46 protein-coding genes (2 of these 46 cut by a window edge) are annotated in these 57671 nt (G+C 71.1%); 28 read left to right on the top strand and 18 right to left on the bottom strand.

The genetic code is table 11. The annotated features are described in order from the left end of the window. Window positions 1-454 carry the 5' portion of an acyltransferase gene (locus tag O7631_RS24925; RefSeq protein ID WP_278146477.1) on the bottom strand. It extends 689 nt beyond the left edge of the window, so the window shows 454 of its 1143 coding nt (coding positions 1-454); its start codon is at window positions 452-454; the stop codon falls past the left edge of the window. A gap of 151 nt (window positions 455-605) precedes the next feature. On the opposite strand from O7631_RS24925, the gene O7631_RS24920 reads away from it, so the two are divergent. Beyond that, complete coding sequence (locus O7631_RS24920; RefSeq protein WP_278146476.1) at window positions 606-1478, top strand: LLM class F420-dependent oxidoreductase; 873 nt, start codon at window positions 606-608, stop codon at window positions 1476-1478. A 62-nt stretch (window positions 1479-1540) separates the two neighbouring features. Here the strand turns inward: O7631_RS24920 and O7631_RS24915 are convergent, their stop codons facing one another. Next, complete coding sequence (locus O7631_RS24915; protein ID WP_278146475.1) at window positions 1541-3802, bottom strand: catalase; 2262 nt, start codon at window positions 3800-3802, stop codon at window positions 1541-1543. Window positions 3803-3986: 184 nt separating this feature from the next. Here O7631_RS24915 and O7631_RS24910 point away from each other — a divergent pair, with 184 nt between their 5' ends. From O7631_RS24910 to O7631_RS24850, 13 genes are all read left to right on the top strand, one after another. Next, complete coding sequence (locus O7631_RS24910; RefSeq protein ID WP_278146474.1) at window positions 3987-4886, top strand: alpha/beta hydrolase; 900 nt, start codon at window positions 3987-3989, stop codon at window positions 4884-4886. Between the two features lie 133 nt (window positions 4887-5019). Continuing rightward, window positions 5020-5805: an ATP-binding cassette domain-containing protein gene (locus O7631_RS24905; RefSeq protein WP_278146473.1), complete on the top strand. Its 786-nt coding sequence runs from the start codon at window positions 5020-5022 to the stop codon at window positions 5803-5805. After that, the gene (locus tag O7631_RS24900; RefSeq protein ID WP_278146472.1) at window positions 5802-6518 is read left to right on the top strand and encodes an ABC transporter ATP-binding protein; all 717 of its coding nucleotides are present in this window, start codon (window positions 5802-5804) and stop codon (window positions 6516-6518) included. The genes O7631_RS24905 and O7631_RS24900 overlap by 4 nt, the downstream gene beginning before the upstream one ends. A gap of 30 nt (window positions 6519-6548) precedes the next feature. After that, on the top strand, window positions 6549-7427 hold the full coding sequence (locus O7631_RS24895; protein ID WP_278146471.1) for a branched-chain amino acid ABC transporter permease: 879 nt from the start codon (window positions 6549-6551) through the stop codon (window positions 7425-7427). Beyond that, window positions 7424-8524, top strand: a complete 1101-nt coding sequence (locus tag O7631_RS24890) for a branched-chain amino acid ABC transporter permease (RefSeq protein WP_278146469.1) — start codon at window positions 7424-7426, stop codon at window positions 8522-8524. The genes O7631_RS24895 and O7631_RS24890 overlap by 4 nt, the downstream gene beginning before the upstream one ends. An 84-nt stretch (window positions 8525-8608) precedes the next feature. Further along, complete coding sequence (locus O7631_RS24885) at window positions 8609-9895, top strand: ABC transporter substrate-binding protein (protein ID WP_278146468.1); 1287 nt, start codon at window positions 8609-8611, stop codon at window positions 9893-9895. 342 nt (window positions 9896-10237) lie between these two features. Further along, window positions 10238-10849 (top strand): TetR/AcrR family transcriptional regulator, encoded by a 612-nt coding sequence (locus tag O7631_RS24880; protein ID WP_278146467.1) that lies wholly within the window; start codon window positions 10238-10240, stop codon window positions 10847-10849. Between the two features lie 64 nt (window positions 10850-10913). Then, window positions 10914-13724: a LuxR family transcriptional regulator gene (locus O7631_RS24875; RefSeq protein ID WP_278146466.1), complete on the top strand. Its 2811-nt coding sequence runs from the start codon at window positions 10914-10916 to the stop codon at window positions 13722-13724. Between the two features lie 46 nt (window positions 13725-13770). Next, window positions 13771-14919, top strand: a complete 1149-nt coding sequence (locus O7631_RS24870; RefSeq protein ID WP_278146465.1) for an acyl-CoA dehydrogenase family protein — start codon at window positions 13771-13773, stop codon at window positions 14917-14919. A gap of 17 nt (window positions 14920-14936) precedes the next feature. Continuing rightward, window positions 14937-15401: a MaoC family dehydratase gene (locus O7631_RS24865; RefSeq protein WP_278146464.1), complete on the top strand. Its 465-nt coding sequence runs from the start codon at window positions 14937-14939 to the stop codon at window positions 15399-15401. Window positions 15402-15647: 246 nt separating this feature from the next. Then, a complete protein-coding gene (locus tag O7631_RS24860) occupies window positions 15648-16787 on the top strand; it encodes a sensor histidine kinase (protein WP_278146463.1) in 1140 nt (379 codons plus the stop codon). Further along, entirely contained in the window at window positions 16784-17446 is a 663-nt protein-coding gene (locus O7631_RS24855) for a response regulator transcription factor (protein WP_278146462.1), read from the top strand. The genes O7631_RS24860 and O7631_RS24855 overlap by 4 nt, the downstream gene beginning before the upstream one ends. A gap of 110 nt (window positions 17447-17556) precedes the next feature. Further along, on the top strand, window positions 17557-18216 hold the full coding sequence (locus tag O7631_RS24850) for a DUF2306 domain-containing protein (RefSeq protein WP_278146461.1): 660 nt from the start codon (window positions 17557-17559) through the stop codon (window positions 18214-18216). Between the two features lie 47 nt (window positions 18217-18263). On the opposite strand, the gene O7631_RS24845 is transcribed toward O7631_RS24850, so the two are convergent. The 4 genes from O7631_RS24845 to O7631_RS24830 form a co-directional block, all read right to left on the bottom strand. Further along, window positions 18264-19304 carry a cellulose binding domain-containing protein gene (locus O7631_RS24845; protein ID WP_278148020.1) on the bottom strand — a complete coding sequence of 347 codons (1041 nt, stop codon included), beginning with the start codon at window positions 19302-19304 and terminating at the stop codon, window positions 18264-18266. Between the two features lie 395 nt (window positions 19305-19699). Continuing rightward, window positions 19700-20992: a vanadium-dependent haloperoxidase gene (locus tag O7631_RS24840; RefSeq protein ID WP_278146460.1), complete on the bottom strand. Its 1293-nt coding sequence runs from the start codon at window positions 20990-20992 to the stop codon at window positions 19700-19702. 88 nt (window positions 20993-21080) lie between these two features. After that, on the bottom strand, window positions 21081-22106 hold the full coding sequence (locus O7631_RS24835; protein ID WP_278146459.1) for an acetylxylan esterase: 1026 nt from the start codon (window positions 22104-22106) through the stop codon (window positions 21081-21083). Between the two features lie 21 nt (window positions 22107-22127). Beyond that, a complete protein-coding gene (locus O7631_RS24830; protein ID WP_278146458.1) occupies window positions 22128-23165 on the bottom strand; it encodes a LacI family DNA-binding transcriptional regulator in 1038 nt (345 codons plus the stop codon). Window positions 23166-23458: 293 nt separating this feature from the next. On the opposite strand from O7631_RS24830, the gene O7631_RS24825 reads away from it, so the two are divergent. The 9 genes from O7631_RS24825 (at window position 23459) to O7631_RS24785 (ending at window position 37447) form a co-directional block, all read left to right on the top strand. Next, window positions 23459-25825 (top strand): glycoside hydrolase family 3 N-terminal domain-containing protein, encoded by a 2367-nt coding sequence (locus O7631_RS24825; protein ID WP_278146457.1) that lies wholly within the window; start codon window positions 23459-23461, stop codon window positions 25823-25825. A gap of 9 nt (window positions 25826-25834) precedes the next feature. After that, window positions 25835-26821 carry an ABC transporter permease subunit gene (locus O7631_RS24820; RefSeq protein WP_278146456.1) on the top strand — a complete coding sequence of 329 codons (987 nt, stop codon included), beginning with the start codon at window positions 25835-25837 and terminating at the stop codon, window positions 26819-26821. Then, complete coding sequence (locus O7631_RS24815; RefSeq protein ID WP_278146455.1) at window positions 26818-27726, top strand: carbohydrate ABC transporter permease; 909 nt, start codon at window positions 26818-26820, stop codon at window positions 27724-27726. Before O7631_RS24820 ends, O7631_RS24815 begins: the two co-directional genes overlap by 4 nt. Window positions 27727-27778: 52 nt before the next feature. Then, the gene (locus O7631_RS24810) at window positions 27779-29416 is read left to right on the top strand and encodes an extracellular solute-binding protein (RefSeq protein WP_278146454.1); all 1638 of its coding nucleotides are present in this window, start codon (window positions 27779-27781) and stop codon (window positions 29414-29416) included. Between the two features lie 119 nt (window positions 29417-29535). Beyond that, a complete protein-coding gene (locus O7631_RS24805) occupies window positions 29536-30225 on the top strand; it encodes a DUF624 domain-containing protein (protein WP_278146453.1) in 690 nt (229 codons plus the stop codon). After that, a complete protein-coding gene (locus O7631_RS24800; RefSeq protein WP_278146452.1) occupies window positions 30222-32255 on the top strand; it encodes a beta-galactosidase in 2034 nt (677 codons plus the stop codon). Before O7631_RS24805 ends, O7631_RS24800 begins: the two co-directional genes overlap by 4 nt. Continuing rightward, window positions 32252-34390, top strand: a complete 2139-nt coding sequence (locus tag O7631_RS24795) for an alpha-glucuronidase (protein WP_278146451.1) — start codon at window positions 32252-32254, stop codon at window positions 34388-34390. Before O7631_RS24800 ends, O7631_RS24795 begins: the two co-directional genes overlap by 4 nt. Before the next feature lie 264 nt (window positions 34391-34654). Further along, a complete protein-coding gene (locus O7631_RS24790) occupies window positions 34655-36025 on the top strand; it encodes a PHB depolymerase family esterase (protein ID WP_278146450.1) in 1371 nt (456 codons plus the stop codon). A 114-nt stretch (window positions 36026-36139) separates the two neighbouring features. Beyond that, window positions 36140-37447 carry an endo-1,4-beta-xylanase gene (locus tag O7631_RS24785; protein ID WP_278148019.1) on the top strand — a complete coding sequence of 436 codons (1308 nt, stop codon included), beginning with the start codon at window positions 36140-36142 and terminating at the stop codon, window positions 37445-37447. A gap of 169 nt (window positions 37448-37616) precedes the next feature. Here O7631_RS24785 and O7631_RS24780 read toward each other — a convergent pair whose 3' ends face one another. Then, window positions 37617-38312: a methyltransferase domain-containing protein gene (locus tag O7631_RS24780; protein ID WP_278146449.1), complete on the bottom strand. Its 696-nt coding sequence runs from the start codon at window positions 38310-38312 to the stop codon at window positions 37617-37619. A 43-nt stretch (window positions 38313-38355) separates the two neighbouring features. On the opposite strand from O7631_RS24780, the gene O7631_RS24775 reads away from it, so the two are divergent. Continuing rightward, window positions 38356-38748: a MerR family transcriptional regulator gene (locus O7631_RS24775; RefSeq protein WP_278146448.1), complete on the top strand. Its 393-nt coding sequence runs from the start codon at window positions 38356-38358 to the stop codon at window positions 38746-38748. On the opposite strand, the gene sthA is transcribed toward O7631_RS24775, so the two are convergent. The 4 genes from sthA to O7631_RS24755 form a co-directional block, all read right to left on the bottom strand. Further along, window positions 38745-40148, bottom strand: coding sequence for a Si-specific NAD(P)(+) transhydrogenase (gene sthA / locus O7631_RS24770; protein WP_278146447.1), 1404 nt, complete (start codon window positions 40146-40148; stop codon window positions 38745-38747). The two genes, O7631_RS24775 and sthA, sit on opposite strands and share 4 nt — an antisense overlap. A gap of 53 nt (window positions 40149-40201) precedes the next feature. Further along, window positions 40202-41224 (bottom strand): cellulose binding domain-containing protein, encoded by a 1023-nt coding sequence (locus tag O7631_RS24765; RefSeq protein WP_278146446.1) that lies wholly within the window; start codon window positions 41222-41224, stop codon window positions 40202-40204. Between the two features lie 89 nt (window positions 41225-41313). Next, window positions 41314-41952 carry a response regulator transcription factor gene (locus O7631_RS24760; protein WP_278146445.1) on the bottom strand — a complete coding sequence of 213 codons (639 nt, stop codon included), beginning with the start codon at window positions 41950-41952 and terminating at the stop codon, window positions 41314-41316. Next, a complete protein-coding gene (locus O7631_RS24755; protein ID WP_278146444.1) occupies window positions 41949-43136 on the bottom strand; it encodes a histidine kinase in 1188 nt (395 codons plus the stop codon). Before O7631_RS24755 ends, O7631_RS24760 begins: the two co-directional genes overlap by 4 nt. Before the next feature lie 148 nt (window positions 43137-43284). Between O7631_RS24755 and O7631_RS24750 the strand changes: the two genes are divergently transcribed. Then, entirely contained in the window at window positions 43285-44043 is a 759-nt protein-coding gene (locus O7631_RS24750) for an ABC transporter ATP-binding protein (protein WP_278146443.1), read from the top strand. Continuing rightward, window positions 44040-46571 (top strand): ABC transporter permease, encoded by a 2532-nt coding sequence (locus O7631_RS24745; RefSeq protein WP_278146442.1) that lies wholly within the window; start codon window positions 44040-44042, stop codon window positions 46569-46571. Before O7631_RS24750 ends, O7631_RS24745 begins: the two co-directional genes overlap by 4 nt. Before the next feature lie 53 nt (window positions 46572-46624). On the opposite strand, the gene O7631_RS24740 is transcribed toward O7631_RS24745, so the two are convergent. The 3 genes from O7631_RS24740 to O7631_RS24730 all read right to left on the bottom strand — a co-directional run bounded on the left by O7631_RS24740 (window position 46625) and on the right by O7631_RS24730 (window position 51183). Next, entirely contained in the window at window positions 46625-48253 is a 1629-nt protein-coding gene (locus O7631_RS24740; protein ID WP_278146441.1) for a ricin-type beta-trefoil lectin domain protein, read from the bottom strand. Between the two features lie 125 nt (window positions 48254-48378). Further along, on the bottom strand, window positions 48379-50637 hold the full coding sequence (locus O7631_RS24735) for an esterase-like activity of phytase family protein (RefSeq protein ID WP_278146440.1): 2259 nt from the start codon (window positions 50635-50637) through the stop codon (window positions 48379-48381). A 123-nt stretch (window positions 50638-50760) separates the two neighbouring features. Next, a complete protein-coding gene (locus O7631_RS24730) occupies window positions 50761-51183 on the bottom strand; it encodes a DUF2000 domain-containing protein (RefSeq protein ID WP_278146439.1) in 423 nt (140 codons plus the stop codon). A gap of 49 nt (window positions 51184-51232) precedes the next feature. Between O7631_RS24730 and O7631_RS24725 the strand changes: the two genes are divergently transcribed. After that, on the top strand, window positions 51233-52081 hold the full coding sequence (locus tag O7631_RS24725) for an AraC family transcriptional regulator (RefSeq protein ID WP_278146438.1): 849 nt from the start codon (window positions 51233-51235) through the stop codon (window positions 52079-52081). Here O7631_RS24725 and O7631_RS24720 read toward each other — a convergent pair. Beyond that, window positions 52059-52892 carry a helix-turn-helix transcriptional regulator gene (locus tag O7631_RS24720; RefSeq protein WP_278146437.1) on the bottom strand — a complete coding sequence of 278 codons (834 nt, stop codon included), beginning with the start codon at window positions 52890-52892 and terminating at the stop codon, window positions 52059-52061. The genes O7631_RS24725 and O7631_RS24720 overlap by 23 nt on opposite strands. Window positions 52893-53150: 258 nt before the next feature. After that, window positions 53151-54575, bottom strand: a complete 1425-nt coding sequence (locus tag O7631_RS24715; protein ID WP_278146436.1) for an aldehyde dehydrogenase family protein — start codon at window positions 54573-54575, stop codon at window positions 53151-53153. A 272-nt stretch (window positions 54576-54847) separates the two neighbouring features. Here O7631_RS24715 and O7631_RS24710 point away from each other — a divergent pair, with 272 nt between their 5' ends. Then, a complete protein-coding gene (locus O7631_RS24710) occupies window positions 54848-56428 on the top strand; it encodes a DHA2 family efflux MFS transporter permease subunit (RefSeq protein ID WP_278146435.1) in 1581 nt (526 codons plus the stop codon). A 60-nt stretch (window positions 56429-56488) separates the two neighbouring features. Here the strand turns inward: O7631_RS24710 and O7631_RS24705 are convergent, their stop codons facing one another. Together O7631_RS24705 and O7631_RS24700 are read right to left on the bottom strand one after the other, a co-directional pair. Continuing rightward, the gene (locus O7631_RS24705; protein WP_278146434.1) at window positions 56489-56950 is read right to left on the bottom strand and encodes a DUF5709 domain-containing protein; all 462 of its coding nucleotides are present in this window, start codon (window positions 56948-56950) and stop codon (window positions 56489-56491) included. Window positions 56951-57080: 130 nt separating this feature from the next. Next, window positions 57081-57671: the 3' portion of an alpha/beta hydrolase gene (locus O7631_RS24700; protein WP_278146433.1), read on the bottom strand. It continues 294 nt past the right edge of the window; only the last 591 of its 885 coding nucleotides appear in the window; the start codon falls outside the window, past its right edge; it ends in the stop codon at window positions 57081-57083.

Raw genomic sequence — 57671 nt, 5'->3', positions numbered from 1 at the left:
CGAGGGCGGAGGTGGCGCGGTCGGTCGGCAGGTCGGGGGCGGCGGCGAGGACCGCGGTGTGGATCAGGAGCCAGAGGGCGTACAGGTAGAGGAACCCGGCGACCCGGCTGCGGGCCACGACCCGCCACGGCCGCTGGGCGGCGTTTGCCGCGAAGACGCCCGAGATGGTGAAGAACAACGGCATCCGCAGCGGAAGGAACTGCTCACCCAGCGTCCCCCACAGGCCCGGCACCGGTACGCCGACGTGCCAGTCGATCTGTAGGTAGTCCTTCACGACGACGTGCCACAGGACGACGAGGACGATGCAGGCGCCCTTCGCGGCGTCGGCCCACTCCGCCCGCTGCGATCGTCCCTCCGTGCGGGTCGTCCCGGTCCGGTGCCGGTGGCGGAACCGGGCGCGCGTCTCGTCGGGCGGCAGCTCGGCGACCCGGGATCCGGTCAGCTGTTGGATCATTCATCGGAAGGTGCCAGCCGGATATCCGCACGTGATCCACGGATTGTCATGAACCGGTAATAGAGGCTGCCGGGCCCGACTCGCAGGGCGGTTCCGAGGCGCCCCCTACGGGCGCCGGACGGGACTAGGCTCGTCTTCGGAGGTGCCGACCATGAAGCTCGGACTGCACTACTGGAACTACTCGACCCCGGCCGACCCGACCGCCATCGCACCGACGTTGGCGGAGACGGCCACCACCGCCGAGCATGCCGGCGTCGCGTCGTTCACGGTGATGGACCACTTCTTCCAGATGGACGCGGTCTTCGCGGCCGAGGAGCCGATGCTGGAGGCGTACACCACGCTGGGTTTCGTCGCCGGGCAGACGCAGCGGATGACGCTGGGCGTGCTGGTCACCGGTGTGATGTACCGCTACCCGGGGTTGCTCGCCAAGACCGTGACGACCCTCGACGTGCTCTCCGGCGGGCGCGCCCGCCTCGGCATCGGCGCCTCCTGGTACGAGCGGGAGCAACTCGGGCTGGGTGTGCCGGTCGTCCCGGTGGCCGAGCGGTTCGAGCGTTTGGAGGAGACGCTGCGCATCTGCCGGCAGATGTGGAGTGCCGACGACGGCCCGTTCAACGGCAAGCACTACCAGCTCGCCGAGACCATCAACTCACCGCAGCCGTTGAGCCGGCCGCACCCGCCCATCATGATCGGTGGTGGGGGTGAGAAGAAGACGCTGTTGCTGGTGGCCCGCTATGCCGACGCCTGCAACCTGTTCGGTCGCGGTGGGATCGACGACGTCGCCCGCAAGCTGGACGTGCTGCGCGGGCACTGCGCCGCCGAGGGCCGTGACTACGACACCATCGAGAAGACGGTGGTCGCCTCCCGGGCGCCGCTGGACGACGTCGACGCGTTCCTCGCCGAGGTGTCCGAGTACGCCGCGCTCGGCGTGAGTGAGGTGCAGGTGACACCGGATCGGCACCCGGTCGAGTTCGCCCAGCGGCTCGGCGACGAGGTGTTGCCGCGGTTGGCCGACGTCGGCTGATCTCGCCGCGACGAGGGCCGCCCCCCGGTGCAGCCGGAGGACGGCCCTCGTTCGGTGGCGGGTCAGGCGATTGCGGCGGGGAACCGTTCCCATACCCGGTGTGCGGCCATCAACTGCTGCACCGCCGTCAGGGCCTCGGCTCCGGAGCCCGCCGCGACGACGCCGGGAGTGCCGGCCACCCCGACCTGTTCCAACACGCTGACGCCGGCGCCCCAGGCGCCGATCGCCTTGGCGTGCCGCCAGCACTCCTCGACCAGCAGCAGCACGCGGGGATCCACGGCGGCCGGGCCGGGCCGGCCCGCCTTGTCGTCGCGGGCGGGGAGGGCGTCCGGTGCGGGCACCGGCGCTCCGGCCAGCAGGACCGCGTCGAACTCGACCGACCGGCCGGTGGCGAAGGTCCGCTGCACCGGCAGGTCGGCCACCATGCCACCGCGCGGGGCGATGAGCAACGGCACCATGCCGGCCTCGAACACGGCCCGCCGGACCTCGGCGACACCGTCCAGGTCACCGTCCGGGTCGACCACGATCCCGACGGTACGACCGTCGCTCGGCCACTCCCGGCCGACCTGCGACAGCGCCGGGCTGGGCGTGACGTCGGCGAGCGGCGCGCTGGGCTGCGGCGCGGGCAGTCCCAGACCGGCGGCGACCTGCTCGCACAGCACCGGGTCGATGTTGGCGAGGCTCCGCAGTTGGCGTTCCTTGATCTCCTGGTGGTAGCACTTGCCGAGCTCGAAGGTGTACGCCCGGATGATGTGCTCCTTCTCGACCGGCGACATGCTCGCCCAGAACAGGCGTGCCTGGCTGTAGTGGTCGTCGAACGAGACCGGGTTCGCCCGCACCTTGGGCGCCTCCGCGACGGTGACCGGCACGTCGACGAACGCCTGCTCGGCGTCGCCGGCGGGGAAGGGGTTGCCACCGTCGAGCGAGTTCGGTCGGTACGGCGCGACACCCGCGTGCACGGCGTGCTGGTGGAACCCGTCGCGCAGCATGTCGTTCACCGCCGCGTGCGGCCGGTTGATCGGGATCTGCGAGAAGTTCGGCCCACCCAGGCGGGTGAGCTGCGTGTCGACGTACGAGAAGAGCCGGCCCTGCAACAGCGGGTCGTTCGTGACGTCGATGCCCGGCGGGAGGTGACCCAGGTGGAAGGCCACCTGCTCGGTCTCGGCGAAGAAGTTCGTCGGCGTCCGGTTGAGGACCAGCCTGCCGATGGGCTGCACCTCGGCCAGCTCCTCCGGCACGATCTTCGTCGGGTCGAGCAGGTCGATGCCGGCGAAGGTCTCCTCGGGAGTGTCGGGGAAGACCTGGATGCCCAGTTCCCACTCCGGGTACGCGCCGGCCTCGATGGCGTCGTAGAGGTCCCGACGGTGGAAGTCCGGGTCCATCCCGCTCAACATCTGGGCCTCCTCCCAGGTGAGGGAGTGCACGCCCAACTTCGGCTTCCAGTGGAACTTGGCCAGCACCGTCTCCCCGGCCTCGTTGACGAGGCGGAAGGTGTGCACGCCGAAGCCCTCCATCGTCCGGTAGGAGCGCGGGATGCCCCGATCGGACATGTTCCACAGCGCGTGGTGCTGCGCCTCGGTGTGCAGCGAGACGAAGTCCCAGAAGGTGTCGTGGGCGCTCTGCGCCTGCGGGATCTCCCGGTCCGGGTGCGGCTTGCCGGCGTGGATGATGTCGGGGAACTTGATGGCGTCCTGGATGAAGAACACCGGCATGTTGTTGCCGACCAGGTCGAAGGTGCCCTCGTCGGTGTAGAACTTCGTCGCGAAGCCGCGGGTGTCGCGGACGGTGTCGGCCGAGCCACGCGAACCGAGCACTGTGGAGAAGCGCACGAAGACGTCGGTCTCCCGGCCCTTCTTCAGGAACCCGGCCCGGGTGACCGCCTCGCCGGTGCCGTACGCGGTGAACACGCCGTGCGCACCGGCGCCCCGCGCGTGCACGACCCGCTCGGGGATGCGTTCGTGGTCGAAGTGCGTGATCTTCTCGCGTAGGTGGTGGTCCTGGAGCAGCACCGGGCCGCGCGGCCCGGCCTTGAGCGAGTGGTCCGTGTCGCGCAGTCGTGCGCCGTTGGCGGTCGTCAGGTACGCGCCCTGCTGACCCTTCGCGGTGGGCGGCACGCCGGTCTCGGCGCCGGTCGGCGTCCGCGTCTGCGGTGCTCCCTGTTCCGGCTTCGGCGGCAGCGGGTCGTGCGGCGTCGTCGGTTCCTCGACGGTTGGTGGCGCGCTTCCCGGCGCACCCGGCACATCGGGGGTCAGGGCGTCGGCGATCTTTCCGGAGGCGGTCTTCACGGCGTTCTTGACCGCCTCGGCGGGCTTGCTGGAATCCACGTGGTGAACCTCTCGATGGCGCGTGTACGGGCAGGCGCCTGCCCTGCTACCCCTGGTCGGAGGGCCGAAACACGGCTGATCACGGCAAATGCCGCCAGGACTGGTGATTCTGCCGATGCGGCGACCGGCCGACCGGCCAAAACTGACACACGTCGATATCCCTCGACCCTAGGGAGTGCCCGACGTGTCCTCACCAACCACCACCCGTCCCCGTTCCGTCGCAGCCCGGGCCACCCGGCTCGCCCTCGCAGCCGTCCTGGCCGCCGGCGGAGCCCTGGCCGGATCGACCGGCGCCGCCCAGGCGGCCGGCCCGTACGAGCGGGGCCCCGCTCCGACCACCGCCATCCTGGAAGCCAGCCGCGGGCCCTTCGCCACGGCGTCACAGAGCGTGTCCTCGCTCAGCGTCACCGGCTTCGGTGGCGGCGTCATCTACTACCCGACCAGCACCAGCGAGGGCACCTTCGGCGCCATCGCCATCTCGCCCGGCTACACCGCCTCGTGGTCCAGCATCAGCTGGCTCGGCCCGCGGATCGCCTCGCACGGGTTCGTGGTGATCGGCATCGAGACCAACACCCGCCTCGACCAGCCGGACAGCCGGGGCCGGCAGCTGCTCGCCGCGCTGGACTACCTCACCCAGCGCAGCTCGGTGCGCAGCCGCATCGACAGCAGCCGGCTCGCGGTGGCGGGTCACTCCATGGGCGGCGGGGGCAGTCTGGAAGCGGCCTCGTCCCGGCCGTCGTTGCAGGCCGCCGTGCCGCTGGCGCCGTGGAACCTGGACAAGAGCTGGTCCGAGCTGCGGGTGCCCACGCTGATCATCGGTGGCGAGAGCGACAGCGTCGCCCCCGTCGCGACGCACTCGGTGCCGTTCTACAACAGCATCCCGGCCTCCGCCGAGAAGGCGTACCTGGAGCTGAACGGGGCGAGCCACTTCTTCCCGCAGACGACGAACACCCCCACCGCCCGGCAGATGGTGGCCTGGTTGAAGCGGTTCGTCGACGACGACACCCGCTACGAGCAGTTCCTCTGCCCCGGCCCGAGCGGCTCGGCCATCCAGGAGTACCGCAACACCTGCCCCAGCGCCTGATCGTGGTCCCGGGGCGGTCGCCGACGGCGGCCGCCCCGTCCGCGTGGTCGGCGCATTGAAGGTCTTGACGCGATACCCGAGAAACGTACACTGCGAGTGTAAATAAACACCCGCCACGACAGAGGGATGGGTGATGGAGCGCGGCCTCGAACTGCACCACATCGGCGTCCGTTTCGGCGGCCTCACCGCCCTCGACGACGTCTCGCTGCGGGTGCCACCCAACCGGGTGGTGGGCGTGATCGGGCCCAACGGCGCGGGCAAGACCACGCTGTTCAACGTGATCTGCGGCTTCGTCGCGCCGGAGACGGGTTCGCTCACCCTCGACGGTCGGCCGCTCCGGCCGCGGCCACACCGGCTGACCCGGCTCGGCATCGCCCGCACCCTTCAGGGCACCGGGCTCTTCGCCGGTCTGACCGTGCTGGAGAACGTGATGACCGGCGCCTCGCACACCGCCCGTGCGGGGTTCGTCCCGGCGCTGCTCGGGCTGCCGGCCAGCGACCGTGACGAGCGCCGGCTGCGCCAGCACGCCCTGGACATCCTCGACGACCTGGGCATCGCCGCGCACGCCGAGGCCGCACCGACCACGCTGCCCTTCGCGGTACGCCAGCGGGTCGCCCTGGCCCGCGCGCTCGCCGCCCGGCCCCGGCTGCTCCTGCTCGACGAGCCCGCCGGTGGCCTCGGCGCCGACGACATCGCCGAGTTGGCGGAGCTGATCCGCCAGCTTCCCCGGCGCGACGACGATCCCTGCGCGGTGCTGCTCGTCGAGCACCACATGGACCTGGTGATGGCGGTCTGCGACGAGCTGGTGGTGCTCGACTTCGGCCGCGTCATCGCCGCCGGCACCCCGGACGAGGTCCGCGACGACCCGGCGGTCACCGACGCCTACCTCGGTGCCACCGTCGAGGAGGTGACCCCGTGACCGATCTGCTCGTCGTGCGCGGGCTGGTGGCCGGCTACGGCGCCGCGCCCGTGTTGCAGGCCGTCGACCTCACCGTCCCGGCGGGCACGATCGCCGCTGTCGTGGGCGCCAACGGCGCCGGGAAGACGACCCTGCTCCGTGCGCTCTCCGGCATGATCCGGCCGGCCGCCGGTCAGGTCGTCCTGGCCGGGGAGGACCTTCGGGGTACGCCGGTGGAGCAGCTAGTCCGACGCGGCATGGCGCACGTGCCGGAAGGTCGGGGCGTGATCAGCGAGTTGACCGTCGACGAGAACCTGCGGCTCGGTGGGCTGTGGCGGCGCGACCGGGCCGACGCCGGTCGGGCCCTCGACGAGGTCTACGAGCTCTTCGAGCCCCTGGCCCGTCGCCGTCGGCACCTCGGCCACCAGCTGTCCGGCGGTGAGCGTCAGATGCTCGCGCTCGGCCGGGCCCTGGTCGGTCGCCCCCGCCTGCTGTTGCTCGACGAGCCGTCGCTCGGCCTGGCACCACGGGTGGTCGCCCGGACCATGGCCCTGCTCCGCCAGCTCCGCGACCGCACCGGCCTGACCGTGTTGCTGGTCGAGCAGAACGTCCGCAGCGCGCTCGCCGTCGCCGACCAGGGGATCGTGATGTCCCTCGGCCGGGTGGTGATCGCCGCCCCGGCGGCGAAGCTGCGCGACGACGTCGACCTGCGCCACGCGTACCTCGGTTTCTGACCACCACCTCGTCCCCCGGAGGGAGGACTGTTGGACCGCTTCGTCTTCCTCACCGTCGACGGCCTGTCCCGGGGCGCGGTGTATGCCGCGTTCGCGCTGGCCCTGGTGCTCATCTGGCGGGCGGCGCGGGTCGTCAACTTCGCCCAGGGCGCGATGGCCGTCGCCGCCGCGTACGTCGCGTACTCCGTCGCCGCCGCGACCGGCTCCTACTGGCTGGGCTTCGTGGTCGCGATCGTCGCCGGCCTGGTGCTCGGCGCGGTGGTGGACCGCGTCGTGATGCGGCACGTCGACCATGCCTCACCGCTCAACCCGGTTATCGTCGCGCTCGGGCTGGTGCTGTTGATCCAGGCCGTGCTGGGCATGGTGTACGGCAACGAGTTCCGTCCCGCCGAGGCGCCGTTCAGCAGGGCCGCCCTCAGCGTGGGCGGCGTCGCCGTGCTGTCGCCGTACGACCTGTTCGTCTTCGCCGCGATCGGGGTGGTGGTCAGCGGCCTCGCGTGGATGTTCGCGCGTACCCCGGTGGGGTTGCGGATGCGCGCGGCGGCCTTCGCGCCCGAGGTGTCCCGGCTGCTCGGGGTCAACGTCGGGGGCATGTTGACCCTCGGTTGGGCGCTGGCGTCCGGGGTGGGCGCGCTGGCCGCCATGCTGGTCATTCCGACCGAGCTGGGCCTGCATCCGCACGCGATGGACCTGGTGTTCGTCTCGGCGTTCACGGCGGCGGTGGTGGGTGGGCTGGACAGCCCGCCGGGCGCTGTGGTCGGCGGGCTGGTGGTGGGTCTGCTGCTCTCCTACGTGAGCGGGTACGCCGGCAGTGATCTCACGCCGCTCGCGGTGCTGGTCCTGCTGCTGGCGGTGTTGTTGGTCCGGCCCGGCGGGTTGTTCGCCCCGGTCGCGGCGAGGCGGGTGTGAGCGCCACGAAGGCGGCGCTGCCGCCGCGGCACCGGCCGGACGACGCCGCTGACCGGCCCGTCGACCGGCGACGGGGCTCGACCCTGCTGCGCCACCTCGCGGTGGTGCTCGCCGTCGGGTTGGTGCTGGTGGGGGTCAGCTATGCCGTCGAGCCGTTCCGGAACTTCCAGCTCGCTACTGTGGCGGCCTATTTCTGCGCGACCGCCGGGCTGACCGTCCTCACCGGCCTCAACGGTCAACTGTCGCTCGGGCACGGGGCGTTGATGGCCACCGGCGCGTACACGGTGGCTCTGTGTCAGACCGCGTTCGCCGACCGGGGGATGACCGGCGGCTGGCTGTTGCCGCTCTCGCTGGTCGCGGCGATCGTCAGCACCGTCGCGGTCGGCGCGGTGGTGGGTGTGGCCGCGGCCCGGCTGCGGGGCCCCTACCTGGCCGGGGTGACGCTCGCGGTGGCCATCGTCGTGCCGGCGCTGGCGGTGACCTTCGACGGCGTGTTCAACGGGGAGCAGGGGTTGTCCGTGCCGGTGGAGCCGCCACCGTTGGCCCTCGGCCCGTACTTCCCCTACGAGCGGTGGCAGCTCTGGCTGACCGGGGCGGCGACCATGCTCGCCCTGCTGTTGCTGGCCAACCTCATCCGCAGCCGGTACGGGCGGACCTTCCGGGCGGTCCGGGACGACGAGGTGGCGGCCCGTCTCGCCGGCATCCACGTGGCCCGCACCCAGGTCCTCGCGTTCGTGGTCAGTGCCGCCACCGCCGGGCTCGGCGGCGCGTTGCTGGCGGTCCTCGCGCAGAGCGTCTCCCCGGGGGCGTTCTCGCTGACCCTGTCGCTGTTCCTGTTGATGGCCGTGGTGATCGGTGGGCTCGGCCGTCTCACCGGCGCGTTGTGGGGGGCCGTCCTGCTGGTCGCCCTGCCCGACCTCACCCACTCCGTGACGGAGATGCTCACGCTCTCGCCCGCTGTGGCGCAGCGGCTGGAGGGCAACCTCCCGCTGGCGATCTTCGGCCTCACCCTGATCGTCGTCATGATCGCCGCCCCCGGCGGCGTGCAGGGACTGCTGTCCCGTCTTGGTCGGCGCCTGCGGGCCCGGCGTTCCTGAGCTGTTCTCCAGTCCGGCCCCGGCCGGGCGCCCCACCACCCACACCGTTACCGCAAACCGGACCGAGAAAGGTCGGTGTTCTCCATGCACCGTTTGGCACAACGTGGTCTCGCGATCGCCAGCACCATCGCCCTGTTGGCCGCCGCCGCTGGTTGCAGCGGTGACGACGGCACCGGTCCCGGCGGAGCGTCGGTGCCGGGCGTCACCGACACCGAGGTCGTCGTCGGCACCCACATGCCGCTCACCGGTCCGGCCTCGGCGGGCTACTCGAAGATCGCCCCGGCGACGAAGGCGTACTTCGACTACGTCAACGCCAACGGCGGTGTGCACGGCCGGAAGATCACCTACAAGATCATGGACGACGGTTACAACCCGGCGAACACCCAGCAGGTGGTCCGTCAGCTGGTCCTGCAGGACAAGGTCTTCGCCATCCTCAACGGCCTTGGGACGCCGACGCACACCGGCGTGCTCGACTTCCTGAAGAGCAACCGGGTGCCCGACCTGTTCGTCGCCTCCGGCAGCCGCAGCTGGGACCAGCCGGACAAGTATCCCGGCACGTTCGGGTTCAACCCGGACTACACGGTCGAGGGCAAGATCCTCGCCAACTACGCCAAGACCAACCTGGCCGGGCAGAAGGTCTGCTTCCTCGGTCAGGACGACGACTTCGGCCGGGACAGCCTGGCCGGCGTGGAGAAGGTGCTCGGCGCCGGTGCCGTGGCGGTGAAGCAGACGTACGTCACCAGTAACACCAACGTCGCTCCGCAGATCGGCGCCTTCAAGGCGGCCGGATGTCAGGTCGTCGTGCTCGCCACGGTGCCGGGCTTCACCGCGCTCTCCGTCGGCACCGCGGCCCGGCTGGGCTTCAAGCCGCAGTGGCTGGTCTCCAACGTCGGCGCCGATCACCCGACCCTGGCCAAGCAGCTCGGCGCCGCCGCACCGCTGCTGGAGGGCATGGTCGGCACCAACTACCTGCCGATGCAGAACGACACGGCCAACCCGTGGATCCAGCTCTTCACGACGGTGAACAAGGAGCACAACGGGGACGCCCCGTTCGACGGCAACACCGTCTACGGCATGTCGGTCGGCTACCTCTTCGTGCAGACGTTGCTCGCCGCCGGCAAGGACCTCACCCGCGAGAAGGTGCTGGAGGCCGTGCGGAAGGGCGGCTTCCAGGGCCCCGGCTTGGTGCCGCTGCGCTTCTCCGAGAAGGACCACTCCGGGTACGGCGGGCAACGCCTGAGCCGGGTGAGCGGGGGAGTGCAGAGCTACTTCGGACCGGCGTACGAGACCGACGAGGCGGACGGGGCGGTCAACGAGTACACCGCCACGCCGGCGGCGCCGCCGGCGAACGGGGTGCCGACCGTCTCCTGACCCGATCGACAGCCGTCCGACCGGGCGCGGTCCCGCGTGACCGTGCCCGGTCGGACGACTGTGCCCGCGTACTCCAACCGATCGTCGGGCGTTGACCGTCACCGATCCCTCCTCCTACTATCTGCACTGTGAATGCATATTCGACTCGTTTTCGGGGCCGGGTCGCCATCGTCGCCGGCGCGAGTCGCGGCATCGGCCCGGCCATCGTCTGCGACGGCGGCGTCTCGCTGACCGGTCGGTCCGGATGACAGTGCCGACGGTCGGCCCGGAACCGCTGATCACCGCCTGTCTAGACTCGGCGGTGCGTCAGGAGGCGCCGTGGCGGTGAGGAGGCGGGGGCGGATGGACGGGGTCGAGGTAGCGAGTCGGGTCGACGGGCGTACCGCCCGAGCCGAGCGCACCCGCGCGGCCATCGTCGAGGCGCACCTCGCGCTCATCGGTGAGGGCGACCTGCGCCCGACGGGGGAGCGCATCGCCGAGCGGGCCGGCATCTCGCTGCGGACGCTGTGGACCAACTTCAAGGACATGGAGACCCTCTTCGAGGCGAGCGGCGCGGAGGTGCTCCGCCAGCAGGACGCCGCCTACCGGCCGATCCCGACCGGGTTGCCGCTGGCGAAGCGGGTCGACGCGTACTGCCGGCAGCGGGCCCGGCTGCTCCAGCTCATCACCCCGTCGGCACGGGCCGCCCAGATGCGGGAGCCGGTCTCCGACCAGCTGCACCGCAACCGCCTCAAGCACATCGACCGGGTACGGGACGAGGTCGAGGAGCTCTTCGCCCCCGAGTTGGTGTCGGCTGGTAGGGGTCGGGAGCAACTGCTCAACGCCCTGGTGGCGGCGAGCATGTGGCCGGCCTGGTCGATGCTGCGGTACGGCCTCAATCTCGGTGTGGACCAGGCTCGCGCGGTGATGACCCGGACGGTGGGCGCCCTGTTGGCGGAGGTCGCGGCCGACTGAGATCGGCTTGGTTCGATGTCGCAGCCTCTTTCCATCCGGATCCCAATGGGTGACACTGGCAGGCATGGTTACTGCATCAAGAGTGCAACTAACCGTGCTGCGTGGCCGGGACGACGAGTGCCGGTCGGTCCGGAGCCTGATCGACGACGTGACAAGCGGCGGCGGTGCGGTGCTGCTGCACGGCGAACCCGGATCGGGTCGGACGGCGCTGGTCGGGTACGCCCACCGGCACGCCCAGCGCTGCACCGTGCTCGCCGCTAGCGGACTCGCCGAGGAGGCCGCTCTCCCGTACGCCGGCCTGCAACGTCTGGTCGATCCAGTGCTCGACCGGGCCGCCGCCCTGTCGGAGGGGCAGCGCCGGCTGCTGCGGGGCGCGCTGGCCGGCGACGGCTGCCCGGCCGACCGCCGGCTGACGCTGTCGATGGCGGTGCTCGGGCTGCTCGGCGCCGCTGCCGGGGACCGCCCGCTGCTCGTCACCATGGACGACGTCGACAGGGGTGACCCGCAGACCGCCGAGGTGTTGGCCTTCGTCGCCCGCCGGTTGCGGCCTCTACCCGTCGCCATCCTGCTCACCGCCGGCGTCACCGCCGCTGTCGACGGGATACCCGCGTACCGACTGCGCGCGTTGACCGAGCAGGAGAGCGCGGCCGTCCTCACCGACCGGCTGCGGTCGTCCGCCGGATCGGAGGAGGCCGACCGCCTTCCCGAGCGACCCGCCCCGTCGGTCCTGACCGCGTTGGCCGTCGTCGGAGGCGGCAATCCGCAGGCATTGGTGGACCTCGTCGCGGTCCTCACTCCGGCTCAGTGGCGCGGGGAGGAGTCGCTGCCTGCGGCGCCACCGGCGGACGGCGTCCTGGGCCGTGCTTACCGGGCCCGACTGGACCGACTGCCGCCGGAGACCCGCCGGGTGCTGCTGCTCGCCGCGCTCGACGATGGCGGCGGGCCGGGAATGATCCGGGCCGCCGGTGGCGAGGTTGAGGCGCTCGCTCCGGCGGAGGTGGCCGGCCTGGTTCGCGTCGAACCCCGAGGAGTCACCTTTCCCCAGCCGCTGGTGCGCACGATGATCGCGGCCAGTGCGCCGCTCGCCGAACGACGCGCGGCGCACCGACTGCTCGCCGGGGTGCTGGTCTTCGACGGGCAGCGGCTGCGCCGGGCGATGCACCTCGCCGCCGCCGCGGCGGGTGTGGACCCGGCCCTCGCCGACGAGTTGGAAGAGGCAGCGGCTGGTGGCGTCGACGGCTGGGCCACCGCGTCGGCGGCGCTGTGCTGGGCCGCGGAACTCAGCGACGACCCGACCCGTACGGCTGACCGGCTACTGACCGCCGCCCGCTATGCCTGGGCCGGGGGTCAGCCCGACGTGGCTCGGCTCCTCCTCGACCGCCTCCGCCCGGTCTGCGCGGACCCGGACGTCCGCAGTCGCGCCGACCTGCTGCTCGGTGAGCTGGAGCTGCGGTGCGGCGACGCGGCACGTGCGTCGGCCAGATTGCTCGCCGCCGCGGCGGTGGTGGCCGGCACCGACCGTGTGCTGGCACTGTCCGGGTTGGTCCGAGCCGGCGAGGCGGTCTGCTTCGCCGGCGACCAGTACCGCTACGCCGAGGTCGGCCGGCGGGCGTCGGGGTTGCGCCGGCCGGACGACCCTCCCGCCACGGAGTTGATGAGCAGCCTGGTCGCCGGGGTGGCGGCGACCCTGCGCGGGGACCACGAGCGGGCCGGTCCCGCGCTGCGTCGCGCCGTCGTGCTGGGTGGCCGGCTGACCGGACCGGCGTCGACCCCCACCGCGCTCACTTGCGCCGCGGCAGCGGGCCTGGTGGTCGCGGTGGACGGCGCGGCGCATCGACTCGCGGACCGTGCCGCCACTGTGGCCCGGGATCGGGGCGAGCTGTCCATGCTGTCCCGGGCGCTGGAGTTGCGGGCGGTCGCCGAATACTGGCTGGGTCGACACGAGACGGCGGCGGAAACCTCCCGGGACGGGTTGCGGGTCGCCCGGGCCACCGGTCAGGTCAACTGCGCCAACGTCCACCTCGGCATGCTCGCCGTGCTCGCCGCCGTACGGGCCGACCGGGACGCCACCCTGCGACGGATCCGCGAGATGGGCGAGGCGCCGACGGCGGGCAGCCGTCCGCACGCGCTCGCCGGTTGGGCACTGGCCGTGCTCGACCTGGTCGACGGCCGACACGCCGAGGCCGCCGACCGGTTGGCGTCGTTGGCCCGGCTCGGCACCGGGCGCGGTCAGGTGCTCGTGCAGGTGATGGCCACCCCGTACCTGGTGGAGGCGGCAGCGCACCTGCCCTGCCGACCGACGGCGACGGCGGCGCTCGCCGTGTTCGACAGGTGGGCCAGCAGCACCGCGAGCCCGTTGCGTCGGGCTTTGTCCGCCCGGTGCCACGCGTTGCTCGCGCCTCGCGGCGGACCCGAGGCCGAGCAGGAGTTCCAGCGGGCGCTGCGGCTGCACCCGACCGATGCCGGCACGTTCGAGCGGGCACGCACCGAGCTGCTGTTCGGTCAGGAGTTGCGTCGCCGTCGACGCCCGCGCGACGCGCGGACGCACCTGCACCAGGCCCGCGAGATGTTCACGTTGCTCAGGGTCGGTCGCTGGGCCGAGCAGGCCACCACGGAGCTGCGGGCGGCCGGCGAGTCGGTCGGTCCACCGGACCTGCCGGCGGCGCGGTTGCTGACCGGGCAACAACTACGGATCGCCGAGCTGGTCGCGGAGGGCGCCACCAACCGGGAGGTCGCCGCCCGGATGTTCCTCTCCACCCGTACTGTCGACCACCACCTGCGCAACGTGTTCCACCGGCTGGGCATCCGATCACGTACCGAGTTGGCCCGCGCGTTCGCCACCGAGCGGCACGTCGGGCTGGTCTCCGACCGGTGACGGTCCGGTCTGGACGCCATTAACTATCACCGCTAGTTTAATGGCCATGGAGCTCACCCTCTCCGCCGAGCAGGCCGCGGTCCGCGAACTGGCCGCCGACTTCGCCGACCGGGAGCTGTTACCGCACGCGGCCACCTGGGACCGACGCGAGTCGGTCGACCCCGCCATCGTCGGCATGCTGGGAGACCTGGGCTTCCTGGGGTTGACCATCGCCGAGGCCGAGGGCGGCTCCGGTGGCGACCACCTCGCGTACTGCCTGGTCCTGGAGGAACTCGGCCGGGGCGACTCGGCCGTGCGCGGCATCGTCTCGGTCTCGCTCGGCCTGGTCGCGAAGTCGATCGCCGCCCACGGGTCGGCCGACCAGCGGGCCGAGTGGTTGCCCCGACTGTGTGCCGGCACCACGCTCGGCTGCTTCGCGCTGACCGAACCGGACAGCGGCTCGGACGCCGCGGCGCTGCGGACCCGCGCGGTCCGCCACGGCGCCGACTGGCTGCTCACCGGCACGAAGACGTTCATCACCAACGGCACCACCGCCGACGTCGCGCTGGTCTTCGCCCGCACCGGCGGCCCCGGGCACCGAGGGATCACCGCGTTCCTGGTGCCCACCGACAGCCCAGGACTGACCCGACAGGAGATCCACGGCAAGCTGGGCCTGCGCGGCCAGGCCACCGGCGAATTGCGCTTCGACGGGGTACGCGTGCCCGACACCGCCCGCCTCGGGCCCGAGGGCGGCGGGTTCCGCCTGGCCCTGGCCACCCTCGCGAAGGGTCGGATGTCGGTGGCCGCCGGGTGCGTCGGCATCGCCCAGGGCTGCCTCGACGCGGCGGTCGGCTACGCGGGGCAGCGGACCCAGTTCGGCAAACCCATCGCCGGGCACCAGCTCGTCCAGCAACTGCTCGCCGCCATCGCGGTCGACACCGCCGCCGCCCGGCTGCTGGTGTGGCAGGTCGCCGACCTGATCGACCGCGACCAGCCGTTCGCCACCGAGGCGTCGATGGCCAAGCTCTTCGCCAGCGAGGCCGCCGTCCGCGCGGCCAACAACGCGGTCCAGGTGTTCGGCGGGTACGGCTACATCGACGAGTACCCGGTCGGCAAGTACCTGCGGGACGCGCGGGTCGCCACCCTCTACGAGGGCACCAGCCAGATCCAGCAACTTCTCATCGGACGCGCACTCACCGGCGTCAACGCCTTCTAGCTGCAGGGAGAGCAGGCATGAGAGTCTTCAGCTCGTTCGAGGAGTTGGCCGCCGCGGTCGGCGAGACCTTCGGGCCCGGGCCGTGGCGACCTGTCGAACAGAAGCGCGTCGACCTCTTCGCCGACGCCACCGACGACCACCAGTGGATCCATCTCGACCCGGCCCGGGCCGCGGCGGGACCGTTCGGCGGCACCATCGCCCACGGGTACCTGACCCTGTCGCTGCTACCGACGCTGGCCGGCCAGCTCTACCGGGTGGACGGGGTGACGATGGGGGTCAACTACGGGCTGAACCGGGTGCGCTTCCCCGCGCCGGTCCGGGTCGGCACCGCCGTCCGGGCCACCGCCACCATCGCCGAGGTGACCCCGGTGAGCGGCGGGGTCCAGGTGGTCGCGACGGTCACCGTGGAGAGCGACGGCGGCGGCAAGCCCGTCTGCGTCGCCGAGACCGTGAGTCGTCTCTACCGCGCCACGGATCAGTGATCGGCTAGACGGTACGTCCTCACTCACGACAGGGCTGCGGGCACAGCCGAGGGCTCTCGCCATCCGCTTCGGCTGGTCCGCCAGGTCGATGTGCTGTTGAGCGATATACCTCAGAGTCATAACTATGACTCTGAGGTATATCGCTCACCGCCGCGATCCGCCCCGCCCCGCGCACAGCCCCCGCTCACCACCGCAGTCGTACTTTGGGACGATCTGGGTTCGCACCACCGTTCGTACGATGGCCTCATGCTTTCCCGCCCGCGCGCTGTGTTGGCCGAGCCGCGCGTCCCAACCGCGCCGCCCCGGGGGTGGCGCGACTGGGCGTTGATCGCGGTCCTCGCGCCGGCGGTTGTGGTGGAGGCGCTCCTCCGGCCCGATCTGCCGTGGCCTGTGGGCTGCCTCGTCGTCGTGCTCGCCCTGCTACCCACGCTGCTGTGGCGGCGTACGCGGCCGTTGATGATGGTGGCGATCGCATTCGGGTCCGCCACGGTGGGCCCGTTCGTGCTGCCCGGCGATCCCTGCCAGATGTTCACGGCGAGTTTTCTGGTCCTGCTGGTCTCCGCGCTGTTCCGTTGGGGTTCCGGCCGGGATGCCGCGATCGGCTCGGTAGTGGTGGTGGCCAAGGTGACCACCGCCGGTCTGGCCGGTTCGGTCGACGGCGGCGAACTGGTCGCCGGCTTCGCGGTGATGTTCGCCGCCGCAACGCTGGGCACCGCGACCCGCTTCCGCGCCACCGCGCGGATGCGCGAGCTTGACCAGGTGAAGCTGTTGGAGCGTGAGCGGTTGGCCCGCGACCTGCACGACACGGTGGCCCACCACGTGTCGGCGATGGCGATCCGCGCCCAGGCCGGCATCGCCGCCTCGGCGAGCCAGCCGAACGCCGCCGTCGAGGCGCTGCGCGTCATCGAGGCCGAGGCGTCGCGCGCGCTCGCCGAGATGCGCGCGATGGTCCACGTCCTCCGCCGCGACCAGACCGCCGACCGGGTGCCCGTTCCACGGGTCGCCGACATCGAGAGCCTCGCCGGACGCTTCCGCAGCGGGCCGGAGGTCGACGTGGATCTCCGCGGCGACCTTGGCGACCTGCCGCCCGCGGTCGGCTCCGCGCTCTACCGCCTGGCGCAGGAATCGGTCACCAACGCCCGACGCCACGCCCTCCACGCAACCCGCATCGAGGTCAGCGTCACGGCCGACGAGCGTTCGGTGCGGCTGCGGGTCAGCGACGACGGCGAGGCCGGTGCCGCACGACCGAACGGCTCGTCCGGGTTCGGCCTGGTGGGCATGTCGGAGCGCGTCGACCTGCTCGGCGGCACCTGCGAGGCGGGCCCCAATCCCGGCCGGGGATGGACCGTCACGGCCGTGCTCCCGCGCGAGGGGGTCGGCGCGTGACCATCCGCGTACTCGTCGCGGACGACCAGGAGATCGTCCGTACCGGTCTCACCATCATCCTCAACACGCAGCCCGGCATCGAGGTCGTCGGTGGCGCCGGCGACGGACGCCGGGCGGTCGAACTCGCCCGTCGGCTCCGCCCCGACGTGTGTCTCTTCGACATTCGGATGCCCGGCATGGACGGCATCGAGGCCACCCGTGCGCTCGCCGGGCCCACTGTCGCCGAGCCGCTCGCGGTGGTCGTCATCACGACCTTCGACCTCGACGAGTACGTGTACACGGCCCTGCGTGCCGGCGCTCGCGGCTTCCTGCTCAAGGAGGCCGGCCCCGACCTGCTCGGCCAGGCCGTTCGCGCGGCTGCCGACGGGGACGCGCTGATCGCGCCGAGCGTCACCACTCGGCTGCTGAAGGCGTTCGCCGACACGGGTCCTGCCGCGTCACGTCAGCAGCCCGTCGAGCCTCTCACCGACCGGGAGGAGCAGGTGATCGTCGCTGTCGCGCGGGGGCGCACCAACAAGGAGATCGGCGACGAGTTCCACATCACGTTGAGCACCGTCAAGTCGCACGTCACCAGCCTCATGACCAAGCTGGGAGTGCGTAACCGGGTCGAGGTGGCGATGTGGGCGTACGAGACCAACCGCATCCGGGCGCGGTGGTGACGACTGCGTTGACCGGCGAAAGTACGACGACGGCGTCCGACCATGGGCCGACACGATCGCGGCCCATGTGCCGATGAGCCGGGGCGGGTGCGGCACCCACCATCGGTGGCATGACGTTCCGCGAATGGCGGCTACCGGCCGCGTTGATCCTCCTGGGCCTGATACCGATGGTCGCCGGTGCGGGGCGGCTCACCGAGTTGAGCACCGGACCGGTGGTCACCCCGGCGAACGCTCGCTTCGTCGCCGATCCGCTGCCGGTGGTGCTGCACGTCGTCGGTGCGGTGGTCTACACGATCCTCGGCGCGTTCCAGTTCGTGCCCAACCTGCGCCGCCGCCGATGGCACCGTCGCGCCGGCCGGGTGCTCGTGCCCTGCGGACTGACTGTCGCGTTCTCCGGGCTCTGGATGGCCTTCGCCTACGATCTGCCGGCGCATGACAACGACGTGCTCGCCGGTCTGCGGCTCGTCTTCGGCTCGGCCATGGCCGTCTCGATCGTGTTCGGCCTGGTCGCCGTGCTCCGCCGCGACATCGCCCAGCACCGCAGGTGGATGGTGCGCGGCTACGCGATCGGCCTCGGTGCCGGCACGCAGGCGTTCACGCACGCGCCGTACCTCGTCGCGGTGGGCGAGCAGCCGGACGGGAACGCCCGGGCCGGGCTGGTGCTCGCTGGCTGGTTGATCAACCTGGCCGTGGCCGAGTGGTACCTGCGTCGTCCGGACCACACCACGCCTTTTCGACCGGCTCGGCAGCCGAGTGCTGACGCCCGATGAGAGCACGCGGTGCCGGGCCACCGAGACCCGGCACCGCGCGGTTGCTCTCAGGCGACCGTGCAGGCGGTGCCGTTGAGGGTGAACGCGGACGGGCGGCCACTGTTGCCGGTGTGGGTCGCCTGGAAGCCGATGTCGACAGACGTGTTCGGCGCGATGGTCGCGTTGTACGAGACGTTGCGGGCGGTGACCGCGCCACTGGACGGGGAGTAGCCGGCGTTCCAGCCGCTGGTGATGCTCTGCCCGCCGGGCAGCGTGAACGCCAGGGCCCAACCGTTGACCGGCGTGCTGCTCGTGTTCGTCACCGAGATCGAGGCGGTGAGACCACTGTTCCAGGCGTTGACCGTGTACGCGACGCGGCAGTCACCCGAGGGCGGAGGAGTCGTCGGCGGGGGAGTGGTGGGTGGGGGAGTGGTGGGTGGGGGAGTGGTCGGAGGTGTGTCGCCGCCGATGCTGCCGGGCACCGTCCGGAGTGCGTCGTACCAGGCTGCGGCCATCTTGCGGTAGCCGGTGGCGTTGGGGTGCACGCCGTCGGCCAGGTCGCTGAGCGTCAGGGCACGGTACATGTCGACCAGGTGGACACGCTTTCCGGCGGCGGCGCGGCTCTGCACGATCCCGGGGATGGCGTTGTTGTATCCCCGGACCTGGTTGTCCGCACCGGCCTTCGGGATGATCGTCGCGACGAACACGTCCGCGTTCGGGGCGGTGCTGGTGATCCGGTCGACGAGGGTGGCCAGCCGACCCGGTGCGCCGGACGTGTCGCCGTACATGTCGTTGGTGCCGATGTGCAGCAGTACGGTCCGGGGGTTCGTGGCCCGCAACCAGTTGACCACGTTGGCGTCGATCTGGGCGATCGTCCAGCCGGAGTGCCCCTGGTGGTCGTGGTCACCGAGGCTTGCCGGGCCGTTGAACTGCGAGCCGACGAAGTCGATCCGGTAACCGCCGGCCGTGAACCGTTGCCACAGCTCGATCCGGTAGCCGCCGGGGACGTTGAACCCGTCGGTGATGGAGTCACCGAGCGGCATCACGCGTACTCCGCCGTTGGACTCCGCGCTCGCGGGACTGGTCGCGATCGGTACGGCGGCGGTCATGGCGGCGACGGCGGTCAGGGCGACCCACCACAGGCGGGCGCGTCGGGGCCGCGACGTCGTAGCGGTGGCGGTGGGTGCGGGAGGGACGGGAGTGGCGAGCATCGAACTGCTCATGGGACTTCCTCTGGTGGGGTGCGCGACAGGCAGCGGCCGCCAAGAGGACGGCTGCTGGCATGACGCAGCACGCGGAGGTGGGCGTCGCGTTACGACCAGGAGCCCGGACCTCGTCACTGGTGGTCGTGGCGCGGTGGCTCGCATCGGTCGGGTGCGGCGGACCGATGAGCCGTGGCGGAGGTGTGCCCTGCACCTCGCCGACGCACCATAGCGTGTTATCGCTAACAGCAGCAATGCGCCGCCGAGCCGGCTGAGACCTCGTGCGACGGAGTCGTGGCTGGCTACGTCAGAGGGCGGAAGTAGTGCCGGACCGCGTAGCGGGAGACCTCCTCGCCGATTTTCGCCCCCTCGACGTCAGCGGTCCGGAAGTGGACGCCGGCCCAGACGCGCGCGCCGATGAGCTCGTCGAGCGCCTGCGAGAAGCTGGTGAACCGCCTGGTCGTGCCGGAGTCGGCGCTGGACCCGCTGAACGCGATGTCGTCCCGGCCGAAGAAGTGTCGGTACAGCGACATGCGCGCACCGGTGCCGCAGGCGTGGCCAGAGGGGTACTCGGGGAAGGGCGGCGTGACGAGCAGCGACTGCCAGCCTGGGTCGGCGGCCGTCCTCGGGTTGCCGTCCGTGTCGGCCTGGTGGATCGCGGTGACCGGACGCCAGTAGCTCCAGAAGTCCTTCTGGCTGAAGCACGCCACGCCTGAATCGGCCACGACGAGGTCGGTCATCGCGAAGAAGCGCGCGGTCTGCAGGGCGTCCAGTTGTTGGGTGGTGGCGAGCTGTCGCTTGATCTCCCAGGAGCCGGATCGTCGGTCGTGCCACCAGATGGCGGCCTCCGTCTGGTCCTGGGTGCGCGCCGTGCTCGTCACCGAGCCGAGTTCCTTCACCTCGTTGAGGTCGCGGGTGTAGGCGCTGCTGGTCAGCTGCGGCGGCTCGGGTGTGCGGAACATCGACGCACGGGGGATGAGGAACGGCCGCATGTGGCCGGTCCACGCGCCCTGGGACAGGAACAGCGGCGGTGTGGGTCGCCACTGACCGGGCCTCGTCCCGTGGCTCCACTGCTGGTCCCCGAACGCACCGTCGTCCTGCCGTGCGGCGACCATCGCTGCCGCGGCTCGCGCCCCGACCCTGATGCCGCCCTGCTTCGACCGCCCGCCGCGAATCGTGGCGAGAGCCGCGTCGTACTGTGCCCGAAGCCGTTCCCGCTGATCGGGGAAGAGGGCGGCGAGTACGCCGTGGGCGGCGGTGGCGACGGCAGCGTCCACCGACTCGGTCCCGCTCGACGGCGGTGCGGTGAGGTACGGCTGGTACGGCATGCCGGCGATCGCGTTCAGCGCGTCGTAGACGGCCCCGTTCACCATCGCGAAACTGCGCACCTGCTCGTTCGGTTGCTGGGCCGCGATGTCCCAGATCGCCGTCTGGGCGTTGAGGTCCCAGGTGACCACCGGATTGGCGCGGCCGGTGCCGGAGGCCGCAGCTGCGGGCGCCGGCCCGGTCATCGTGGAGACGACCAGCGTGCCGAGCGCGATGGTTGCGGGAATGGTGCGTAACCAGATCAGGCGTGACTGCTGACGACTCGTCATGATCTCCCCGTCGGTCGAATGTCGATGCTGGCTGCCGTACGCAGGCAATGCACGAAGCGCAACCGATGACAACCGAAAGTAACATCGTTCAGCCTCGATGGCGGTCCTGCACCGTGGACGCGTGAGCTGGATGGAGTACCGAGTCGAGCCAGCGCAGCTGACGTCGGACGTGGACCGCTTCGCCGCCCTCGTGGCCGTTGAACGGGTACACGTGGATCTCCCGCTCCGGCGGGACGGGCCGACCGTTCGCGGTGCCGTAGTGGTTGTAGGCGGCGAAGGCGGTTCGCGGCGGGCAGACGGTGTCGCGTCGGCCGATCCCGAAGTGCGTCGGTGCCGTCGCCCGCCGGCCGAAGGTGACCGCATCCACGTAGGACAACGTGCGCCACACGGCCTCCTCGGCCTCCCGGTGCACGGCCAGGTAACGGGCGATCTCGCCGTACGGCGCGAGGTCGGTGAGCTGGACGGCGCGTCGCATGTCGGAGAGGAACGGCGCGGTGGTCAGCACCGCGGCGAGGTCGTCGACGAGGCCGGCCACCGCGAGGGCGAGGCCACCGCCCTGACTGTTGCCGACCACGCTGACCCGGTCACCGTCGACCCCGGGCAGGGCGCGAACCGCCTCGACCGCCCGGACCGCGTCGGTGATCAGACGACGGTAGTGGTAGTCGCGCGGATCGAGGATGCCCCAGGTGACCGGCCACGGCCCACCGGGTGCGCCGTGCGGGTCGGAGGTGTCTCCGGCGCCGTACTGCCCCGCCTGGCCCCGGTTGTCCATCAACAGGTGCGCGTACCCGGCCACCGGCCAGGTCAGCCGCTCGTGCGGCAGGCCGCGGCCGCGACCGTAGCCGGCGTACTCGACCACGGCCGGCAGCGGTTCCCGAACACCGGCCGGGCGGGTGTACCAGGCCCGCACGGGGTCGCCGTCGAAGCCGGTGAACGTGACGTCCCAGGAGTCGAGCAACACCAGGTTGGTGGGCTCCGGGCGGACGTCGACGAGCACCGGTCGGGCAGCCGCCTCGGCGAGCGTGTCCCGCCAGAACTGGTCGAAGTCGTCGGGCTCGGCGACGTCCGGGGCGTACCGCTGAAGTTCGTCGAGTGTGAGGGCGGAGTAGGGCACGGGTCCTCGCAGGGGCCGGGGTCAGCGTGGGTCGGCGGGTGGTGCGGTGCTCTCCCGGACGACCAACTCGGTCACCAGGTCGATCCGGCTGGTCGCCGGCTCGTTGCCTCTGGTCAGGTCGAGCAGCATCTGGGTGGCGATGCCGGCCATGTCGCGCAACGGTTGGTTGATCGTGGTGAGGGCCGGGTCGGTCCAGGCGGAGACCGGCAGGTTGTCGTACCCGATCACCGAGAGCTCCTCGGGCACTCGCAGGCCGCACTGGCGGGCGGCCCGGAGCACCCCCATGGCCTGGATGTCCGAGCCGGCGAAGATCGCCGTGGGTCGGTCCGGTCGGCGCAGCAGTTGCAGGCCGTGGGCGTGGCCGGCGCCGGCGGAGAAACTGCCGTAGCGGACCAGTTCCCGGTCGACCACGATCCCGGCCTCGTCGTGGGCCGACTGGAAGCCGGCCGCCCGGGCGCGGCTGCACAGCACGTCGGGCGGCCCGGAGATGACGGCGATCCTCCGGTGCCCGAGATCCAGGAGGTGCCGGGCGGCGAGCAGGCCGCCGTTCCAGTTGTTCGAGCCGACGGTGGGCACGGAGGCCGAGGTCGCGCTGTCGGTGTCGACGACGACGAACGGTATGCCCTGGCGACGCAGGTGCTGTTGTTGGGCCTCCGCCAGGTGCGAGAGGACGAACACCACACCCAGGGGTCGGTCGGCGAGCAGCGCCTCCAGCCATCGGGCCGGCGGGCGGTGGGCGCCGTCGAGTTGGGCGACCGACAACCCGACGCCGGCCGCTGTCGTCGCCGCCTCCACGCCGCGCAGGATCTCCATCGCCCACCCGGTGTCGAACTCGTGGAACACGAGCTCGATGCGACCGCTGCCGGTGGAGGATCGCCGGGCGCGGCGCTGGTACTGGTGGCGGTCGAGGCTCGCCTCCACGCGGGCTCTGGTGCCGGGGGCGACATCACCACGTCCGTTGAGGACCTTGGACACCGTCGCGACCGAGACGCCGACGTCGTTGGCGATGGTCGCGATGGTGGTGGAGGCGGGTGGGTCGAGTGGGCGGTGCTCCGTCATCGCAGCCTCACGCAACATCCGAAAGTTTCGGCAGACCCTAACACGATCATCCATTCTCGCCAGTCGATGCTGCCCCCACCTCGTCGGCCTCGCTCGCCATACGGCTGATGGGCTGGGATGACTCAGGGGGTGCCGGCGACGATCGGCGGAGGTCCATGCAAGCCCTTGACACTCATCGATGGGGCACTTAGGTTGCCGAAAAGGTTACGCGGGATTCCGGAAAGTTTCGGATCGTGGGAAAAGTCGGCTGCGAACCGGGTGCGGGGATGTGGCCGGAGCTGAGGGGTCGTGGCATGAGAAGTCAGTTGCCCGGGGACAGCGGCGGCGCGCCATGGCGCGACTCGCGGCTGTCGCCGACCGAACGGGCCGAGGCGCTCGTGCCGATGATGTCGCTGGAGGAGAAGATCGCCCAGCTCGTCGGGGTCTGGGTCGGCGCCGAAGCCACCGGTGAGGGCGTCGCACCGCACCAGTCCGACATGATCAGCGAGACGCCGCAGTGGAACACCGTCATCCGGCACGGGTTGGGCCAGCTCACCCGACCGTTCGGCACCGCGCCGGTCGACCCGGTGCTCGGCGCCCGGTCGCTGGCCGCCTCGCAGGCGCAGATCGTCGCGGCCAGTCGGTTCGGCATCCCGGCGCAGGTGCACGAGGAATGCCTCACCGGGTTCGCGGCGTGGCGGGCCACCGTCTACCCGACTCCGCTCAGCTGGGGCGCGTCCTTCGACCCCGAACTGGTCGAGGCCATGGCCGACCGGATCGGGCGCTCCATGCGGGCCGCCGGTGTGCACCAGGGCCTCGCCCCGGTCCTGGACGTCACCCGCGACTACCGCTGGGGTCGCACCGAGGAGACGATCGGCGAGGACCCCTATCTGGTGGGGACGACGGGAGCCGCGTACGTGCGGGGCCTGGAGCGGGCCGGCGTGGTGGCCACCCTGAAACACTTCGCCGGTTACTCGGCCTCCCGTGGGGGACGCAACCTCGCGCCGGTGCCGATGGGTCCCCGGGAGTTGGCCGACGTCATCCTGCCGCCGTTCGAGATGGCGCTGCGCCACGGTGGTGCCCGCTCGGTGATGAACTCCTACGCGGAGATCGACGGTCTGCCCGTCGCCGCCGACCCCGGGTTGCTGACCGGGCTGCTACGCGACGAGTGGGGCTTCACCGGCACCGTCGTCGCCGACTACTTCGCCGTCCGTTTCCTGGAGACCCTGCACGGGGTCGCCGCGGACGCCGCCGATGCCGCCCGGCTCGCCCTGCGCGCCGGCATCGACGTCGAACTGCCCACGGTGGACGCCTTCGGGACGCCGCTGGTGGAGGCGGTACGTCGCGGCGAGGTCGACGAGGAACTGATCGACTGCGCGCTGCGGCGGGTCCTGCGCCAGAAGATCGAACTCGGTCTGCTTGACGAAGGCTGGAAGGAACTGCCCGACGACGTGGCGTCCCTGCGGTTCGACGACGACGTCAGCCAGGACGTGGCCGTACGCCTCGCCCGGCAAGCCGTCGTCCTGCTACGCAACACCGGTGTCCTTCCGCTGGCCGCCGGCAGGCGGGTGGCAGTGGTCGGCCCGCTCGCCGACGATCCGATGGCCATGCTCGGCTGCTACTCGTTCCCCAACCACGTGGGCGTGAACCACAGCGAGTTCGGGATGGGTCTGGACATTCCCTCGCTTCGTGACGAGTTGGCCCGACGCGTCCCGCTGCTCACCCACGAACCCGGCTGCGCCATCACCGGCGAGGACACCTCGGGCATCCCGGCCGCGGTCGCCGCGGCGACCGACGCCGACGTGTGTGTGCTCGCCGTCGGCGACCGGGCGGGGATGTTCGGCCGGGGCACCTCGGGTGAGGGCTGCGATGCCGCCGACCTGCGGCTACCCGGTGTACAGGCCGACCTGGTCCGGGCCGTCCTCGCCACCGGCACCCCGGTCGTCCTGGTGCTGATGGCGGGCCGCCCCTACGCGCTCGGGCCGGAGTTCGACGCCGCGGCGGGCGTGGTGCAGGCGTTCTTCCTCGGCCAACTCGGCGGGCAGGCGCTCGCCGAGGTGCTTACCGGCGCGGTCAACCCGTCCGGGCGGTTGCCGGTCAGCGTGCCCCGCGACGCGGGCGGCATGCCGAGCACCTACCTGGCGCCGCCGCTCGGTCGGCGCAACAAGGTCTCCTCGATCGACCCGACGCCGAGTTACCCGTTCGGCCACGGGTTGAGCTACACCACCTTCGAGTGGTCCGACGCCAGCATCGTCGAGGCGGCGGACGACGAGCCGGCGGCCTGGCCGGTCGACGGCGAGGTGCGGGTCCGGATCACCGTGGCCAACACCGGTGACCGGGACGGTGCCGAGGTGGTGCAGCTCTACCTGCACGATCCGGTCGCGCAGACCACCCGTCCGGTGGTCCGGCTGGTCGGCTTCGCCCGCCTGCCGTTGGCGCCCGGCGAATCGGCACACGTGACGTTCGGGGTGCCGGCCGACGTCGCGTCGTTCACCGGGCTCTCCGGCCGGCGCATCGTCGAGCCCGGCGACGTCGAGCTGCGGTTCGGCCGGTCCAGCGGCGACCTGGTGGCGAGTCTGCCGCTGCGGTTGACCGGCGCCGAGCGCGAGGTCGGCCACCAACGGGAACTGCTCACGTCGGTGCGGATCGAGCCTCTCGTGGCCGTTTCGCAGTCCGCGTAGGAGGCCGCTGTGACATCCACGTTGCGGCCACCCCCGCCGGCGTCGCCGCGTTCGCCGGCGGTTGCCAGCCCCGCCCCCCGCTCGCCGCGACGCGGCCGGACCTGGCGGCAGGCGCTGCGCCGGGACTGGCAGCTCTACTCGCTGGCGGTCCTGCCGCTGCTGTTCTTTCTGATCTTCCGGTACCTGCCGATGCTCGGGAACGTCATCGCCTTCCGGCGTTTCAAGCCGGGCGGCAGCATCTTCGGTGAGTATTGGGTCGGGCTCCGGTACTTCCGGATGTTCCTCACCGACCCGACGTTCTGGGAGGTGTTCACCAACACGCTGGTGCTCGGGGCGCTGACCCTGCTGTTCTGCTTCCCGCTGCCGATCGTGCTGGCGCTGCTGCTCAACGAGGTACGTGCCCGCCGGTTCAAGCGGTTCGTGCAGTCGGTGTCGTACCTGCCGCACTTCCTGTCGATCGTGATCGTGGCGGCGATGGTCATGCAGTTGACCTCGGTCGACGGCACCGCCAACCAGATCCTCGGACTGTTCGGTGGTGACCCGGTGGCGTTCCTTCAGCAACCGGGGTGGTTCCGCACCATCTACGTCTCGTCCGAGGTCTGGCAGACCGTCGGGTGGGGCACGATCCTCTACCTCGCCGCCCTCACCACCATCGACGAGGACCTGTACGAGGCCGCTCGGATCGACGGCGCCAACCGGCTGCGGCAGACCTGGCACGTCACCCTGCCCGGCATCCGGCCCACCATGATGACGCTGTTGATCCTCAACATCGGCAGCTTCCTGGCCGTCGGGTTCGAGAAGATCCTGTTGCTCTACAACCCGCTGACGTACCCGACCGCCGACGTGGTCTCCACCTACCTGTTCCGGATGGGCTTCCAGTCGAGCAACTTCAGCTACGCCGCCGCCATCGGTCTCTTCGAGGCGGTGATCGGGCTGATCCTCGTCCTGTCGGCGAACCTCATCTCCCGTCGCACGGTGGGGACGAGCCTGTGGTGACCCTCGGCGCGAAGCGCGACGCCCCGAAGACCCGCGGGCCGGACGACAGCCGGGGTTACCGGATCTTCCGCATTGTCAACACTGTCGTGCTGCTCGGCGTCGTGGTCGTGACGCTGTACCCGTTCCTCAACATCGTGGCCCGCTCGCTCAGCGAAGAGGCGTACATCATCGCCGGGAAGGTGACCATCGTCCCGCGCGGGTTCGACCTGACCGCGTACCGGCTCCTGATGTCCGACGGGATGTTCTGGACGAACTACCGCAACACAGTGGTCTACACAGTGGTCGCCACGCTCATCTCGATCGTGCTGACCACCTGCTACGCGTACGTGTTGTCGAAGCCCCAGCTCAAGGGGCGCAAGCTCCTGGTGGGCGTCGCGCTGTTCACCATGTTCTTCTCCGGCGGTCTGATCCCCAACTACGTGCTGGTCACCAGCCTCGGCATGAAGAACACCATCTGGGCCGTGGTGATCCCCAACGCCATCAGTGTGTTCAACCTGCTGGTCATGAAGGCGTTCTTCGAGAGCCTGCCGACCGAGTTGGAGGAGGCGGCAGCGGTCGACGGGCTGAACACGTACGGCATCCTGTGGCGGATCGTGCTGCCGCTCTCGAAGGCGATCATCGCGACGATGGTGCTCTTCTACGCGGTCTCCTTCTGGAACTCGTGGTTCACCGCTTTCCTCTACATCGACGAGCAGGACCTGCTCCCGGTGACGGTCTACCTGCGCAACCTCATCGCGGGCGCCACGAGCGCCGAGTCGGCCGCCGCCGACGCCGACAAGGTCCAGGCCGCGGCCACCCTCCAGGCCGTGACGATCGTGCTCACCACCCTGCCCATCCTGGCGGTCTACCCCTTCGTCCAGCGGTACTTCGTCCGCGGCGTGATGCTCGGCGCGGTAAAGGGATGACGTCGGCCTCCGCACCGCTCCCACCGAAACCCCACCACCGAAAGGACGAGCCATGCTCCACAAGCCGTGGCGCCGCGTGGCGGTAGCCACCGCGGGTCTGCTCGCGCTCACCCTCATCTCCGCCTGTTCCGAGGACCCCGGGGACTCGAAGGACCTGTCCGAGAACCGGGTCGGCGCGATGGAAAAGTACGGTGTCGGCGACCAGTTCAAGGCCACCGAGGCGCTCTCCTTCTCCACCCTCTACAACAACCACACGTTCTACCCGCTCAAGGAGGACTGGCTGTTCTGGTCCGAGTTGACCAAGCGGACCAATGTCAAGATCGAGCCGGTGGCCGTACCGCTCAGTGACTACGAGCAGAAGCGCAGCCTGCTGATCGGCGCCGGGGACGCCCCGCTGATCATTCCGAAGACGTACCACCCGCAGGAGGACGCTTTCGTGTCCTCCGGGGCGATCCTCCCGGTGAGCGACTACCTGGACCTGATGCCCAACCTGAAGGACAAGATCACCAAGTGGAACCTCAAGCCGGAGATCGACAACCTGCGGCAGGCCGACGGTAAGTTCTACCTCCTGCCCGGCCTGCATGAGAAGCCCACGCAGGACTACACGGTGCTGGTGCGCACCGACATCATGCAGGAACTCAACCTGGCGACCCCGAAGACCTGGGACGACCTGTACGCGGTGCTCAAGGCGATGAAGGCGAAGTACCCGAACGTCTACCCGTACTCCGACCTCTTCAGCAAGCCCAACCCGACCGGCGCCCTGCTGGGGATCCTCGGCTCGTCGCACGCCACCTACGCGGGTTGGGACTTCCAGCACGCCACCTGGGACCCGGCGGCGAAGAAGTTCACCTACACCGGCTCGTCCGAGCAGTACAAGCAGGTGGTCACGTACCTGCACAAGCTCGTCTCCGAGGGCCTGCTCGACCCGGAGAGCTTCACCCAGACCGACGACCAGGCACGCCAGAAGCTCGCCAACGGCAAGTCCTTCGTGGTCACCGGCAACGCGCAGACGCTGGTCAACAACCACCGGCCCGACCTGGCCAAGACCCTGCCGAACGCGAAGATGGCAAAGATTCCGCTGCCGATCGGCCCGGCCGGCGAAATCAACCCGTTCCCCCGGCTGGAGAACGGCATCATGATCTCCTCCAAGGCCCGGGAGAGCAAGAACTTCGTGGCCATGATGCAGTTCATCGACTGGTTGTGGTATTCGGACACCGGCCTGGAGTTCGCCCGGTGGGGCGTCGAGGGCACCACCTTCACCAAGGACGCCTCCGGCAAGCGCACGCTCAACCCCGGAGTCGACTTCCTCGGCCTCAACCCGAAGGCGCCGAAGCACCTGCAGAAGGATTTCGGCTTCCAGAACGGCGTCTTCGCCTACGGCGGCAGCCCCGACCTGGTCCGCGGCTTCTTCTCCCCGGAGGAGCTGGAATTCCAGAAGGTGATGGACGCCCGCAAGCCGAGGGAGGTCCCCCCGCCGCGACCGTTCACCGATGAGGAACGCGAGCAGGTGTCGCTCTGGGAGACCCCGCTCAAGGACTTCGTCACCCAGAACACGTTGAAGTTCGCCCTCGGCCAGCGGCCGCTCAGCGAGTGGGACGCGTACGTGGCCGAGCTGAAGGCCAAGAACTCCGAGCAGTACATCGACCTGGTCAACAAGGCGTACGAGAGGTTCCAGAAGAACAACGGCTGATCGACGCGGTGTCCGGTCGGGCGGTGTCGCACCCGCCCGACCCGATGCCCGGCGACCACCGGCCGGTGCGAGGGGCGTGGCCCGCCCGATCCCCGGCGGAACGACCAGAAGGAGCGACAGTGAGTGGGGCGGCCCAGACCTGGCGGCAGTTCGGCGACGGACCACTGTCGCGGATCACCTCACGCGTCTACATCCTCCTCGTGGTCGAGCTGCTCCTGCTGCTGACCACACTGCCCGGCCTGCTCCCGCTGCTGGTGCTCGGCCGCGACCCCAGCAACCTGCCCCTGGCCGCGCTGTTCCTGGTGCCGGTCGGCCCGGCGATCTCCGCCGCCCTGTACGCACTGCGGCACCAGCGGACCGACCTCACCGACCTGCGCCCCGCCGCGCTGTTCTGGCGCGGTTACCGGACGAACGTGTCCGGCGTGCTGCGCGTCTGGGTGCCGACGCTGCTGTGGCTGACGGTGCTCGCCATGAACCTCGCGTACCGTGCCGCTGTCGGGCTCGCGAGCTGGTGGTCGGTGCCGCTGGTCCTGCTCGCGGTGGGGGTGACACTCTGCGCGGCCAACGCCCTGGTGATCACCTCGCTGTTCGACTTCCGCACCCGTGACGTACTCCGGCTGGCCGTGCACTTCCTCGTGCGTACCCCCGGTGTCACGGTCGGCACCGCGTTGCTGCTGGCGGCGGCGACCGGCGTCACCGCGGTCTTCTCCGAGGCGGTGCTGGCGATGCTCGGTTCGGTACTGGTCCTGGCGCTTCTGCGCGTGGGTGACCCGATGGTCGACCTGATCCGGAAGGAGTTCGCCGAATGAGCCTGCCCGTCACCGCCAAGGTGCCCTTCGGGGGCGACTACAACCCGGAGCAGTGGCCCGAGGACGTGTGGAAACAGGACCACCGTCTCTTCGACAGCGCCCGGATCGACCTGGTCACCCTCGGCGTGTTCGACTGGGCGCTCACCCAGCCCGCCGAGGACGTGTACGACTTCTCGCTGCTGGACCGGATCGTGGAACGGGCCGCCGCCGAGGGGCGCGGCATCTGCCTGGCGACCGGCACCGGCGCCCACCCGGCCTGGTTGGCGAAGGCGTACCCGGAGGTGACCCGCACCGACTTCGAGGGTCGCAAGCGCCGCTTCGGTCAGCGACACAACTCCTGCCCCAGCTCCCCGGTCTACCGCCGGCTCTCGGTCGAGTTGGCTCGCCGGGTCGCCCGTCGCTACGCCGACACCCCGGCGGTCGTCGCGTGGCACGTGGGCAACGAGTACGGCGGCGCCTGCTACTGCGATCTGTGCGCGGCGGGCTTCCGGGGCTGGCTGCGTAACCGCTACGGCACCCTCGACGACCTGAACGCGGCCTGGTACACGACCTTCTGGTCGCACACCTTCACCGACTGGGACCAGATCGAACCACCGTCGGCGTTGACGGAGCACTGGCGCGGCCCGGATCACACGGCGTTCCAGGGCATCACCCTGGACTACCTGCGGTTCTCCTCCGACGCGATGCTGACCAACTTCCACGACGAGAAGGCGGCCATCCGGGAGTCCAGCCCCACGCTGCCGGTGACGACCAACTTCATGGGCATGTACCGGCCGATCGACTACCACCGCTGGGCTGCGCACCTGGACTTCGCCTCGTGGGACAACTACCCGCCGGACGACGAGTCCGCGGCCCGGATGGCCTTGACCCACGACCTGATGCGAGGGCTCAAGGGCGGCCAGCCGTTCTGGCTGATGGAGCAGTCCCCGGGCGTGACCGCGTGCCGCGACGTCAACCCGCTGAAGCGGCCCGGCCTCATGCGGCTGTGGAGTTGGCAGGCGGTGGCGCACGGTGCCGACGCGGTGCTGTTCTTCCAGCTGCGCGCCTCCCGGGGCGCCAGCGAGAAGTACCACGGCGCGGTCATCGGGCACGCCGGCCGCTCCGACACCCGGGTGTTCCGGGAGGTCGCCGAGCTGGGTGCCGAGCTGGACCGCCTCGGCTCGGCGTCGTTGGGCGCGCGGACGCCGGCCCGGGTGGCGCTGCTCTTCGACTGGGACAGCTGGTGGGCGTTGGAGATCTCCGACGGCCCGTCCCGGCTGGTCCGCTACCAGGAGGTGGTGCTCGCGTACCACCGGGCGCTCTGGGACGCCGGAGTCGACCTGGACGTCGTCGCGGTGACCGCCGACCTGTCCGGCTACGACGTGGTCGTCGCGCCAGCCCTGCACATGCTCAAGGGCGACCTGCCGCAGCGCCTGGAGGACGTGGCGGCGCGCGGCGGGTCGGTGCTGACCACCTACCTGTCGGGTCGGGTGGACGAGAACGACCAGGCCTTCCTGATGGACGTGCCGGGCCCGCTCGGGCAGCTGATGGGTGTCCGCGTCGACGAGTGGGACGCGCGGGGGCCGGAGGTGGTCAACCCGGTCCGCCTCGGCGACGGCGACGAGCAGGTCGACGTCGAGGCGCGACTGCTGTTCGAGCTGGTGATCCCGCAGGGCGCGCAGGTGGTCGGCACCTACCAGGCCGACTTCTACGCGGGCACACCCGCGGTGACCCGCAACTCCTTCGGCGCCGGCGACGGCTGGTACGTGGCGGCCGGCCTGGACCAGGTGGGAGTGTCCTGGGTGGTTCGGCAGGTGCTCGCGCGGCACGACGTGCTCGGGCCGTACCCGGACGTCGAGGACCTGGAATCCGCCGTCCGGGTCGCGCCGGACGGGTCGCGGCTGCTGTTCCTGCTCAACCACCGGGCCGACCCGGTCGAGGTGACCGCCCGTCGCGGCGGGGTCGACCTGCTCACCGGTGACCGGGTCTGGACCGGTTCAACGATGCGCCTGCCGGCGTACGGAGTCGTCGTGCTGGAGGAGGACCTGTGAACGCCGAAGAGTCGGTCCACCTGGAGCAACTGATGTTCGTCGACGATCCGATGGAACCCAACGAACCACGCGTGCACCCGGCCTGGCTGCCTCCGGAGGCGTTCCGGTCGCTCGGCGCACGCCGCGTCCTGGTCCACGGCGACGGGCTGCTCGTCGACACCGTCCTGCACGAGGTGTCGCGCGCCTGCGCACGCTACGGCGGGCGGGTGTGGCATTCCCCGTCCTGGGACGTCGACGTGGACCTCGTGTTCGCCCTCCGCGGCGCCGACGAGCCACCCAGTTCGGCGGTGCGGGCGGCACGGTCGGCGGGGGAGGTGGCGTTGACCGAGATCGGCGACGGGGGGTCGCTCGGCGACGAGGGGTTCCTGCTGGCCCGCGACGGCGATGTGACGGTGGTGCTGGCCGACGCGCCCGCCGGTCTGCTGTACGGACTGTTCCACGTGGTCCGGCTCTGTGCGGCCGCGTTCGACCCCGAGCGCCCACCGGAGCGGCACCGGCCGGCGCTGCGTCGGCGGATGCTGGACCACTGGGACAACGTGGCCGTGCACCCGGTGATGGGCCAGGTCGAACGGGGGTACGCGGGCGGTTCGATCTTCTGGCGGGACGGCCGCCCGCGCGGTGACCTGGCCCGGATCCGGGAGTACGGGCGGCTGTTGGCCGCGAGCGGTGTCAACGCGATCTCGGTGAACAACGTCAACGTCGCCCGGACCGAGGCGCTGCTGCTCACCGACCGGCTCGGCGACGTCGCCGAGATCGCGGACGTGCTGCGCCCGTACCACATCCGGGTGCACCTGTCGGTCACCTTCGCCGCGCCGGTGGTCCTCGGTGGTCTGTCGACCGCCGATCCCCTGGACGCGGGGGTGCGGGCCTGGTGGGCCGCGGCCACCCGCACGGTGTACGACCGCATCCCGGACTTCGGTGGCTACGTGGTGAAGGCCGACTCGGAGGGTCAACCCGGCCCGTTCACCTACGGACGTGACCACGCCGACGGGGCGAACATGCTGGCCGAGGCGCTGGCTCCGTTCGGGGGAGTGGTGCACTGGCGGGCGTTCGTCTACAACCACCACCAGGACTGGCGGGACCGGTCCACCGACCGGGCGCGCGCCGCGTACGACCACTTCGCCCCACTCGACGGCCGTTTCCGCACCAACGTGGTCGTGCAGGTGAAGTTCGGTCCGGTGGACTTCCAGACCCGGGAACCGGTCTCCCCGGTGATCGCCGCGATGCCGGCCACCCGGGTCGCAGTGGAGTTGCAGGTCACCCAGGAGTACACCGGCCAGCAGCGGCACGTCTGCCACCTCGGCCCGTGGTGGAGCGAGGTGCTGCGGTTCACGCCCTGGGGTCCGGACGGACGGGCGGTGGCGGACGTGGCGGCGGGCGAGTCGGGCGCGGGTGGCGGCCTGGTCGCGGTCGCCAACGTGGGCGACGACCTCTTCTGGACCGGGCATCCGTTGGCGCAGGCCAACCTGTACACGTTCGGCCGGCTGGCCTGGGACCCCCGGCGGGACCCCACCGCCGTCCTCGACGAGTGGATCACGCTGACCTTCCCGCCGTCGGCGACCGCCGACCCGGACCTGGTGCGGCGGACGCTGCACGAGATCATGGATGACTCCTGGCGCACCTACGAGCGGTACACCGCACCGCTGGGCGTCGGCTTCATGGTCAACCCCGGCGACCACTACGGCCCCGGCGTCGACGGGTACGAGTACACGCGGTGGGGCACCTACCACTTCGCCGACCGGGACGGTGTCGGCGTGGACCGCACCCGCGCCTCGGGCACCGGTTTCACCGGCCAGTACCCGTCGTACTGGGCGGAGGTGTACGAGTCGCTGGAGACCTGCCCGGACGAGCTGTTGCTCTTCTTCCACCACGTGCCGTACGGGCACGTCCTGCACAGCGGGTCGACGGTCATCCAGCACATCTACGACACCCACTTCGCCGGCGTCGAGGAGGTGACGGCGATGCGGCGGCGGTGGCTGACCCTGAACGGGATGATCGACCCGGCCGTGTACGAGCGGGTGGCCGAGCGCCTGGACGAGCAGGTGCGGTGTGCCACCGAGTGGCGTGACCAGATCAACACGTACTTCTACCGGAAGTCCGGGGTTCCCGACGAGCGGGGGCGGGACATCTACTGACCCGGATCGGGGAGCCCTCCGGCACGTTCCGAGAACGTGCCGGAAATTGCTCGCCGGCAGCCGGCGTCGATAGTCTCCGCCGCACCCCGTCGACGCGCAGGTGACCCCGGAAACCGTTGCGGCGAAAGGTTTCCGGAAGTCTTGACAATCGAGTTGTCTCGATTGAAGCTGACATGGTCACGCGAGCCGCGGTCAAGGTCGGGCGAAGGGCAGTCCTCGACTTAAGTCCCCTTCCACGCGCCTTTTTCGCAAGGGATCGCGCCCATGACACTGAAGACCCGGATGCTTGGCGTCCTCCTGGCGGCCGTGACACTGGCCGCCGCCGCGCTGACGTTCGCCGCACCGGCGTCGGCGGCGACGCTGACGCAGGTGACCAACTTCGGCACCAACCCCACCAACCTGCAGATGCACCTCTACGTCCCGGACCGCGTGGCGTCCCGGCCGGGGATCCTCCTGGCCCTGCACTACTGCACCGGCACCGGCCCGGCGTTCCACTCGGGCACGCAGTACGCGTCCCTCGCCGACCGCTACGGGTTCATCGTGATCTACCCGTCGGCGACCCGCAGCAGCAAGTGCTGGGACGTGTACTCGCCCCAGGCGCTACGCCGTGGCGGCGGCAGCGACCCGGTCGGCCTCATGTCGATGGTCGACTACGTGCGGCAGCGGTATTCCGCCGATCCCACGCGGATCTTCGCGACGGGCACCTCGTCCGGGGCGATGATGACCAACGTCATGCTCGGCGTCTACCCGGACGTGTTCGCGGCCGGCGCGTCCTTCGCCGGGGTGCCGTTCGCCTGCTTCGCCACCGGCGGCACCTCCGAGTGGAACAGCCAGTGCGCGAACGGGCAGCTCATCAGGACCGCACAGCAGTGGGGTGACCTGGTCCGCGAGGCGTACCCGGGCTACAGCGGCCAGCGGCCCCGGATGCAGATCTGGCACGGCACCAACGACGACACGCTGCGCTACCCGAACTTCGGCGAGCAGGTCAAGCAGTGGACCAACGTGCACGGGCTGAGCCAGACCCCGACGTACACCGACTCGCCGCAGTCCGGCTACACCCGCACGCGGTACGGCAGCAGCGGCCCGATGGCCCCGGTCGAGGCGATCAGCATGCAGGGCGTCACGCACAACATCCCGGTCGACGCCGCGCAGGTGATCCGCTTCTTCGGTCTGGACGGCACCGCCCCGCCGACGACGCCGCCTCCGACCACCCCGCCTCCGACCACTCCGCCGCCGACGACGCCGCCTCCGACCACCCCGCCCCCGACCACCCCGCCTCCGACCACTCCGCCGCCGACGACGCCGCCCCCGAGCGACGGTGCCTGCCGGGTCGGCTACACGGTCAACGCCTGGAACACCGGTCTCACCGCGAGCGTGACCATCACCAACACCGGCCCCGCTGCGGTGAACGGGTGGGCGTTGACCTTCACGCTGCCCAGCGGACAGCGCATCACCAGCGGCTGGAACGCCCAGTACGCGCCGACGAGCGGAGCGGTCACCGCCCGCAACGTCTCCTACAACTCCACCATCGCCCCGAACGCGTCGGTCGAGATCGGCTTCCAGGCCACGCACGAGGGCGGCACCGGCAAGCCCTCGTCGTTCGCCCTCAACGGTGCCGCCTGTTCGGTGTCCTGATTGTCCTTCCCACCCACCACACAGAAGGAGTCGCCCGAGATGAGAAGAACCAGATGGAAGGTGGCATCGAGAGCCGCCGTGGCGCTGACCGGCGTGGGCGCCCTCGCCGCCGGCATGGCGCTGTTCATGACGGCACCGGCCGCCGCCGGGACGACACTCGGCGTGTCCGCCGCCGAGAAGGGTCGGTACTTCGGCGCGGCGGTGGCGGCGTACAAGCTGTCCGACTCGGCGTACACCACGATCTTGAACCGTGAGTTCAACTCGGTGACGCCCGAGAACGAGATGAAGATGAACGCGACCGAGCCCCAGCAGGGTCGGTTCAGCTACACCGACGCCGACCGGATCGTCAACCACGCCCGCAGCCAGGGCATGAGCGTGCGGGGTCACACCCTCGCCTGGCACTCGCAGCAGCCGGGGTGGATGGAGAGCATGAGCGGCAGCGCGCTGCGCTCGGCGATGCTCAACCACGTCACGCAGGTGGCCACCTACTACCGGGGCAAGATCTACGCGTGGGACGTGGTGAACGAGGCGTTCGCCGACGGCAGCTCCGGCGGCCGCCGCGACTCCAACCTCCAGCGCACCGGCAACGACTGGATCGAGGCGGCGTTCCGGGCCGCCCGCGCCGCTGACCCGGGCGCGAAGCTCTGCTACAACGACTACAACACCGACAACTGGACCCACGCCAAGACGCAGGGCGTCTACAACATGGTCCGCGACTTCAAGGCGCGCGGCGTGCCGATCGACTGCGTCGGGTTCCAGTCGCACTTCAACAACGACTCCCCGTACGTCAGCAACTACCGCACCACGCTCTCCAGCTTCGCGGCGCTCGGTGTGGACGTGCAGATCACCGAGCTGGACATCCAGGGCGCGTCGGCGAACACGTACCGCAGCGTGGTGGAGGACTGCCTCGCCGTCTCGCGCTGCACCGGGATCACGGTGTGGGGCATCCGGGACAGTGACTCGTGGCGTTCCAACCAGACCCCGTTGCTGTTCAACAGCAACGGCTCGAAGAAGCCGGCGTACGACGCGGTGCTCGCCGCTCTGAACAGCGGCACCACGCCGACCGACCCGCCGCCCACCACCACGCCGCCGCCGACCGACCCGCCGCCCACCACCCCGCCCCCGGGCCCGGGTGGCTGCACCGCGACGGTGTCGGTGAACCAGTGGAACGGTGGGTTCGTGGCGAACGTGCGGGTGACCGCCGGCTCGTCGGCGCTCAACGGCTGGACGGTGACGATCGCGCTGCCGTCGGGCGCGACGGTCACCAACGCGTGGAGCGCCGACCGCAGCGGTAACACCGGCACCACGAACTGGCGCAACGTGGCCTACAACGGTCAGGTCGGTGCCGGGCAGTCCACCGAGTTCGGGTTCCAGGCCAACGGCACCGCCGGCAGCCTGACCCCGACCTGCTCCGCAGGCTAGAACCCAGTGGGCCGGTGCGGAGGCCCTCCCGCCCCCGCACCGGCCCCCCGAACCCCCAACCCCCACCCCCACCCCGGCCCGCCTCGAGCGGTGATCAAGAGGTTTGCGTCACGACACGCCAGGCGGGATGACGCAAACCTCTTGATCACCGGGGGCTGCGGGGCGGGTGTCACGCCTGGGCGGCGACGAGGAACATCGGCACGGCGACGAGGATCCGGTTCGTTCGGGCGCGCTCGGCCTGCTCGGCGAGCCACTGCTCATCGTCGGTGATCCGCCGCACCACGGCGAGCGCGGTGTCGTCGGTGAACACCGTGGTGTGCACCTCGATGGTCGGGTCGGTGAAGCCGGCGTCGAGGAGCAGGCTGCGGTACCTGCGGGCGATGCGCGGCGACGGGAGCGAGTCCGCCTTCGCGTGGACCAGCCGACGGGTGGTCTCCGGCTGGTCCGAGTCGATGGCGATGAGGTCCCAGTCCTGGCCGAGCAGTACGGCCCGGCCGCCCGGTGTGAGCACCCGCCGTGCCTCGGCCACGGCCCGTTCCGGGTCGTCGAGCACGTGCAACACCTTGTCCGCCCGGTAGTACGTGGCCGACCCGGTTGGCAACGGCAACTCGGTGGCGTCGCCGACACGGAACTCGCCGGCGGGCCAGCGCTCCCGGGCCACGGCGATCATCTCGGGGTCGACGTCGACGCCGACCGCATGGGCTCCGCGTTCGGCCAGTTCGGCGACGGCGCGGCCACTGCCACAGCCCATGTCGATGACGGTTCGGCCGGTGAGGTCGCCGAGCAACTCGTAGGAACGGGCACGAAGGCCGACGGCCGCGGGTTCGTTCTCGATGGCATCGAGGACAGCTAAGAGACTGGACATGCCCGCCAGGGTCGGACTTAATGTCGACATGAAGTCAAGCCCGATGACGATCGGCGAGGTGGCCGACCACTTCGGCCTGCCGGCACACGTGTTGCGGCACTGGGAATCGGTGGGCCTGCTCTGCCCCGCGCGAGTCAGCGGCGGCCGTCGTCGCTACACGCGCGACGACCTGTTCCGGGTGGCCTCGATCCTGCGCGCGAAGCAGGCCGGCCTGTCGCTGCCGGACATCCGGGCGTTCCTCGCGGCGGCCGACCCGGCCGCACGCAAGGACGTGCTGCGTCGCAACCACGACGTGTTGCAGGCCAGGATGGCGGCGCTGCGGTCGGCGCTCGATCTGCTAGAGGCCGGTCTGAACTGCTCGCACGAGGACATCTCGACCTGCCCGAACTACCGCAGCATGCTGGCGGAGCTGGTGGAGGTCGGCGAAGGCGGCTAGCCGTCGATGCGGGTGATGTTGCGGATCTTGTTGGCGGCGTCCAGGGCGGCCACCTTGTACGCCTCGGCCAGCGTCGGGTAGTTGAACACGGCGTCGATCAGGTAGTCGATGGTGCCGCCGCAGCCCATCACCGCCTGCCCGATGTGGACGATCTCGGTGGCGGCGGTGCCGAACACGTGCACCCCGAGCAGCCGGCCGTCGGTGGGGGAGACGAGGAGCTTCAGCATGCCGTACGAGTCGCCGACGATCTGGCCACGGGCCAGTTCCCGGTAACGCGCGATGCCCACCTCGAACGGCGTGGAGCTCTCGGTGAGCTGCGCCTCGGTCTGCCCGACGAAGCTGATCTCCGGGATCGTGTAGATGCCGATCGGTTGCAGGCCGTGCATCTCCCGGATCGGCTCGCCGCAGGCGTGCTGCGCGGCCAGCCGACCCTGTTCCATCGACGTCGACGCCAGGGCGGGGAAGCCGATCACGTCGCCGACCGCGTAGATGTTGTCCACTGCCGTGCGGTAGTTGGCGTCCACGGCGATCCGGCCACGCCGGTCCGCCTCCAGCCCCGCCGCCTCCAGCGCCAGGTCGTCGGTCTGGCCCTGTCGGCCGGCGGAGTACATCACGGTGTCCGCGACGATCTTCTTGCCGCTCTTGAGGATGCACAGCGCCGCGGTCTGGTGTTTCTCCACGGCGGCGACCTCCTCGCCGAAGCGGAACGCCACGGACAGGTCGCGCAGGTGGTACTTCAGCGACTCGACGATCTCCTCGTCGCAGAAGTCGAGCATCCGCTCGCGCCGTTCGACGACAGTCACCTTGGTGCCCAGGGCGGCGAACATCGAGGCGTACTCCATGCCGATCACACCGGCGCCGACAACGACCATGCTGCGGGGTACGGCCTGGAGGTTGATGACGCCGTCGGAGTCCACGATCGTGCGGTCGTCGAAGTCGACGCTGTCCGGGCGGGCCGGCCGGGTGCCCGCCGCGATGACGATCTTGTCGAAGGTCACCTTGGACTCCCGGCCGGACCCGCCGTCGACCCAGATCGAGTGCGCGTCGGCGAACCGGCCGGTGCCGGTGATCATGGCGACCCGGTTGCGGGCGAGCTGGTTGCGGATGACGTCGGTCTGCCTGGTGATGACGTGCTGGGTCCGGGCGGCCAGGTCGCTGACCGTGATCTCGTCCTTGACCCGGTAGCTGCTGCCGTACAGGTCACGTTGGCTCAGGCCGGTCAGGTAGAGCACGGCCTCGCGCAACGTCTTGGACGGGACCGTGCCGGTGTTGATGCACACCCCGCCGATCATGTCGCGGCGGTCCACGATGCCGACCCGCCTGCCGAGCTTGGCGGCGGCGATCGCCGCCTTCTGACCGCTGGGCCCGGATCCCAGCACCACCAGGTCGTAGTCATACATATTGGCTAGCGTCGCAAGATGTCGCGGCGCGCGCCAGACCTCGTACGTGAGCGTTACTCGTCCGCCACCTCGCAGACACCACCGTTGAGCGTGACCTCCTGCGGCAGTTGCGTGCCGGAGGCGACGAGGCCGAGCGAGACGCTGCCGCCGGGCGGGATCACCGCCTTGCGACCGGTGTTGCCCACCCGCAGGTAGCTGTTGTTGGGACGGTCGACGACCTTCGCGCCCCAGATGCCGTGGACCTGCTGGCTGGCCCAGAACCGCCACGTCATCGTCCACCCGTCGACCGCGGTGGTGCCGGTGTTCTTCACGGTCAGGTGTGCCACGAAGCCGTCCGACCACTGCCGCACGACGGACCGGACCGCGCATTTCGGCGGCGGCGGCAGGGTGGTCACGGTGACCGGCGCGGACAGGGGTGACAGGTGGCCGACCTCGTCGCGGGCCTGCACCACGAAGGTGTACGTGGTGTTCGGCGTCAACCCGCTGACCTGGGTGCTGTTGCGTGGTGGGTACTGGTACACCTCACTGACCCGGGTGAGCGCGCCGCCGGCGTCGACCCGGAACACCTCGTACCGGTCGAGGACGACGTTCTCGACCGAGTGGGTCCAGCGCAGCCACACCGCCGTGGCGGCGACGTCGTAGGCGACCGGTTGGCCGGGTGCGCCGGGCGGCTGGTCGTCCCCCGGTGGCATGGTCAGCCGCAGACGCGGATCGTTGAGCGACCTGTTTCCGGCCGCGTCCACGGCCGCGACGGAGAAGGTGTACGTGCGCGACGGTCGCAGGTTGGAGATCCGAATGCTGTTGGTGTCGGTCGAATAGTGAGCGCCGTTGTCCTCGAATTGCGCGCCGACCGGGTAGCTGACCACCCCGACGTTGTCGGTCGCGGCCGCCCAGGTCAACTCGACCCAGGTGGTGTCGATGGCGACGACGGTGATCGGGCCGGGTGCGGTGGGACGCTCGGTGTCCGCAGCGGCGTGCGCCGGGGTCGCGCCCGCCGCCACCACTGCCGCCGTGAGCGCACAGGCGGCCAGTGCGGCCGCCGTGGATCGGACGCCGCGCCACGGATGATCGCGCATGGTTGATCGCCTCGCCTTCGGGTGAGCGCAGCGGACCAGTCATCGACTGATGACGATGGTAGGCGAGTGGCTGCCGCGCCGTTGTCCCCTCAACCGACGAGGCGGCGTTCCCAGGCCCAGGCGGCGATCTCGACCCGGTTGCGGGCCGCGAGCTTCGTCTGCACGCTGGCCAGGTGGGTCTTGACGGTGCCGACGGCGATGAAGAGCCGAGCGGCGATCTCGGCGTTGGTCAGGCCTCGGGCGACGAGCTTCACGACGTCGAGTTCGCGTGGTGACAGGCCACCGTCGTCGCGCGCTGGCGCGGGGGAGCTGAGGTGCTCCAGGAGCCGGACTGTGATGGACGGGCTGATCAGCGCGTCACCGGAGACGGCCGCGCGCACCGCCTCGACGAGCAGGGCGGGGCCGGAGTCCTTGAGCAGGAAGCCGCACGCGCCGTTGGAGAGCGCGGTGTGCACGTACTCGTCGAGGTCGAAGGTCGTCACGACGACCACCCGGACCGGGTCGGCGACGCCCGGCCCGGCGAGCAGCCGCAGCGCCTCGAGGCCGTCGAGGCGGGGCATCCGGATGTCCAGCAGCACCACGTCCGGGCGGAGCCGTCGGGCCAGTTCCACGGCGACGACCCCGTCGGCGGCCTCGCCGACGACCGTCATGTCCGGCTGCGCCCCGATGATCATCCCGAAGCCCGTGCGGACCATCGCCTGGTCGTCGGCGATCAGGACCCGGATCATCGACCCACCTGCAACGGGAACGCGGCGTCGAGCACCCAGCCGCCGGCGACGCCCGGTCCGGCGCTGATCGTGCCGCCGAGGGCTCGTACCCGTTCGGTCAGGCCGATCAGGCCGAAGCGGTGCCCCCGCGCCGGGGCGGTGCGCGGCGACGCGCCGTCGTCGGCCACCCGGACCAACAACCAGTCCGGGGTACGACGCACCGCCACATCCACCGACCGGGCGTCGGGCGCGTGCTGGCGGGTGTTGGTCAGCCCTTCCATCACCACCCGGTACGCCGAGGTCGAGACCTCCACCGGCAACCCGTCCAGGTCGCCGTCGAGATGCAGCCGTGCCGGCCCGTTCGCCGTGCCGTTGAAGCCTGTCACCAGCGGCGCCAACTCGGTCACCCCGGCCAGTGGGGCCAGCGGGGCGTCCGGCGGGGCGTCGGGGTTGCGCAGAACGCCGACCATCCGCCGCATCGAGGCCATCGTCTCCGCGCCGGCCCGCTCGATCTGCTCCAGGGCGACGATGACCCGGCGCGGGTCCTGCTCGGCGACGAACCGGGCGCCCTGCGCCTGCACCACGATGCCGGTGACGTGGTGGGCGATGAAGTCGTGCAGGTCCCGGGCGAACTCCGCGCGCTGCTCGGCCCGCACCAGTGCGATCGCCCGCTCCCGGCCGGCGGCGACGATCCGCAGGTAGAGCCCCACTCCGGCGGCGCCGGCCGCGGCGAGCACCTGGAGCAGACCGAAGATCACCAGCAGGTTCTCGGTGCCGACACGCAGCGGCAACGCGGCGACGGCCAACCCGACGGCCAGCGCCGCCCACGGGACGAGTCGCGCCGCGCCCCACCGGGTGACCACGAACGCCACCCCGATCAGACCGGCCGACTCGGCGAGACCCCAACTGCCGCCGATCAGGTAGCTGCCGCCCGCGAGGACGACGATCGCCCCGGTCACGGCCAGTGAGGCGCAGGAGAGCACCAGCGCGGCCCACGGCAGCAGGCGGGAACCCAGCCGGTGCACCGGCAACCAGAGCGGCACGGTGGCCGCCGCCAGCCCCATCCGCACCGCCAGGAGTACGAGGGCAGCCGGGCTGCCGGGCGTGCCGAACCGGAGGTCGAAGACGGCGAGCAGGCCGATGGCCACCAAGCCGGCGGCCTGGGCCAGGCGTACCCACAGACGTCGAAGATCAGGCGTGCTCACGATGACCCAGCGTAGCCAGCCCGGTGGGGTCGGCAGATCGGCCGAAAGACAGACCCGGCGCCGGCGATACCCGGACCCGGGCGGATGCGCCGACCCGGCGCCGGCGGCGAGGCTTTCGGGGCGTCACATCACAGCCACTGGAGGAACAATGACAACCCACGCCCCGCCGGGAACCAGCCACGCCGCGGTCGCCGCGGTCGACCTGGTGAAGGTGTACGGCAGCGGCGACACCGCGGTACGTGCCCTGGACGGCGTGTCGGTCGGCTTCGGCCGCGCCGAGTTCACCGCGATCATGGGTTCGTCCGGGTCCGGCAAGTCGACACTGATGCACTGTCTCGCCGGTCTCGACACCGCCACCTCGGGACGTGTCCTGCTCGGCGGAACCGAGCTGACCGGTCAGTCGGACCGGACACTGACCCGGGTACGACGGGAGCGGATCGGGTTCGTCTTCCAGTCCTTCAACCTGCTGCCGCAGCTCACCGCCGCGCAGAACATCACCCTGCCGCTGGACCTCAGCGGCCGTCAGCCCGACGCCGACCTGTTGGCCCGTCTGGTCGACGAGTTGGGGCTCGCGCAGCGGCTCGGTCACCGGCCCAGTGAGCTGTCCGGCGGCCAGCAGCAGCGCGTCGCCCTGGCCCGGGCCCTGGTGGCGCGGCCCGAGGTGGTCTTCGCCGACGAGCCGACCGGCAACCTCGACTCCCGCTCCGGCGCGGAGGTGCTCACCATCCTGCGCGACTCGGTACGCGACCTCGGTCAGACCGTCGTCATGGTGACCCACGACCCGATCGCCGCCGCGTACGCCGACCGGGTGGTGCTGCTCGCCGACGGGCGGATCGCCGGGGAGATCGACAAGCCGGACCAGGTGTCGGTCACCGACGCGCTTCGTGACCTGGCAGCCCGCGCATGAGGGCGACGGTGTTGCGTACCCAGACGAGCGCCGCGGCCCGGCGGCCCGGCCGACTGATCCTGACCGGCCTGGCGATCCTCGTCGCGTCGTTCGTCGTCTTCGGCACCGTGCTGGTGCAGCAGATCACCGAACGCACCGTGCGGGACAACCTCAGCGGCACCCCGGCCGCCACCGACCTGGTGATCGGCAGCACCGACGTGCCGCCACCCACGGTGCGGGACGTACCGGCGATCCGTGCGGTGCCCGGCGTGGCCGAGGCGGTGGCCCGGGTGTCGACCGGGGTGGCGATCGGCCAGGGGTACCTCAACCTGCAGGCCGACCCGGGCACCGGCCCGCTGAGCACGGTCCGGCTGACCGAGGGGCACTACCCGGACCAGCCCGGCGAGATCGCGATCACCCCGCGCACCGCCGAACGGCTCGGGCTCTCGGTCGGCACCACGACCACCGGCACGGGCGGGGAACTCACCACGCCCACCCGGCTCACCGTGACCGGCATGGTCGACACCGCCGCCGACGCCGGCTACGACGCGTACGCCCCGGAGAGCGCCGTGATCTCCTGGGCGCGCCTGACCGCCGTCGAACGGGTCGACGTGCGCGTGGTCCCCGGCACCTCGACGGAGGTGGTCCGCCAACGGCTGACCGCGGCGGTCGCCGACCTACCGATCAGCACCGGCGCGGAGGTGCGCGAGGCGGAGGCCAACGCGGAGGCCGAAGAGGTCGGAAAGCTCTTCATCCTGGTCGGCATCTTCGTCTCGATCGCTGTCGCCGCGGCGGCGCTGGTGGTCACCTCGACCTTCCGGATCGTCTTCGCCCAGCGGATGCGGCAACTCGCGTTGCTGCGGGCGGTCGGCGCGAACCGGGGCACCCTGGTGGGGGCGCTGACCGCCGAGGGAGCCCTGACCGGGCTGGTCGCCGGTGTCGTCGGGGTCGGCGGCGCCCTCGCCCTCGGGTACGCGCTGCCGGCGGTCCTGCGCGCGTCCGGCATGGCGGTCTCCTCGCCCGGCCTGCCGGTGACGACGGCGGTGTCGGTGGTGATCGGCGCCATCGTGGTCACCGTGTTGGCCGTCCTGGCACCGGCGTTCTCGGCCGCCCGGGTCTCTCCGCTGGAGGCGCTGCGCGCGGCGAGCACCACCGCGGGCCGACATGGCATCGGTGTGCCGCGCCTGGTGTCCGGGCTGCTCCTGGCCGCCGGGGCCGTGCTGGCCGCCACGGGGACGATCAGGCAGCTGCCGACGCCGGAGCAGTCGACCTACGACCCGACGCTGCCGCTGCTCCTGCTGGTCGCGTCGGGCGGGTCGGCGTTCTTCGCGCTGGTGGCCCTCGGGCCGCTGCTGGTGCGGCCGGTGCTGGCCGTGGTGGGTTGGCCGCTGCGTCAGTTCGGGCCACTCGGGCGGATGGCGGTCGGCGGGATCGGCGGGGCGCCGCGTCGGGCGGCAGCGGTCTCCGTCGTGGTCGCGCTCGGCGTGACACTGATCTCCGGGGTGGTCATCGGCGGTGCGTCGCTCCAGGTGCTCACCGACCGCGAGATGGCGTTGTCCGCGCCGACCGACTTCGAGGTCACCAGCACCGAGGGGACCCTGCCGGCGGGTGTCGTCACCCGGGCCGAGGCGGAGCGCGCGGCGCTGGCTCGGGTGGTGCCGTACCGGCGGCTCGACGACGTGACACTGCTGCGCGGCGCGAACAAGATCGGCAACGTCGATTCCGGCTACCCGACCAACGACCTGGATCTGGCGGCGTTGCCGACTACCGGGGAACTGGACGTGGCGCAGGGCTCGCTGGCCGATCGTGGCCCGGGGCGGATCGTGGTCAACAGTTGGGTGGCCCGGGACGCCGGTCTGCGGGCCGGTGACAGCGTCGCGCTCGCCCGCGCCGGGCGCACCGTCGACGTGCGGGTGGCAGCGGTCCTGCCCGGTGACGGCCCGCTGCACGCCGGCATCCTGGCCGACCGGGCCGACCTCGACCGGCTCGGCGCGCCGACCGCGTACACCGGTCTGCTGGCCGACGCGGCAGTTGCCGGCGAGGACGGCCGCACCGCCGGCGTGCGGGCGTTGCGACAGGCGATCGGGGGAGCCGACGGGGTGGGCCTCGCGGTGCTCGCCGACGAACGGGACCGCACCGACGCCCTGGTGCGCACCCTGGTCTGGATCGCTGTCGGTCTGGTCGGCCTGACCGTGCTGATCGCTGTCGTCGGCGTGGGTTCCACGACCGCGCTGTCAGTGGTGGAGCGCATCCGCGAGTCCGGCCTGCTCCGCGCCATCGGCCTGTCCCGTACCGGCCTGCGGACCATGCTGACCGTCGAGTCCGGCCTCTACGGGGTGATCGGAGCCACCATCGGTCTGCTGATCGGCGTCCCGTACGGCTGGTTGGCGATCCAGACCCTCGGGGTCAACGCGCCGCTGACCGTGCCGGTGCTGCCGCTGGTCGGGCTCTTCGCGGCACTGGTCGGCCTGACCGCGCTGGCCGGGGTGCTGCCGGCCCGCCGGGCGTCGCGGGTCAGTCCGGTGGCGGCCCTGGGCGCCGACGGCTGACCGCGACCGCGGGTCGGCGTCGAGTGTCTCGGCGCCGACCCGTGGTCGTACGGTCAGTTCGGGTTGTTGGCGTGGGTCAGCGTCTCCCAGGCCACGAAGAGGTTGTTGCTGCCGGCCGGTCGTTGTTGAGACGTCAGGGTCTGGGTGTTGGTCATGACGTTGCCCAGCCGGGTGCTCATCGCGTTGAAGCCGACCTCGGTGATCGGGCCGAGGCCCCGGGTGAGGCTGCCGCCGCAGAGCCAGGAGGGCGCCGCCTCGCCGAGCTGGTAGCGGGAGTGGAAGCCGAGCGCGTGCCGCAGCCGCTCACCGACCTGCGGGTAGAGGTCCCGCCCCTGGATCCGCGAGGTTTCCGCGACGTGCGAGATGGCGGAGATTCCGTACCCGGTGTGGACGAAGTCGCGGCAGGTCTCCTGGGCGAGGCCGGCGACGAAGGTGGACTGGCCCTGCCAGTAGCCGATGATCTCGGAGCTGGTGTCCAGGCCGCTGCCGGGCACCGTGTACGGCAACGCGCCGTCGCTGGGCAGGTAGACGAAGGCCCGGGTGCGGTTGAGGAAGCGGGTCACCGCCGCGTCGTAGGCGCTGCGGTCCTCCAGGAAGACGGCGATGCCGACGGCCGCCTCCATCATGGTCAGTTCCCAGTTGCCGTTGCTGTTCGAGCCGTTGCGCACCACCGGCAGGTAGACGTTGCGCAGCATGGTGGCGAACCGGTTGGCGTTGGGCCAACTCGTGTACGTGTACTTGATGATCTCGGCGGCGCGGGGCCAGACGGAGGCGGCCCAGCCGGTCTGCAACGGGGCGTTGCTGCCGGTGTGCGACGTGATCGTGGCCGACCACGCGTCCATGATCTGGATCGACTTCTGTGCGTACCGGGCGTCTCCGGTGAGGTACCAGGCGAGGGCGTCGGTGTACGCGGCGATCGCGTCCTCGCGCTCGTCGGTGCAGCCGTTGTTGGGGTTGGAGTAGGACCCGCACTCGACCACCGCCCGGGGTGCCGGTGTCCGCGAGAGGGAGGCGTACCGGCTGCTCATCATCTGGTTGTAGGCCGACGCCCACGGCTGCGCGCCGGCCTGCACCCGGCCGCGTACGAAGTCGAGTTGTCCCCGGCTGACCAGCACGCCGGGGTGGGTGAATCCAGTCGACGGCGGTGGTGTGGTGCCACCGGTGGGCAGCGTCCAGGTCTGGTTGGCGGTGCCGGTGCAGCTCCAGATCTGCAGCCCAGTGCCGTCGGCGGAGCTGTTACCCGTCGCGTCGAGGCACTTGCCGGAGGTGGGGTTGACCAGCTGCCCGGCGCTCGCGGACCACTGCTGCGCCCCGGTGCCGTTGCAGTCGTAGATCTGCACCCGAGCACCGTTGGCGGTGCTGGCGGCGGCGATGTCCAGGCACTTGCCCAGTGCCCTGATCGTGCCGTCGTCGCCCACCGTCCACTGTTGCGCCGTCGAGCCGTTGCAGAGGTAGAGCTGGACCGCTGTGCCGTTGGCCGGGTTCGCGGCGGCCACGTCGACGCACTTGCCGCCGTACCCGGTGATGGCGCCGGTCGCGGCGGCTGCCGCGGGTGACGCGCCGACGGCCAGGGCGGCCGGTACGGCGAGCACGACCACGGCGAGCGCGGAGGTCAGGCGGATGCGGGGGAGGGCTACGGCCAGTCGTCGTGTCATCTCGTCGTCCTCCAGGTGCCACAGCATTTGTAAAGTGTGTTAATTATTACAGCGTCGCTGATTGATATCAATGTCCCGCCATTGCCGGTCTCCCCGTGCGAACGCGCCGACCCCCGGCGCGAGCGCGCCGGGGGTCGGGCGGAAAAGGGGTGTCAGCGCACGCCAGGCACGTCGATCACGATCAGCTCCGTGTCGTCCGGACGCCCCGGGATGCGACCGTCGTTGCCCGGGAAGTTGTTGTCGTTGGCCACCAACACCCGGTCACCGCCGAGCGGCAGCACCGACTCGACCGACTGCAACGGGAACGAGAAGAGCGGGCCGACCCCGTACTCACCCGGGCGGGCCGGGGTGGAGACACCCTTCGGGTCGGCCACGCGCATCAGGTCGACCACAGTACGCCGCGGCAGGTAGCCGTCCGCGCCCACCTCGTCCAGGTCGGTCACGACCAGACGCTTGACCACCGACTGCTGGCCCATGCCGTTGTCCCGCTCGATCAGCAGCAGCCGGTGACCGTCGAGCACCGCCGCGTCCCCGACCAGCAGGGACGGGTCGTCCACCCGGAACGACCAGGTGCGGTGGGTGTACCGGTTGTGCCGCACGTCGAACTCGTAGACCACCCGACGGCGCTGGTCCGGATCGTTGACCCGGGCGCCCTCCAGGATCGGGTAGAGCGTCCAGCCGTCCGCGCTGGTCGCCATCGCCTCGAAACCGTTGCTCGCGCGAAGGGTCGGCGTCTCGCCCGGGGCGAGATCCGGCGACTGTGGAGACCTGGTGCCGTCCGGCAACGGGATCGGCGCCTGCAGCACCTTTCCGGTCCGGTCGGTGCGCACCAGGTACGGGCCGAACTCGTCACCGATCCACAGGTCGCCCCGCGCGTCGCGGGCCAGCGACTCGATGTCGAAGTCCGCGCCGGTCAGCAGACGCTCGGGGGTGTCGCCGTTGACGATCGGGAACGGCAGCCTGCGGTCGGGGTCGCGGAAGCTGATGTGCCCCCGGACCGTCACGCCGTGCCGCTGGTAGTTCGGTTCGATCTCGTACGCGCGCAGCAGGAAGTCGGCCGAGTTGGTCTTCGCCCCGAACCCGTTGTCCGGCATGGCGAGCAGCCGCCGGCCGGACCTGTCACCCGGCTGGGCGGGGATCACCGCGGAGAAGCCGGGAATGGGCTGGCCGGGGAAGGGCGCGCTGATCCCGTTGACCGGGGTCGTGGCGAGCTGGGTGCCGGAGACCGGCCCCGGCTGGTACGCGGTCGCCGACAGCAGCGCCCGGTCCCGCAGCGTCACCTCGGGACGTAGCGTCACCGACAGCGCGTACACCCGGGTGGTCTGGGTGGCGCTGCCGTTGTCGTCGCTGACCAGGTACAGCTCGCGGCGACCGCCCGGCAGGTCACGGCCGAGCGCGGCGCCCTCGATGTTGTCCAGCAACGGGTTGGGCTGCGGTTGCTTCGTGGTCGCGCCGGACGGCGGGCAGTCGGCGATGTCGACCAGCAGCTCCTTACCCAACCAGGAGCGCGGGTCGGTCGCCGTCGACAGGGACGCGACGGTGGACACGTCGGGCGCGCCGGTCGCCGAGACCCGGTACACCCGGACGGTGTTGCCCACCCCGGTCGTGAAGCCCCGCTCCACCGAGAGCAACTGGTCGTCGCCGAGCGCGATCAGCTCGACCAGACCGAGGTTCGGGTCGGTCCGGTAGGCGTACTGGGCGGTCGGGGCGTACGCGCCGGCCGCACGGCCGTCGTACCGGATGATCCGCTGCCGGCCGCGGCCCTCGGCGTCGCGGCCGTCCGCCGCGAGCGGGCCCTCCATCCCGGCGTAGAGCACCCGGTGGTCCCCGGTGGCGGTCAGCGCCTCGAAGGTCTGGTTGACGGCCGCCTCGCCAGCCGGGGCGACCTGGAAGCGGGCCGGCACCGGCAGCGAGCCGATCTCCCGGCCGTCGGAGAGCCGGAACCGGCGGATCGACGGCTCCCGCTCCGAGCTGGCCAGGACGGTGTCCCCGCCGTGTTCGGCGACGAGCCCTTCGCCGTCGAAGTCGGCCCCGGTGTACGCCGTGCCGTCGGGTCGGGTGAGCACTGTGACGTCACGGACACCGACGTCCACGCCGCGCCGCCCGGTGTCCAGCCCCAACTCGTAGACGCGGGCCGGAGTGGTGCCGATGTTGTCCACCAGCGCGAGGGCACGCCCGGGGCGGGCGAACGACAACGCGGACAGGCCGGCCACCGGAGTGCCCCGGAAGGTGGTCTTGTCGAGAGCGTCGGAGAAACCGAGCAGCGACGCGTCCGGCGCGCAGCTCGCGCCCGCACCCGGGTGCCCCGGGGTCGGGTGCGCCGGCGCGCCGAGCGCCGGCGCCGCCGCGAGCAGCGAGATCGCCGCAGCGGCGGACGCGACGGCCCGGGCCCTTCTGGAAGTGGTACGCACATTGCCTCCAGCATCGAGTCGACGGCTGTTGCCGCCGGGCCGATGCAAGCTGCCGCCGCTCACCACAGTGGAACCCGGACCGGAACGTGGGCTGAACAACCAGTGCACGATCTCGTGCCGGGGTCACGGGTGCATGGTCGCGCCCTTGAGCACCTTGTCCACCACGGCGCGGGGCGCGTGCAGCGCCAGGCCCACCAGGTCGAGTTTCTCCCGACCGACCGCCTGCACGGCGGCCCGGTTGTCGCGGTCGTTGCCGGTGGCGAACAGCTCGGCGGTGAAGATGGACAGACGCAGCCCACGGGCGAGCGCGCGCGAGTGCGCGGCGACCAGCGTGGCCCGACCGCCGGCGAAGACCAGCACCGGCTGGCCGAACATCGGCAGATACCGGGTGCCGTCCGCGTCCCGGTACTCCTCGCCCAGCAGCTCCGGTACGGCGTTGGCGATCCCGCTGACCAGGAACGCTGTGACGTTCAGGCGCTGCCAGCTCACCAGGTCGTCACGGAGCAGCACGGCGATCTTGGTGGGAAATCGGATGGGTTCGCTCATGGCGTCGAGCCTGCCCGCGTACCGCCGACCGGTCTTGTACGTTCTTAGCGTGGCCACCCGCCCGGCGGGCTCGCACGTCAGCGCCTGGCGACCCGCGGTAGCCGGTGTCGCCGAGGTCTTCCACGCCCATTTCGTGGACCACGCCTACCCCCGGCACATCCACGACGTCTGGACGCTGCTGATCGTCGACGACGGCGCGGTCCACTACGACCTGCACCGGCACCGGCACGGCGCACTGCGTACCTCGGTCACCCTCCTGCCCCCGCACGTGCCGCACGACGGTCGCGCCGCCACCGCCGACGGCTTCCGCAAGCGGGTTCTCTACCTCGACACCTCGGCTCTCGACGCGGAGCTGACCGGCCGGGCGGTCGACCAGCCGGGCATCGTCGACCCGCAGTTGCGCGACCGGATCCACCTCCTGCACCGGGCGCTCGCCGCGCCCGGAGACGAGTTCGAGGCCGAGGGTCGACTCGCGCTGATCCTGGACCGGCTGCACGCGCAGCTTCGCCGACGAACCCCGGTCAGCGTCGTACCGGCGACCCGTGGTCTCGCGGTCCGCCTACGGGAGCTACTCGACGCCCGGACCATCGAGGGCGTCACCCTGCGGGAGGCCGCCGCGCTGCTGCACGCCCACCCGACCCACCTGGTCCGGACGTTCACCACGGTGCACGGGGTGCCGCCGCACTCGTACCTGACCGGTCGTCGCGTCGAGGTGGCCCGTCGGCTGCTCCTCGCCGGGCAGCGGCCCGCCGAGGTCGCGGTCGCGGCCGGCTTCTTCGACCAGGCGCACCTCAACCGCCACTTCCGGCGGTACCTGGGCGTCAGCCCGGCCCGCTACCTCGGCTCGCCTCCCGGGATCAGACCCGCTGGGCCCTTCAGACCCGCTGGGCGCCGATGACGGAGAGCAGCCGCAGCTTCTCGTCGCTCGACGAGCCGGGAACGGCGGTGAAGACCAGTAGCGTCTGGGACTGGTCCGGGTCGACGAGCGTCTGGCAGTGCAACTCCAGCGCACCGACCTCCGGGTGCAGGAAGTTCTTCGCCGGGCAGTAGCCGGCCGGCACCGGATGCTCGCGCCACAGCTGCGCGAACTCCGGGCTCCTGGCCAGCAGGTCGTCGACGAGCGTCGCGGCCCGCGAGCCGCGCCCATCCCGGGTGTACGACGCGTGCAGGTGCCCCACGAGCAGGCGGCTCTGCGTGTGGTGGTCCTCGACCGGGTGCAGCTCCCGGACCGCCGGGTCGGTGAACCAACGGTGGTGGGCGCTGCGGGCCAGCCCGGTGTACCGGGTCTCGTCACCGAGCAGGGCGACGGCCGGGGCGGTCTGCGCCAGGGTCTCGCCGAGGTGGTTCACCACCTGGGCCGGGGTGTCGTGCATCCGGTCGAGGATCCGCATCATGCCCGGGTTGACGTGGTCGGCCCGTACGGCGCGGTGCGGAACGGCGTGCCCGGCCAACCGGAACAGGTGGTCCCGTTCGGCCAGCGACAGCCGCAGGCCACGGGCCAGCGCGGCGAGCATCTGCTCCGAGGGGTGCGGCCCGCGCTGCTGTTCCATCCGGCTGTAGTAGTCGGTGGACATACCACTCAACGCGGCCACTTCCTCGCGTCGCAGCCCACCGGTGCGCCGGCGGCGACCCCGGGGCAGACCGACGTCCTCGGGTTGCAGCGCCTCGCGGCGGCTGCGCAGGAAACTCGCGAGTTGGGCGCGGTCCACGGTGTCTCCGTTCGGTGGTCGCCGACGGTGGCCGGCACGTCGAGTGCAACAGTCAAACCAGGTAACGGTGTTCCAGAACCGCCCCGCCGCCACCCACCCCCGCCTCCCTAGCCCACCTCGCCCCTAGCCCACCCCGCCCCTAGCCCTGTCGATCATGGAGTTGTGGTGGTCGACAAAGTGTCTGAAATGAGTGCTAGTCAGGCACCACAACTCCATGATCGACTGGGCTAGGGGCGGGGGCGGGGGCGGGAGGCGCGGTCAGCGTTGGATGGACTTGGTCTCCAGGAACTCCTCCAGGCCGAAGCGGCCGAACTCCCGACCGTTGCCGGACTGCTTGTAGCCGCCGAAGGGGGCGAGGGGGTTCCAGTGGCCGGCGTTCACGTCGACCTGCCCCACGCGCAGCCGCCGGGCGACCGCCAGAGCGTGCTCCGGCTCGCCGAAGACACCGCTGGTCAGGCCGTACGGCGTGCTGTTGGCGATCGCCACGGCCTCGTCCTCGTCGGCGTACGGGATGATCGTCAGCACCGGGCCGAAGATCTCCTCCTGGGCGATGGGTGATGTCGGGTCGACGTCGGCGAAGATCGTCGGCTGGACGTACGCGCCGGTCGGCAGACCCTCCGGCCGGTCCGGGCCGCCGACCACGAGCCGCGCGCCGTCGGCGATGCCCCGCTCGATGTACCCGACGACCTTCTCCCGGTGGGCCTCGGACGCCATCGGGCCGATCCGGGTGGCCTCGTCGGTCGGGTCGCCGACGGTGTACTGCTTCGCCGCCTCGACGGCCAGCGCGACCACCTCGTCCTGCCGGGAGGCCGGCACCAGCATCCGCGGCCACGCGCCGCACACCTGGCCGCCGTTGGAGAACGCCATCATCAGCCCGCGGTTGACCGCCTCGGGCAGGTCCGCGTCGTCCAGGATGATGTTCGCGCCCTTGCCGCCCAGTTCCAGCGCGACCCGCTTGACGGTCTCCGCGGCCACCGCGCCGATGCGCTTTCCGGCCCGGGTGGAGCCGGTGAAGGAGACCATGTCGATGTCCGGGTGCGCGGAGATCGCCTCGCCGACGACCGCCCCGGTGCCGTACACCACGTTGAACACGCCCGCCGGCACGCCCGCCTCGGCGGCCACCTCGGCGAGGATCCGCGCGGTCAGCGGGGCGTTCTCGGAGGGCTTGAAGACCATCGTGTCGCCGGCGAGCAGTGCCGGCGCCAGCTTGGAGACGATCTGCTGCAACGGGAAGTTCCAGGGGGTGATCGCGCCGACGACGCCGATCGGCTCGCGGACGATCAGCGAGTTGCCGACCTCCTCGGTCCAGGTGAAGTCGTCGGCCAGACCGGCGACGGATTCGACCACCGCGGCCGGGAAGGCGACCTGGGCGGTGCGGGACATGGCGATCGGCGAGCCCATCTCGGCGGTGATCGCCTCGGCGATCTCCTCCTGTCGGGCGCCGAGGCCGGCGCCGAGGCGACGCAGCACGTCCGCCCGGTGCTGCGGCGTGGTCGCCGCCCAGGTGGGGAAGGCCGCCCGGGCCGCGGCGACGGCTCGATCGACGTCGGCGGCGGTGCCGGCCGGGGTCTCGGCGACGACCTCGCCGGTCGCCGGGTTCACGACGGGAAGGGTGCCGGCCGTGCCGGCGACGGTCTCGCCACCGATCCAGTGGCCGGTGACGGTGTAGGTGGAAGGTGTCATGCACCGACCGTCGCACCGGTCCGGAACCCCAACCAGGTGCGCTTTGTCCAGGGTTTCGTGATCCCTGGCTGGGGCCGACCGTCCGGTCCCAATCCGACGGCCGTTCGGACGCGAGGCCCGGCGGTCACGAAAACCGGCGGCCAATCGTCACATCCTCCGGTTAGTCTTCCTCCGCGCGTCGTCGTCCTGGTACGACGCGCCCCGCGCCTGGTCGGCGCGGCATCGCCGCCACCGCCCACCACTGGCCGGCTCAATCGACTTCAGGAGAGTTTGTGACACAGCAATCCGTCGCGACATCGGACAAACTCGACGCCGCGGTGCTCAAGGTGGCGGGTGTCGTCGTCCTTGGTGCGATCATGTCGATCCTCGACGTGACGGTGGTCAGCGTGGCGCTGCCCACATTCCAGAGCGAGTTCGACGCGTCCTACGCCCGCGTCGCCTGGACCATGACCGCGTACACCCTCGCCCTGGCCACCGTGATCCCGCTCAGCGGGTGGGCGGCGGACCGCTTCGGCACCAAGCGCCTCTACATGGTGGCGTTGGCGCTGTTCACGATCGGGTCGGGCCTGTGCGCCACCGCCGACACGATCGGCGAGCTGATCGGCTACCGGGTCCTGCAGGGCCTCGGCGGCGGCATGCTCATGCCGCTGGGCATGACCATCATGACCCGGGCGGCCGGCCCGCACCGGATCGGCCGGCTGATGGCCGTCCTCGGCATCCCGATGCTGCTCGGCCCGATCGGCGGCCCGATCCTCGGTGGCTGGCTGATCGACACCGCGAGCTGGCACTGGATCTTCCTGATCAACCTGCCGATCGGTGTCGTCGGGCTGATCTACGCGCAGCTGGCGCTCCCGAAGGACGCCCCCGAACCGTCGGAGTCGTTCGACTTCGTCGGCATGCTCATGCTCTCGCCGGGCCTCGCCCTGTTCCTCTACGGCGTGTCGTCCCTGCCGGAGACCGGTACCTTCGCCGAGGCCAAGGTCTGGGCCCCGATGCTGGTCGGCGGCGCGCTGGTGGTGGCCTTCGTGCTCTACTCGTTCAAGCCCCGGCACCCGCTGCTCGACCTGCGGCTGTTCCGCAACCGCAGCCTGACCATCGCGTCGGTGACGATGTTCGTGTTCATCATCGCGTTCATGGGCGCCGGGCTGCTCTTCCCGAGCTACTTCCTTCAGGTGCGCGGTGAGTCGACGCTGGCGGCCGGCCTGCTGATGGCCCCGCAGGGCATCGGCGCGATGATCACCATGCCGATCGCCGGCACGCTGGCCGACCGGGTGCCGATCGGGCGCACCGTCCCGTTCGCGTTGGGGCTCATCGTCGTCGGGTTCTTCGGCTTCACCCAGGTCGACGCCGATACCCGGTACTGGGTGCTCGGCGGGTCGCTGTTCGTGATGGGTCTGGGCATGGGCGGCACGATGATGCCGATCATGACGTCGGCGTTGCGGACGTTGCAGGCACAGGAGGTGGCGCGCGGCTCGACGCTCGTCAACATCCTCCAGCAGATCGGCGGGTCGGTCGGCGCCGCCGTGATGTCGGTGATCCTCACCAACGAGCTGAACGGTTCCCGGCCGATCCCTGGTCTGGTGGACGAGAGCGGCAAGCCGGTCACCGAGGCCGGGTTGGCTATCGCGTCCCAGCAGCGGCCGGAGCTGCTTCAGCAGATGCCGGTGGACCCGTCACTCATCGAGCGCGGGCTCGACTTCGCCGCCAAGTCGTTCGCGACCACGTTCTGGGTCGCGTTCGCGCTGGTCGTGCTCACGTTCATCCCGGCCGCGCTGTTGCCGCGCCGACGTCAGCCGGCGCAGCTCGACGACCCGCAGGGCGAGCAGGTCAGGACACCCGTCCCCATCCACTGAGCGACCGGCCCGCCGCGCCCACCATCCACCGATGGTGGGCGCGGCGTTGTCGGGCGGTCGTCAGCGCAGCGGCCCGTCGCCGGGCCCGTCCGGGTCCTCGATCACGTGGATCGCGGCTTCCTCGGCGCTGGCGGCGCCCGCGTCGATCCCGGCGTCCCACGCCACCGACTCGGCCTCGTCGTCCTCGCGGACACCCTCGTCGTACTCGACGAGCCGGCCGGCGCGAGCCTCGGCCTCGTACCCCCGACGGGTTAGTTCGTCCTCGTCGTCACCGTCCTCGGCGTACGGGTCGACGTCCGGCACCTCCTGGGCGAGGTGCTGCGCCAGGGACTCACCCGCCCGCTCCTCGGCCGGCGTCGTGCCGAACCGGTTCGCCGCCGTCCAGTGGTCCGCAGCGACGATGCCGGTGTCGAGAGGGTCGCCGACCCGGTCGTCGTCAAGCGTGTCGGAGGCGTCCAGGACCCCGTCGTCCTCGGCAACGTTCCACTCGTCCACGGAATCCATCCGTTCGGTCTGGCTCACGGCGGTCTCCTCCTCGTCAGGGTTCAGCAGGCGGTCAGCCTATGACCGTGCAACGCGCCGGCGCCCCGAGGCCTGCCCGCTGTGACGAACCGACCTCGCGCGCGCCGAGTGCGGGCGTTGAGCCGCTGGGTCAACGCTTCAGCAGCTCCACCACGGCCTCGGTGAACTCCACCGGCTGCTCGACGTGCGCGAAGTGCCCGCTGCGCTCCAGCCGGACCAGCCGCGAGTCCTTGAGGCCCGCGTGCAACTGCTCGGCCCACCGCGGACCGCAGATGAAGTCGTACTCCCCGACGATCACCACGACGGGCACGGTGATCTCCCCGAGGTTGTCCCGCACGTCGAAGGGCGTGGGGTCCTGCGCGCCCGCCGGTGCCGCCGAAATTCGCACCGCGGCCTGGAACGGGGCGAATTCGTCCTGTCGACCCCAGAAGTCGGCGAAGTACACCGGCACGGCGGCGCGCAGGGCCGCGCTCAACGACTCGTCGTCGGTCGCGCCGCCGATCTGCGCGAAAGCGGCCGGGACCGCCGCCGCCTCCGGCCGGTCCGGGTGCCGCTGCGGGTACGCGGCCAGACCGGCCATCGCCTCGGCCCAGAACTCGGCGCCGGTCACGGGCGAGGTGTCGTACAGGGCGAGACCCGCGATCCGGTCCGGGTGGTCGAGGGCGTAGCGCTGGGCGACGAAACCGCCGTGCGAGTGCCCGAGGAGATACACCCGGGGTAC

Origin of the sequence: Micromonospora sp. WMMD967, from assembly GCF_029626165.1 — a bacterium.
GTDB lineage: Bacteria > Actinomycetota > Actinomycetes > Mycobacteriales > Micromonosporaceae > Micromonospora > Micromonospora taraxaci.
This window is presented reverse-complemented; position numbering and strand designations above follow the sequence as displayed.

Bases quoted from the DNA above. Each gene is read 5' to 3' on its own strand.
- O7631_RS24730 (WP_278146439.1), bottom strand. From the start codon at position 51,183: ATGAGCGAACCCATCCGATTTCCCACCAAGATCGCCGTGCTGCTCCGT.
- O7631_RS24875 (WP_278146466.1), top strand. From the start codon at position 10,914: ATGGTTACTGCATCAAGAGTGCAACTAACCGTGCTGCGTGGCCGGGAC.
- O7631_RS24840 (WP_278146460.1), bottom strand. From the start codon at position 20,992: ATGACGAGTCGTCAGCAGTCACGCCTGATCTGGTTACGCACCATTCCC.
- O7631_RS24845 (WP_278148020.1), bottom strand. From the start codon at position 19,304: ATGACCGCCGCCGTACCGATCGCGACCAGTCCCGCGAGCGCGGAGTCC.
- O7631_RS24790 (WP_278146450.1), top strand. From the start codon at position 34,655: ATGACACTGAAGACCCGGATGCTTGGCGTCCTCCTGGCGGCCGTGACA.
- sthA (WP_278146447.1), bottom strand. From the start codon at position 40,148: ATGTATGACTACGACCTGGTGGTGCTGGGATCCGGGCCCAGCGGTCAG.
- O7631_RS24825 (WP_278146457.1), top strand. From the start codon at position 23,459: ATGAGAAGTCAGTTGCCCGGGGACAGCGGCGGCGCGCCATGGCGCGAC.
- O7631_RS24775 (WP_278146448.1), top strand. From the start codon at position 38,356: ATGACGATCGGCGAGGTGGCCGACCACTTCGGCCTGCCGGCACACGTG.
- O7631_RS24865 (WP_278146464.1), top strand. From the start codon at position 14,937: ATGAGAGTCTTCAGCTCGTTCGAGGAGTTGGCCGCCGCGGTCGGCGAG.
- O7631_RS24750 (WP_278146443.1), top strand. From the start codon at position 43,285: ATGACAACCCACGCCCCGCCGGGAACCAGCCACGCCGCGGTCGCCGCG.
- O7631_RS24885 (WP_278146468.1), top strand. From the start codon at position 8,609: ATGCACCGTTTGGCACAACGTGGTCTCGCGATCGCCAGCACCATCGCC.
- O7631_RS24745 (WP_278146442.1), top strand. From the start codon at position 44,040: ATGAGGGCGACGGTGTTGCGTACCCAGACGAGCGCCGCGGCCCGGCGG.
- O7631_RS24765 (WP_278146446.1), bottom strand. From the start codon at position 41,224: ATGCGCGATCATCCGTGGCGCGGCGTCCGATCCACGGCGGCCGCACTG.
- O7631_RS24905 (WP_278146473.1), top strand. From the start codon at position 5,020: ATGGAGCGCGGCCTCGAACTGCACCACATCGGCGTCCGTTTCGGCGGC.
- O7631_RS24785 (WP_278148019.1), top strand. From the start codon at position 36,140: ATGGCGCTGTTCATGACGGCACCGGCCGCCGCCGGGACGACACTCGGC.
- O7631_RS24880 (WP_278146467.1), top strand. From the start codon at position 10,238: ATGGACGGGGTCGAGGTAGCGAGTCGGGTCGACGGGCGTACCGCCCGA.
- O7631_RS24760 (WP_278146445.1), bottom strand. From the start codon at position 41,952: ATGATCCGGGTCCTGATCGCCGACGACCAGGCGATGGTCCGCACGGGC.
- O7631_RS24920 (WP_278146476.1), top strand. From the start codon at position 606: ATGAAGCTCGGACTGCACTACTGGAACTACTCGACCCCGGCCGACCCG.
- O7631_RS24780 (WP_278146449.1), bottom strand. From the start codon at position 38,312: ATGTCCAGTCTCTTAGCTGTCCTCGATGCCATCGAGAACGAACCCGCG.
- O7631_RS24800 (WP_278146452.1), top strand. From the start codon at position 30,222: ATGAGCCTGCCCGTCACCGCCAAGGTGCCCTTCGGGGGCGACTACAAC.
- O7631_RS24860 (WP_278146463.1), top strand. From the start codon at position 15,648: ATGCTTTCCCGCCCGCGCGCTGTGTTGGCCGAGCCGCGCGTCCCAACC.
- O7631_RS24850 (WP_278146461.1), top strand. From the start codon at position 17,557: ATGACGTTCCGCGAATGGCGGCTACCGGCCGCGTTGATCCTCCTGGGC.
- O7631_RS24830 (WP_278146458.1), bottom strand. From the start codon at position 23,165: ATGACGGAGCACCGCCCACTCGACCCACCCGCCTCCACCACCATCGCG.
- O7631_RS24740 (WP_278146441.1), bottom strand. From the start codon at position 48,253: ATGCTGTGGCACCTGGAGGACGACGAGATGACACGACGACTGGCCGTA.
- O7631_RS24715 (WP_278146436.1), bottom strand. From the start codon at position 54,575: ATGACACCTTCCACCTACACCGTCACCGGCCACTGGATCGGTGGCGAG.
- O7631_RS24810 (WP_278146454.1), top strand. From the start codon at position 27,779: ATGCTCCACAAGCCGTGGCGCCGCGTGGCGGTAGCCACCGCGGGTCTG.
- O7631_RS24870 (WP_278146465.1), top strand. From the start codon at position 13,771: ATGGAGCTCACCCTCTCCGCCGAGCAGGCCGCGGTCCGCGAACTGGCC.